General features: G+C 61.1%; 50 protein-coding genes, 2 tRNA genes and 1 pseudogene (1 of these 53 cut by a window edge). 29 read left to right on the top strand and 24 right to left on the bottom strand.

Annotation, left to right across the window (positions count from 1 at the left end):
• Positions 1–703: 703 nt before the first annotated feature.
• Together ACFIQF_RS21125 and ACFIQF_RS21130 are read left to right on the top strand one after the other, a co-directional pair.
• The gene (locus tag ACFIQF_RS21125; RefSeq protein ID WP_393945621.1) at positions 704–1,054 is read left to right on the top strand and encodes a hypothetical protein; all 351 of its coding nucleotides are present in this window, start codon (positions 704–706) and stop codon (positions 1,052–1,054) included.
• Between the two features lie 103 nt (positions 1,055–1,157).
• A complete protein-coding gene (locus ACFIQF_RS21130) occupies positions 1,158–2,732 on the top strand; it encodes an AAA family ATPase (protein ID WP_393945622.1) in 1,575 nt (524 codons plus the stop codon).
• Between the two features lie 1,213 nt (positions 2,733–3,945).
• On the opposite strand, the gene ACFIQF_RS21135 is transcribed toward ACFIQF_RS21130, so the two are convergent.
• Positions 3,946–4,206 carry a helix-turn-helix domain-containing protein gene (locus tag ACFIQF_RS21135; RefSeq protein ID WP_393945623.1) on the bottom strand — a complete coding sequence of 87 codons (261 nt, stop codon included), beginning with the start codon at positions 4,204–4,206 and terminating at the stop codon, positions 3,946–3,948.
• Between the two features lie 81 nt (positions 4,207–4,287).
• Between ACFIQF_RS21135 and ACFIQF_RS21140 the strand changes: the two genes are divergently transcribed.
• The 3 genes from ACFIQF_RS21140 to ACFIQF_RS21150 all read left to right on the top strand — a co-directional run bounded on the left by ACFIQF_RS21140 (position 4,288) and on the right by ACFIQF_RS21150 (position 6,971).
• Positions 4,288–4,785 carry a DUF1643 domain-containing protein gene (locus ACFIQF_RS21140; protein WP_393945624.1) on the top strand — a complete coding sequence of 166 codons (498 nt, stop codon included), beginning with the start codon at positions 4,288–4,290 and terminating at the stop codon, positions 4,783–4,785.
• A gap of 226 nt (positions 4,786–5,011) precedes the next feature.
• On the top strand, positions 5,012–6,286 hold the full coding sequence (locus tag ACFIQF_RS21145; protein WP_393945625.1) for a tyrosine-type recombinase/integrase: 1,275 nt from the start codon (positions 5,012–5,014) through the stop codon (positions 6,284–6,286).
• Between the two features lie 61 nt (positions 6,287–6,347).
• Complete coding sequence (locus ACFIQF_RS21150; protein WP_393945626.1) at positions 6,348–6,971, top strand: heavy metal-binding domain-containing protein; 624 nt, start codon at positions 6,348–6,350, stop codon at positions 6,969–6,971.
• A gap of 506 nt (positions 6,972–7,477) precedes the next feature.
• Here ACFIQF_RS21150 and ACFIQF_RS21155 read toward each other — a convergent pair.
• The 5 genes from ACFIQF_RS21155 to ACFIQF_RS21175 all read right to left on the bottom strand — a co-directional run bounded on the left by ACFIQF_RS21155 (position 7,478) and on the right by ACFIQF_RS21175 (position 11,951).
• Positions 7,478–7,562, bottom strand: a tRNA-Ser gene (locus tag ACFIQF_RS21155).
• A gap of 374 nt (positions 7,563–7,936) precedes the next feature.
• Positions 7,937–8,473: a mechanosensitive ion channel domain-containing protein gene (locus ACFIQF_RS21160; protein ID WP_393945627.1), complete on the bottom strand. Its 537-nt coding sequence runs from the start codon at positions 8,471–8,473 to the stop codon at positions 7,937–7,939.
• A 235-nt stretch (positions 8,474–8,708) separates the two neighbouring features.
• On the bottom strand, positions 8,709–10,223 hold the full coding sequence (locus tag ACFIQF_RS21165; RefSeq protein WP_393945628.1) for a tripartite tricarboxylate transporter permease: 1,515 nt from the start codon (positions 10,221–10,223) through the stop codon (positions 8,709–8,711).
• A complete protein-coding gene (locus tag ACFIQF_RS21170) occupies positions 10,223–10,825 on the bottom strand; it encodes a tripartite tricarboxylate transporter TctB family protein (protein ID WP_393945629.1) in 603 nt (200 codons plus the stop codon). The genes ACFIQF_RS21165 and ACFIQF_RS21170 overlap by 1 nt, the downstream gene beginning before the upstream one ends.
• Positions 10,826–10,988: 163 nt before the next feature.
• Positions 10,989–11,951, bottom strand: coding sequence for a Bug family tripartite tricarboxylate transporter substrate binding protein (locus ACFIQF_RS21175; RefSeq protein ID WP_393945630.1), 963 nt, complete (start codon positions 11,949–11,951; stop codon positions 10,989–10,991).
• 169 nt (positions 11,952–12,120) lie between these two features.
• On the opposite strand from ACFIQF_RS21175, the gene ACFIQF_RS21180 reads away from it, so the two are divergent.
• From ACFIQF_RS21180 to ACFIQF_RS21190, 3 genes are read left to right on the top strand one after another with little or no spacing between them, the layout of a single operon-like run.
• Positions 12,121–12,822 carry a response regulator transcription factor gene (locus ACFIQF_RS21180; RefSeq protein ID WP_393945631.1) on the top strand — a complete coding sequence of 234 codons (702 nt, stop codon included), beginning with the start codon at positions 12,121–12,123 and terminating at the stop codon, positions 12,820–12,822.
• Positions 12,823–12,852: 30 nt separating this feature from the next.
• A complete protein-coding gene (locus ACFIQF_RS21185; protein ID WP_393945632.1) occupies positions 12,853–14,328 on the top strand; it encodes a sensor histidine kinase in 1,476 nt (491 codons plus the stop codon).
• Positions 14,309–14,758, top strand: coding sequence for an RNA-binding S4 domain-containing protein (locus ACFIQF_RS21190; protein ID WP_393945633.1), 450 nt, complete (start codon positions 14,309–14,311; stop codon positions 14,756–14,758). The genes ACFIQF_RS21185 and ACFIQF_RS21190 overlap by 20 nt, the downstream gene beginning before the upstream one ends.
• Positions 14,759–14,802: 44 nt before the next feature.
• Here the strand turns inward: ACFIQF_RS21190 and ACFIQF_RS21195 are convergent.
• The 4 genes and pseudogenes from ACFIQF_RS21195 to ACFIQF_RS21210 all read right to left on the bottom strand — a co-directional run.
• Positions 14,803–15,024: pseudogene (locus ACFIQF_RS21195) on the bottom strand (SDR family oxidoreductase); the annotation flags it as partial.
• Positions 15,025–15,191: 167 nt separating this feature from the next.
• Positions 15,192–16,163 (bottom strand): Bug family tripartite tricarboxylate transporter substrate binding protein, encoded by a 972-nt coding sequence (locus ACFIQF_RS21200; RefSeq protein WP_393945634.1) that lies wholly within the window; start codon positions 16,161–16,163, stop codon positions 15,192–15,194.
• Between the two features lie 124 nt (positions 16,164–16,287).
• Positions 16,288–17,199, bottom strand: coding sequence for an NAD(P)-dependent oxidoreductase (locus ACFIQF_RS21205; RefSeq protein ID WP_393945635.1), 912 nt, complete (start codon positions 17,197–17,199; stop codon positions 16,288–16,290).
• Positions 17,196–17,615 (bottom strand): carboxymuconolactone decarboxylase family protein, encoded by a 420-nt coding sequence (locus tag ACFIQF_RS21210; RefSeq protein ID WP_393945636.1) that lies wholly within the window; start codon positions 17,613–17,615, stop codon positions 17,196–17,198. The genes ACFIQF_RS21205 and ACFIQF_RS21210 overlap by 4 nt, the downstream gene beginning before the upstream one ends.
• A gap of 177 nt (positions 17,616–17,792) precedes the next feature.
• Between ACFIQF_RS21210 and ACFIQF_RS21215 the strand changes: the two genes are divergently transcribed.
• The 8 genes from ACFIQF_RS21215 (at position 17,793) to ACFIQF_RS21250 (ending at position 25,180) form a co-directional block, all read left to right on the top strand.
• Positions 17,793–19,016: an ABC transporter substrate-binding protein gene (locus tag ACFIQF_RS21215; protein WP_393945637.1), complete on the top strand. Its 1,224-nt coding sequence runs from the start codon at positions 17,793–17,795 to the stop codon at positions 19,014–19,016.
• A gap of 19 nt (positions 19,017–19,035) precedes the next feature.
• Entirely contained in the window at positions 19,036–19,899 is an 864-nt protein-coding gene (locus ACFIQF_RS21220; RefSeq protein WP_393945638.1) for a branched-chain amino acid ABC transporter permease, read from the top strand.
• Positions 19,896–20,870, top strand: a complete 975-nt coding sequence (locus ACFIQF_RS21225) for a branched-chain amino acid ABC transporter permease (protein ID WP_393945639.1) — start codon at positions 19,896–19,898, stop codon at positions 20,868–20,870. The genes ACFIQF_RS21220 and ACFIQF_RS21225 overlap by 4 nt, the downstream gene beginning before the upstream one ends.
• The gene (locus ACFIQF_RS21230; RefSeq protein ID WP_393945640.1) at positions 20,863–21,606 is read left to right on the top strand and encodes an ABC transporter ATP-binding protein; all 744 of its coding nucleotides are present in this window, start codon (positions 20,863–20,865) and stop codon (positions 21,604–21,606) included. The genes ACFIQF_RS21225 and ACFIQF_RS21230 overlap by 8 nt, the downstream gene beginning before the upstream one ends.
• A complete protein-coding gene (locus ACFIQF_RS21235) occupies positions 21,603–22,316 on the top strand; it encodes an ABC transporter ATP-binding protein (RefSeq protein ID WP_393945641.1) in 714 nt (237 codons plus the stop codon). The genes ACFIQF_RS21230 and ACFIQF_RS21235 overlap by 4 nt, the downstream gene beginning before the upstream one ends.
• Before the next feature lie 116 nt (positions 22,317–22,432).
• Positions 22,433–23,173, top strand: a complete 741-nt coding sequence (locus ACFIQF_RS21240; protein WP_393945642.1) for a GntR family transcriptional regulator — start codon at positions 22,433–22,435, stop codon at positions 23,171–23,173.
• Entirely contained in the window at positions 23,118–24,389 is a 1,272-nt protein-coding gene (locus ACFIQF_RS21245; RefSeq protein WP_393945643.1) for an alpha/beta fold hydrolase, read from the top strand. Before ACFIQF_RS21240 ends, ACFIQF_RS21245 begins: the two co-directional genes overlap by 56 nt.
• Positions 24,389–25,180, top strand: coding sequence for an N-acyl homoserine lactonase family protein (locus ACFIQF_RS21250; RefSeq protein WP_393945691.1), 792 nt, complete (start codon positions 24,389–24,391; stop codon positions 25,178–25,180). The genes ACFIQF_RS21245 and ACFIQF_RS21250 overlap by 1 nt, the downstream gene beginning before the upstream one ends.
• Positions 25,181–25,278: 98 nt before the next feature.
• Here ACFIQF_RS21250 and ACFIQF_RS21255 read toward each other — a convergent pair.
• The 3 genes from ACFIQF_RS21255 to ACFIQF_RS21265 form a co-directional block, all read right to left on the bottom strand.
• Positions 25,279–25,355: transfer RNA gene (locus ACFIQF_RS21255), tRNA-Val, on the bottom strand.
• Between the two features lie 141 nt (positions 25,356–25,496).
• On the bottom strand, positions 25,497–27,734 hold the full coding sequence (locus ACFIQF_RS21260; protein ID WP_393945644.1) for a RelA/SpoT family protein: 2,238 nt from the start codon (positions 27,732–27,734) through the stop codon (positions 25,497–25,499).
• Positions 27,735–27,773: 39 nt separating this feature from the next.
• The gene (locus ACFIQF_RS21265) at positions 27,774–28,709 is read right to left on the bottom strand and encodes an alpha/beta fold hydrolase (RefSeq protein WP_393945645.1); all 936 of its coding nucleotides are present in this window, start codon (positions 28,707–28,709) and stop codon (positions 27,774–27,776) included.
• An 83-nt stretch (positions 28,710–28,792) separates the two neighbouring features.
• Here ACFIQF_RS21265 and ACFIQF_RS21270 point away from each other — a divergent pair, with 83 nt between their 5' ends.
• The 5 genes from ACFIQF_RS21270 to ACFIQF_RS21290 all read left to right on the top strand — a co-directional run bounded on the left by ACFIQF_RS21270 (position 28,793) and on the right by ACFIQF_RS21290 (position 33,530).
• Positions 28,793–29,575 carry a 3-hydroxybutyrate dehydrogenase gene (locus ACFIQF_RS21270; protein WP_393945646.1) on the top strand — a complete coding sequence of 261 codons (783 nt, stop codon included), beginning with the start codon at positions 28,793–28,795 and terminating at the stop codon, positions 29,573–29,575.
• A 304-nt stretch (positions 29,576–29,879) separates the two neighbouring features.
• On the top strand, positions 29,880–30,611 hold the full coding sequence (gene ompR, locus ACFIQF_RS21275; protein ID WP_393945647.1) for an osmolarity response regulator transcription factor OmpR: 732 nt from the start codon (positions 29,880–29,882) through the stop codon (positions 30,609–30,611).
• A 149-nt stretch (positions 30,612–30,760) separates the two neighbouring features.
• The gene (locus ACFIQF_RS21280) at positions 30,761–32,281 is read left to right on the top strand and encodes a sensor histidine kinase (protein ID WP_393945648.1); all 1,521 of its coding nucleotides are present in this window, start codon (positions 30,761–30,763) and stop codon (positions 32,279–32,281) included.
• Positions 32,282–32,334: 53 nt separating this feature from the next.
• A complete protein-coding gene (locus ACFIQF_RS21285; protein WP_393945649.1) occupies positions 32,335–32,745 on the top strand; it encodes a GFA family protein in 411 nt (136 codons plus the stop codon).
• Positions 32,742–33,530, top strand: coding sequence for an alpha/beta fold hydrolase (locus ACFIQF_RS21290; protein WP_393945650.1), 789 nt, complete (start codon positions 32,742–32,744; stop codon positions 33,528–33,530). The genes ACFIQF_RS21285 and ACFIQF_RS21290 overlap by 4 nt, the downstream gene beginning before the upstream one ends.
• Positions 33,531–33,804: 274 nt before the next feature.
• Here the strand turns inward: ACFIQF_RS21290 and ispF are convergent, their stop codons facing one another.
• Together ispF and ACFIQF_RS21300 are read right to left on the bottom strand one after the other, a co-directional pair.
• Positions 33,805–34,290 carry a 2-C-methyl-D-erythritol 2,4-cyclodiphosphate synthase gene (ispF, locus tag ACFIQF_RS21295; protein ID WP_393945651.1) on the bottom strand — a complete coding sequence of 162 codons (486 nt, stop codon included), beginning with the start codon at positions 34,288–34,290 and terminating at the stop codon, positions 33,805–33,807.
• Positions 34,291–34,345: 55 nt separating this feature from the next.
• Positions 34,346–35,236 (bottom strand): IspD/TarI family cytidylyltransferase, encoded by an 891-nt coding sequence (locus ACFIQF_RS21300; RefSeq protein WP_393945652.1) that lies wholly within the window; start codon positions 35,234–35,236, stop codon positions 34,346–34,348.
• Positions 35,237–35,352: 116 nt separating this feature from the next.
• Between ACFIQF_RS21300 and mfd the strand changes: the two genes are divergently transcribed.
• The 3 genes from mfd (at position 35,353) to serB (ending at position 40,878) form a co-directional block, all read left to right on the top strand.
• Entirely contained in the window at positions 35,353–38,829 is a 3,477-nt protein-coding gene (gene mfd / locus ACFIQF_RS21305) for a transcription-repair coupling factor (RefSeq protein ID WP_393945653.1), read from the top strand.
• A 248-nt stretch (positions 38,830–39,077) separates the two neighbouring features.
• On the top strand, positions 39,078–40,055 hold the full coding sequence (locus ACFIQF_RS21310) for a Bug family tripartite tricarboxylate transporter substrate binding protein (protein WP_393945654.1): 978 nt from the start codon (positions 39,078–39,080) through the stop codon (positions 40,053–40,055).
• 121 nt (positions 40,056–40,176) lie between these two features.
• Entirely contained in the window at positions 40,177–40,878 is a 702-nt protein-coding gene (gene serB, locus ACFIQF_RS21315; RefSeq protein WP_393945655.1) for a phosphoserine phosphatase SerB, read from the top strand.
• A 215-nt stretch (positions 40,879–41,093) separates the two neighbouring features.
• On the opposite strand, the gene ACFIQF_RS21320 is transcribed toward serB, so the two are convergent.
• The 4 genes from ACFIQF_RS21320 to ACFIQF_RS21335 all read right to left on the bottom strand — a co-directional run bounded on the left by ACFIQF_RS21320 (position 41,094) and on the right by ACFIQF_RS21335 (position 47,059).
• Positions 41,094–41,588: an ABC transporter substrate-binding protein gene (locus ACFIQF_RS21320; RefSeq protein ID WP_393945656.1), complete on the bottom strand. Its 495-nt coding sequence runs from the start codon at positions 41,586–41,588 to the stop codon at positions 41,094–41,096.
• Positions 41,589–41,968: 380 nt separating this feature from the next.
• Positions 41,969–44,941: a beta strand repeat-containing protein gene (locus ACFIQF_RS21325; RefSeq protein WP_393945657.1), complete on the bottom strand. Its 2,973-nt coding sequence runs from the start codon at positions 44,939–44,941 to the stop codon at positions 41,969–41,971.
• A 116-nt stretch (positions 44,942–45,057) separates the two neighbouring features.
• Positions 45,058–46,464, bottom strand: a complete 1,407-nt coding sequence (locus tag ACFIQF_RS21330) for a CsgG/HfaB family protein (protein WP_393945658.1) — start codon at positions 46,462–46,464, stop codon at positions 45,058–45,060.
• 16 nt (positions 46,465–46,480) lie between these two features.
• A complete protein-coding gene (locus ACFIQF_RS21335) occupies positions 46,481–47,059 on the bottom strand; it encodes a hypothetical protein (RefSeq protein ID WP_393945659.1) in 579 nt (192 codons plus the stop codon).
• Between the two features lie 376 nt (positions 47,060–47,435).
• On the opposite strand from ACFIQF_RS21335, the gene ACFIQF_RS21340 reads away from it, so the two are divergent.
• The 3 genes from ACFIQF_RS21340 to ACFIQF_RS21350 all read left to right on the top strand — a co-directional run bounded on the left by ACFIQF_RS21340 (position 47,436) and on the right by ACFIQF_RS21350 (position 51,724).
• Entirely contained in the window at positions 47,436–48,092 is a 657-nt protein-coding gene (locus tag ACFIQF_RS21340) for a response regulator transcription factor (RefSeq protein ID WP_393945660.1), read from the top strand.
• 87 nt (positions 48,093–48,179) lie between these two features.
• Entirely contained in the window at positions 48,180–49,646 is a 1,467-nt protein-coding gene (locus ACFIQF_RS21345; protein ID WP_393945661.1) for an ABC transporter substrate-binding protein, read from the top strand.
• Positions 49,647–49,663: 17 nt separating this feature from the next.
• The gene (locus tag ACFIQF_RS21350; protein ID WP_393945662.1) at positions 49,664–51,724 is read left to right on the top strand and encodes an ATP-binding response regulator; all 2,061 of its coding nucleotides are present in this window, start codon (positions 49,664–49,666) and stop codon (positions 51,722–51,724) included.
• Between the two features lie 80 nt (positions 51,725–51,804).
• Here the strand turns inward: ACFIQF_RS21350 and ACFIQF_RS21355 are convergent, their stop codons facing one another.
• The 4 genes from ACFIQF_RS21355 to ACFIQF_RS21370 form a co-directional block, all read right to left on the bottom strand.
• Positions 51,805–52,125, bottom strand: a complete 321-nt coding sequence (locus ACFIQF_RS21355; RefSeq protein ID WP_393945663.1) for a type II toxin-antitoxin system RelE/ParE family toxin — start codon at positions 52,123–52,125, stop codon at positions 51,805–51,807.
• Positions 52,122–52,406 carry a YlcI/YnfO family protein gene (locus tag ACFIQF_RS21360; RefSeq protein ID WP_393945664.1) on the bottom strand — a complete coding sequence of 95 codons (285 nt, stop codon included), beginning with the start codon at positions 52,404–52,406 and terminating at the stop codon, positions 52,122–52,124. The genes ACFIQF_RS21355 and ACFIQF_RS21360 overlap by 4 nt, the downstream gene beginning before the upstream one ends.
• 76 nt (positions 52,407–52,482) lie before the next feature.
• The gene (locus tag ACFIQF_RS21365; RefSeq protein ID WP_393945665.1) at positions 52,483–52,809 is read right to left on the bottom strand and encodes a hypothetical protein; all 327 of its coding nucleotides are present in this window, start codon (positions 52,807–52,809) and stop codon (positions 52,483–52,485) included.
• A gap of 219 nt (positions 52,810–53,028) precedes the next feature.
• Positions 53,029–53,280, bottom strand: coding sequence for a DUF3820 family protein (locus tag ACFIQF_RS21370; protein WP_393945666.1), 252 nt, complete (start codon positions 53,278–53,280; stop codon positions 53,029–53,031).
• Positions 53,281–53,469: 189 nt separating this feature from the next.
• On the opposite strand from ACFIQF_RS21370, the gene ACFIQF_RS21375 reads away from it, so the two are divergent.
• Together ACFIQF_RS21375 and ACFIQF_RS21380 are read left to right on the top strand one after the other, a co-directional pair.
• Entirely contained in the window at positions 53,470–54,258 is a 789-nt protein-coding gene (locus ACFIQF_RS21375) for a MetQ/NlpA family ABC transporter substrate-binding protein (protein WP_393945667.1), read from the top strand.
• A 203-nt stretch (positions 54,259–54,461) separates the two neighbouring features.
• Positions 54,462–55,763 carry a UDP-N-acetylglucosamine 1-carboxyvinyltransferase gene (locus ACFIQF_RS21380; RefSeq protein WP_393945668.1) on the top strand — a complete coding sequence of 434 codons (1,302 nt, stop codon included), beginning with the start codon at positions 54,462–54,464 and terminating at the stop codon, positions 55,761–55,763.
• An 80-nt stretch (positions 55,764–55,843) separates the two neighbouring features.
• On the opposite strand, the gene ACFIQF_RS21385 is transcribed toward ACFIQF_RS21380, so the two are convergent.
• A protein-coding gene (locus tag ACFIQF_RS21385; RefSeq protein WP_393945669.1) for an EamA family transporter crosses the window boundary here: on the bottom strand, positions 55,844–56,680 show its 3' portion. 75 nt of this gene lie beyond the right edge of the window; only the last 837 of its 912 coding nucleotides appear in the window; its start codon lies beyond the right edge, outside the window; the stop codon is at positions 55,844–55,846.

The raw sequence follows: 56,680 nt of genomic DNA on the forward strand, positions 1-56,680 counted from the left end.
ACGTGATTTCTTCATGGTAGAGATTCTCCTGTGAGAGTCTCTACTTCTCAGCGCGCTGGAATTGCGGGGGGATTACCATACCACAGACTTAAGCATCTAGCAGAACTCCTGAGAATAAACCGCACAGAGCATTTAACAATTGCCAACAGTCAAATTGCAAACCAAGGATAACAAATGGATTTACTGCGCAAATCTCTTTGTGCGAGCGTTGTTGCACCAATCCCGTCCTCAACTAGCGTAGGCTGGGGAGACGAATGAGACGCGCAGGGGTCGCGGTAAACCGCACAACGAACTGGAAGGTGTACAACGATCAGAAACTTCGTGCCCAGGTAGTAAACGCTAGCTTGGCAGAGCTCAAGTTCCCAACAGAACCAATTCACTCGTAGCCCAACGCTGGCACAGCGGCATCCCTCAACCTAACGTCCGCCTGCGGTACCACCGTCCCGAGTTAGTCAAGCAGCCATCATCACCGCTCAGCAGTCGTGCTCCTGCATGCATCCAGGCTCACGAACACCCCCTACCCATCGCCCTATCCGCAGCCATCGGAATAGGCCAAATTGCGTCAGCAGTTAGTTACATATAGTTTCGATTTAGCAAGATGCCCTAGAGGTAGCGCGCTCCACAAACGCCGTCTAGATAGTGTGGCCTCGGAATCGTTTCGGGATCGCACAAAACTACTGTCTACCTATCGGAGTCACTACCTATGAAACACAATCCAACCAACTTCGCTGCCGCCGCCGAATTTTCTCAAGTCTCCGGACAGCACGAATTTGTATCTGAGTGTAAGCTCAATCCCGACCAGATCGCCCTTGCACTCCTGGTGGGCCACGTCGCCACGCAGCAGCAGTCCATTGCGCAAATGGGTGCCATGTTGCGTGAAGTCCTGGACGCAATCGCCACCGTTGACGACCGCGTTGACATGGTTGCTGATCGCACCTGGAAGTCCCGCTTCTTGATCCTCGACGCAATCAATAAGGCCAAGAGCCAGCCTCACAAGCGCAATCGCTCTCTTGCCAAGAAGGCCTCTGCCATCAAGCGTCCGCGCAAGCTGTAAGCCCAATCAAAGGACGGGTTTCGCCCCGTCTTCTGTGCGTGCGACAGGGCCTATGCCTCGTACCCTGCCACGCACCTACCGAACCAATTCAGAGACGCCTCAAATGACTACCTCGAATATCCACTCCAACATCCCAAAATCTCCGGAAATGGATCGCCTCCAGACTGCTGCCTTGAAGATCCTCGCTATGCGCCAAGAAGAAGAAGAGGCAAATGAGCGTGCGCCCGCCCACAAGTCCCCGACCCACCCAGTCGACACGGTCGCGCCCTCAATGGCGGCAGAAATGATCGACCAAACTGAGGCCGAGCCGGGCGAAACCAGGATCACGGCTAACTGCGACGTATTAGCCATCTCCGGAACAGCGCAGGTCCAAACCTCGCATGTTCATTGGCAGCGCCTTGGAAACGAGCAAGAGGTTGCCCCATTTCCAGTGATCCATATGGCCTATATGGAGCCGACACATGGCTGGCTGGCAGATGTGGTTGCAGACACCATCCGTATGGAGCCTGAAGTCCTCGCGTCATCCATTGACAGCCCGGATGACGTAGGTCTCGCTGCCAAGCAAGAGCGGCGCCTGCCCGACCCCACGCTACCACCCCCAGTCGATGTGTCGCGAACGCTGCCAACACATACCTCTGCAGACTTTGAGCACATGCCGCGTCTCGAATGGCTAGTGCGTGATGTCTTCCACGGCGGGGAGGTCATTATCTTGTGGGGAGAGTCTCAAGCGGGAAAGACTGCATTGCTGCTCGACATGATAGCGGCGGTAGCCAGCGGCTCTGACTGGGCTGGCCACCCGGTCACCCAGACCAACGTGATCTATGTTGCATTGGAGGGCCAACTGGGGCTGCGCGCACGCGTCCAAGCTCTTGAGCATGACCGGGGTGGCCTCCATCAAAAGGGCATTCGCTACGTCTTTGATGCCTGCAACGTTGCCAGCACGGAAGATGTCGACGCATTGGCTGTGACGGCCTTGAAGCATCAGGCCAAGTTCATTGTGATTGACACCCTATCAGCCTCACTTGCCGGGACCGCGGAGGAAAACAGCAACTCAGCGATGGCAGGCATGATCGCTAACGTACAGCGCCTGACCAGGATGACTGGTGCCGCGGTTTTGCTCGTTCATCATTCGGGAAACGATCCTCGCCGCGGTGCGCGAGGAGCCTATGCCCTGCATGCGAACCCTGATGTGTCCATCGAGGTTGGCCGCAATGGCGACGAGCGCTACTGGCGCCTCGATAAGGGCCGTGACGGCAGCCATACGAAGGGCTGGTTTCGGATCGAACCCATCGAGTTTCAACCGGCGCATGAGACGGAGCCCCTCCAATCCATCGTCATCCGGCATGTGCAAGACTCCGACGACACGCAGGCGAACGATGCCATGGTATTCGCAGGTCACAAGCCCAAGACCCAGGAGCGGACGGATGTAGCACTGCAGGCAATTCGTCAGCATCTCCGCCAACTCGATCCGAATGGCAATGAGCAGCCGAATCCGGGGGAGGCGACCGAGGAGACTATTAGCAAGGTTGTTTCACAAGCGTTCAAGGATATGCACGAGGGCGGGGCAGAGGGCTATGGCAGTAACCATCGCGCAAAGAACGTCCGCGAGGCAATTCAATCCCTCATCTCAACTGGACTGCTACTCCGGGATGGGGGCAAGGTACGCATGTCGCTGTAACGTGTCGCTGCAACGGCAACCCACTCGTAGGCGGCCTAATGGACTCCATCCGAGAACCTATGAGAGGCGGCCTCGCTGAATTGCCCCCCACTCCCCAGTCCCCCTCCCCTAAAGGGGGAGAGGGGGACGGGGAGTCGGGGGAGTCGGGGGAGTCGGGGGAGTCAAGTGTCAGCCCAGGCAGATGCATCTCTTGCAGTTCAGATCTGGAGGCTACGCAGTCGAGGGAACGATCCGGCCTGCAAGATCGAAGCTGAAATGGCGATCCGTCAGGCTGCGATATACCCGAAGTGGTACAGAGAGGTACCAAAGCGCGGCACGAAAGATCCAGCCACTACCCCCATAGCCCAGGCACTCACGAATCTCCTCTGGGTACCACGTCGCATGCCGAAGCTAGGAAGCAGGCGCCCAGCATCGGCAAACCAATCCCACATCCCGGAGAAGCAACTCCAATCCCATGCTCAATACCCGCGCCCCGCCCGACAGTCCCCCTACGGGGGCGTCGTGGCGGGCGGGGCGCAGGGGTATCGAGCGCAGATGCATGGTCGGTCGAGCAATGGCAGCCCACTCGAAACCCACGACCCGAACTCCTCCCGCCCTCCACCCCTAAAAGGGGCGGGCGGGGGGGGCTCGGGCAGGGGCGGGGTCTACCGGATAGGTAGCTACCATGCAGGAATGTTAATGGATAGCAACAGAGACACAAGCTCAGAGCAAAGGCCACAGCATAGGAGCAATCGACCCGCGATAGTGCCGAAGTTGCACGGAGAAGTACCGAAGCGCTGCACAGAAAAACTAGCCGCTACCCCCATAGTCCAAGCGCCCACGAAACTCACCTCGGTACCACGTCGCATGCCGAAGCTAGGAAGCAGGCGCCCAGCATCGGCAAACCAATCCCACATCCCGGAGAAGCAACTCCAATCCCATGGCCAATACCCGCGCCCCGCCCGACAGCCCCCTACGGGGGCGTCGTGGCGGGCGGGGCGCAGGGGTATCGGGCGCAGCCCATGGGATGGCTGGAAGCCAGCCAGGGAGGGGCATGGCACCAGGCTAAAACGGAAACATACCCACCCGAAACTCGGGGCAGCCGGGCGGGATTAGGGTGTCTCAATTGAAGGACGAAAGCTTAAGGCGTTCAAGCCATCCCGCATACACCAACGGTGACAGCCAAACCCTGACAGGCTCAAAGCGAGCTAAATGCCTTCAGCCCCTGGTTAGCTCAAATGCGCTTGCGGGAAGGCTTGACTTGCGCATTGCTCACAGCGAGCCCAACCGCTTCAAACATCTCGAAAACTGAAATACCAAGGCCGTTTGCAATCACCTCCATCGCATTCAAGGTAGGGTTCGCCTGACCTCGTTCAATACGGCTGAGGTATGTCTGATAGAAGCCGCACTTCTCACCAAACTCGACTTGACTCAATCCAAGTTCAAGTCGCTTGTCTCGTACGAATTCTCCAAAGTGCTGGGCTAGGGTCTTCACCCCTCCAACTCTCGGTGTTATGCTCTAATTCACATAAACACTAATTCGTATATTTTGCACTCAAGGATGTCCAGAAAGCCCATGTACAACCTCTATCACGCAGACCAAAACGACCAATGGCGCTACACCCTGGGCACATCAGGCACACGTCCATTGATCACCATCGGCCTCAACCCGAGCACGGCAACACAGGAAAAATCAGACCCCACCGTAGCCAGGGTGCAGAAGGTCGCCGCGCTCAACGGATACGATGGATTCGTGATGCTCAACCTCTACCCCGTGCGAGCCACGGACTGGAGCGCCCTACCCACCCGAGCTGATGCCGAAGCCTATGCGCGCAATCTCGATGAGATGGAGAAATTGATCGCGCAGTACGAGACCCCAACGCTATGGGCTGCGTGGGGTGAGACTGTGGTGCTGCGCTCGTACTTCTTGAGGGCCCGAGACGAGCTGCATGCCCGAGTCGCAAAGTACTCGCCGCAGTGGCGCATGTTCGGCGAGCCCACCGCCAGCGGCCATCCAAGACACCCCAGCCGCCTCAACTACGACTGGAAGTTCCAACCCTACACGCTGGACTAGTCCGCGGCACACGCCCTGCATCCCTGTTCGGCCTCGTACCGAATCCTCGCAAGAAAACTCCTGCAGTGCCATCGTCCGCATAGGGCGCGGCACGCCCGCGGCTACCCCCTTCCTACCTCTGCCAACGCTGCTGAAAATTTTGTCCATCTATCCATCACAGCACACGAGAAGGACAAGAAGGACATGCCCATTGAGATTGCTAACACCCTATCCGGAGGTGGTACGTATGGCCGCTAAGGAACTAGGAGCCCAGCAGGTGGCCAACATCTGGCGGAGGGGATCGACACACGTCGGAGGCGTGCGCGGCCTGGTGCTGAACGTCACCATGTACGGATCGCGTAGCTGGCTGCTGCGCTACCAGGTGGGCGGCCGCCGCCGTGACCTGGGCCTTGGGTCCTATCCCTCGGTCACCCTCGCCCAAGCTAGGGACCTGGCACGCGAAGCTCGCCTCAAACTGGCACGCGGTATCGATCCAGTAGCCGACGCACAGCGCCTGCGTACCCAACTGGCCCAGGAGATGCAGCGAGCCATCACGTTCGCAGACGCCGCTACCAAGTACATCGACGCGCATGAGAAAGGCTGGAAGAACGTCAAGCATGTGGCGCAGTGGCGTTCATCCCTCGCTACCTACGCCAATCCTGTACTGGGCAGGGTGCCAGTGGCAGCGGTCGATGTAGAGATGGTGCTGCGGGTGATCGAGCCCATGTGGACCACCAAGACGGAAACAGCCAATCGGGTGCGGGGCCGGATCGAATCGGTACTGGACTGGGCAGTGGCCCGGGGCTATCGCAAGGATGCCAACCCGGCGCGCTGGAAGGGACTCCTGGACAAGCTACTACCGGCACCAGCAAAGGTCACCAAGACCGTGCACCACCGTGCCATGCCCTATGCCGATCTACCGGCGTTCATGGTGCAGTTGCGAAGTCAAGAAGGCAATGGCGCGCTGGCCCTGCAGTTCCTGATCCTGACGGCAACCCGGTCAGGCGAAGTGCGGGGAGCAAGGTGGGATGAGATCGATATCGCCAACCGCGTATGGACAATCCCAGCGGAGCGGATGAAAGCCCATAAGGAGCACCGCGTACCCCTGTCGGATGCAGCAATTGAGATCCTCAAGAACCAACGTGAGGTGGTACCTGCATCGTGCCTCTATGTGTTCCCGGGCTACCGGGCAAGTGCCGATCCCGAGACGGGTGCACCGCTCTCAAACATGACGCTAACTGCAGTCCTCCGCCGCCTGAATGTGGATGCGGTACCGCATGGGTTCCGCTCTACGTTCCGCGACTGGTGCGCAGAGAAAACACAGTACGCCAATGAGGTCGCGGAGATGGCCCTCGCACACACCGTCGCGAGCAAGGTGGAAGCCGCGTATCGACGCGGAGACATGCTGGAAAAGCGCCACGCACTCATGCAGGACTGGGGCAGCTACGCCATGACCGACGGTCATACCCTCGGGCAACCTGCGGCAATAAAACCTGCCGCCGTAACTTACAGCGACAGCTAAGAACCCGGGTCACAACACCGGTCAATCAACTAATCCGATCCCAATATAGAAAAGGAACAGCATGAGATTTCGTAACCCAGCCAGCGGACACATTGAAGAATTCGGGGAAGCCACATGGCTATGGATGCTGCTACTCGGCCCCATCTATCTGGCCTACAAACAGATGTGGTTGCAAGCGGCGATTGCGGCAGTCATTGCGGTATTCACGGGTGGCGTGTCATGGGTGTTCATTTACCCGTTCATCGCTAAGCGCATCGTCCGAGCACACTATGCAAAGGCGGGATGGTCCGAGGTGGCGGACGGCGCTGTCGTTACCAACGCCAGCGGTGCGCGAACGATTGACGTCCAAATACTACCCAAGGCGCCAGATGGACACTACCGCACGCTATCGGAAGTACACATCAAACTGGTGCGATGGACGCCATTCGAGCAGAAGTTCACGCAAGAAGATGCCGCGCAACGCCTGAGAGAGCAGACGCTGGCACTAGGCGGCAATGCCATCATCAATGTGCGCTATGAACAAAAGGACAAGACGCATTCGACAGCGGGCTATGTCGAGGCATGGGGAACCGCCATCATCAATGAGTCAGACACCATTGCATGCCCCTACTGCGCCGAGACGATCAAGCGGGATGCGGTGCGCTGCAAGCATTGCACAGCAGATCTAGCAGGTACCCGGATATGAGGCTAGCCCGAATCTCCGGTATGGCGAGGGGTACCCTCCTGGCCCTCCCGTGTGCTGCCGCGCTATTGGCCATGGGGGAGGGCATGGCTGCATCCTCAGATTGCTACGCGATCAAAGATGGGGACAAACGGGCGTACTGCCTGGCGGTGGTCAAGCGGGACTACGGGTACTGTCATCACATCAAGGATGGCGACAAGCGTAACCAGTGCATGGCAGAGGTCAAGGGGACGCGTAGTAACTGCTACGCGATCAAGGAGCAGGATGCGCGCAAAGCGTGTCTGGCTCAACAATAAAACTGAACTAAGCCCACGAAGGTAGACCGAAAGATAGCGCTCAAACTATCGGAGCAACCCCGTCATAAAGACGGAAATATCCGGATATGCACGATTCCAACGCTACGCGGTAGGCCCACCATCAGCTCCCCACCCACAGCACAACAGTGGGTAACCTGGAAGGTAGAAAAGCAAAACGGACCACATGGGCCCGTATTTCATGAATTCTTAACTAGGAGGGAGGGATTCGAACCCTCGGTACGTTTGCACGTACGCCTGATTTCGAGTCAGGTACATTCGACCACTCTGCCACCTCTCCGCAGCGCCGAAGCTGAAATTATAGCGGGAATTTTCGACCCTCCGACAAAAAACGAAGATTTCGATGAAATTGATGAAATCAGGATCGCTGATGGCAGGAATCGGCAGGGAAACAAGTAGCCGTTAGCCATGGTGCAAGAGGCACCGGGCTCCACTCCGCCCCCAGAAGGTTAAGTTGCTTCGCCCTCGCCTGCTGACACGGCAAAGGCGACGAACTCGGGTTTTCAAGAGTTAAGAAGTAAAGCCCATGGCCTCCGCTGACCGCTGGTTTGGGCTTTCACCACGGAACCTCTCATCAGAGACAGCCGGGGAGTGCTTTCAGAGAACTGCGGCAGAGGCCCGCTCAGCACTGCACACGCGAGTCGCTCAACCGATTCAGTTACCACGGCTCAGTCGGATGATCGTATTGCCCATCATCACACTGTTGGGCACCACCAATTCGTGGCCTTCGCTGTTGACCAGTTGCGTGAAGCCCAGAGAAATCACTTCCACTTTGGCGGTCACCACGCCCAAAGGAGAATTTATCTGGATCGTGTCGCCCACCCGAATTTGCCTGTAGAGCACCAACGAGAATCCCGCGATGACGTTACCCAGTGTGCTTTGCGCCGCCATGCCCACAACGACCGAGACAACGCTGACACCTGCCAGAAGCGCTGTACCGAGCGCGCGCAGTTCTGGTATCAGATGGGCGTAGAGCACAAACCCAAATACACAAGTCAGCAGCTGCGCAAACTCACTGACAAACTGCAGCGCCGTAGTGTCCGAAAGATGCGTTGCCACATGGCGCACGCTTCTGCGAATCAGTAAGACAACGACAAAAACCAGGCTCAGTATCAGCGCTCCTATTACAAGAGCCCCCAGAGTGGAGCGCGGCGACAGCGTTGAGCCAAATACACTTGAGACAGCATCCATGGCAGGCAAGCGGTAAAGCGGACGTCTGAGTGTATCCCTCTCCTGCATTTCTCTTGAAAGCCTGATCCACCGCATCCGCAAACCGCCGTCTCAGCTGGGTTCTGTGTATCGAACAGAGGCGCAATGCAGCAGGTTGGAAGGAAGCACTTTCAAAGATAAAAAACGGGCGCCCACCCGGGGCGCCCAAAGAGACAACTCGCTCGTTTGATTCTGTTGCGTCTGTACACTCCCGCCATCAAGCGGCTGCTGGTTCTGCAGCCTTTTTGGTGGACATGAACTTCAGCACGCGGGGCACAATCAGCACGGCCAGCACCACCACAATCAGGGCCAGCGACATGGGGCGCTGCCAGAAGATGCTCCAGCTGCCTTCGCCGATGGCGACCGCGTTGCGCATTTGCGCCTCGGCCAAGGGGCCCAGAATCATGCCCACCACCACCGGCGCGGTCGGGAAGTCAAAGCGGCGCATCACCACACCCAGCACGCCAATGGCCAGCAGCAGGTACAGGTCAAACGTGCTTTGGCGCATGCCGTAGGCACCCACGGTGGCGAAGATCAGAATACCGGCGTACAGCTGGGGCTTGGGAATCTTCAGCAACTTGACCCACATGCCGACCATGGGCAGGTTCAGCACCAGCAGCATCACGTTGCCGATGTAGAGTGATGCAATCAAAGCCCAAACCAACGCGGCCGAGCTGGTGAACAGTTGCGGGCCAGGGTTGATGCCGTAGTTCTGGAAAGCGCCCAGCAGCACCGCCGTGGTGTTGCTGGTGGGAATACCCAGCGTCAGCAGCGGGATGAGCGCCGCAGTCACCGTGGCGTTGTTGGCGGCTTCGGGGCCGGCCACGCCTTCAATGGCGCCTGTGGTGCCGAACTCGGCCTTGTCTTCGCCCTTGGCCAGCTTTTTCTCGGTGGCGTAGCTCAGGAAGGTAGGGATCTCGGTGCCGCCGGCGGGAATGCAGCCAAACGGCGTACCGATCAGCGTGCCACGCAACCAGGCGGGCCAAGAGCGCTTCCAGTCACGGCCGGTCATGTGTACGCGGCCCATCTTGTTTTGCGTGTCGCGGGTCTTGGCTTCGTAGAGTGCGTAGTACAGCACTTCGGCCACTGCGAACAGGCCCACGGCCACCAGCACGATGTCGACGCCATCGAGCAACTCAGGCTTGCCCATGGTGTAGCGGGCGGTGCCGGTGATCTGGTCCATGCCGATGCAGCCAATGGCCAAGCCCAGGAAAAGCGCCGTCATACCGCGCAGGCTGCTCTTGCCGAGCACCGCGCTCACCGTGGTGAATGCCAGCACCATCAGCATGAAGTACTCGGGCGGGCCCAGTTTCACGGCAAACTCGGCCACGTAGGGCGCAAACAAAGTCACCACCACCGTGGCAATCGTGCCTGCCAGGAAGGAGCCAATCGCCGCCGTGGCCAGCGCTGCGCCAGCCCGGCCGCTCTTGGCCATTTTGTTGCCTTCCATGGCGGTGACCATGCTGGCCGTCTCGCCCGGTGTGTTGAGCAAAATCGATGTGGTAGAGCCGCCATACATGGCGCCGTAGTAGATGCCCGAGAAGAAGATCATCGAGGCCGTGACATCGACCTTGGCCGTGATCGGCAGCAACATCGCCACCGCCACTGCCGGGCCGATGCCGGGCAACACGCCCACCGCCGTGCCCAGCGCGCAGCCAACCAAAGCCCAGAGCAGGTTGACCGGCGTGATCGCGGTCGCAAACCCTTGCATGAGTGCGTTGAAGATATCCATCACAGCCACCCCGTTTCCGTCAGGCCTGGCAAGTTGATCGCCAGGAATTGGGTGAACACCCAGAACACAGGCGCAGCAATCAGCACGCCGGTCACCAGGTCAATCACGATGGTCTTGGCGCTGCCTGCATGGGCTTGGCCCGTGGCACGGCGCAAGCCTTGGGTAGCCAGCGCGTAGCAAACCGTGCAGCTGACGATGAAGCCCAGCGTGGTGATCAGCGCTGCGTTCACCAGCAAACCTGCGCACACCCAGGCCAGCGCGCCCCAGTCGCCGTGTTGCGCGCCATCGGGTGCATCCAGGTGGCGGTAGCCGCCGCTCAGCGCTTCCCAGCACAGCCATAGGCCGCACAAGCCCAGCACGCAGGCCGCAAGCCAAGGCAGAAAGTCAGGCCCGACACCGCTGTAACCGGCTTGGGAAGGAATGTGCAAGGCGCCCCAGGACAACAGCCCTGCCACCACCAAAACCGCAATGCCCACGGCCAATTGGGCCGAAGTGCGCGGTTGGTGCGCATGTTCAAATGCGACAGGCTCGGCGCCCTGCAGCACTGCCTGCGCCGTGGTGGCGGTGGCAATTGCGTCGCTCGATTCAGCCCTTTGGCTCATGGTGAGGCCTCCTTGCTTATGTTGTTGTGCTGCTGGTGCCGGTGCAGTGTTGGCCAATTTTTGGCAACACCCAACCAGAGCGCTTGCCTGCCAAGCGCCAGCTGCTAGTTTTTGACAAGTCGCCAAGAGCGCCAGGCTCTTGGTTTCATGGACTTTCCGGTGTTTACGAGACCATGCCGGCGCGGGTCATGGTGTCTTTGAGACTGGCAAACTGGTCAGCCACAAACTTGGTGAAGTCATCGCCAGCCAGCCAGGCGGCCGTCCAGTCGTTCTTCTTCATCGACTCGGCCCAGCTTGCGCTCTTCATGGCCTTGTCCAGCATGTCGATCAGCGTCTTGCGTTGCTCGGCGCTGATGCCGGGCGCGCCATACACGCCGCGCCAGTTGCCGATTTCCACATCAATGCCCTGCTCCTTGAGCGTGGGGATACTGGAGCCTTCCAGGCGCTGCGCCGAGGTGACGGCAATCGGCTTCATCTTGCCGGTGGTGATGTACTCGGCAAACTCGCTGAAGCCGCTGCCGCCCACGGTCACGTTGCCACCCAGGATGGCGGCAATCGCCTCGCCGCCCCCACGGAAAGCCACGTAGTTGATCTTGGCAGGGTCCACGCCCACCGCCTTCGCAATCATGGCGGCAGCAATGTGCTCGGTAGAGCCACGCGAGCCACCGCCCCATTTCACCGAACCGGGGTCCTTCTTGAGCTGGGCCACCACTTCGGCCATGGTCTTGAAAGGCGAATTGGCGGGCAGCACGAACACGTTGTACTCGCTGGTCAGGCGGGCCAGCGGCGTGGCCTGGCTCAGGTCCACCGGCGGCTTGCCGGTGATGATGCCGCCCAGCATGACGGCGCCCATCACCATCAGCGCATTGGCATCGCCCTTGCTGCCGTTGACGAACTGAGCCAGGCCAATCGCACCAGCCGCTCCCCCTTTGTTGTCGTATGTCACCGAGCCAGCCACGCCGGCATCTTGCAAAGCCTTGCCCAGGGCACGGCCCGTCGTGTCCCAGCCGCCACCGGGGTTGGCAGGCAGCAGCATCTTCAGGTTGGCGGCCGCATGGGCGCTCAGCGGCGGGGAACCGGCCGCAGCCAAAGCCAGCAGAGATTTGAGGAATTCGTCACGACGCATGCTTGTCTCCTGTGAATCGGTGTTGTTGATGGTGGAATGATCGGGCAGCCAGCTGTCAAATGGCTGTCATCCGGGCCGCAATTTCCTAGGGGAAACACCAAGACGACTGTCAACAATCCAGCCACAGCGGGCCGCCAAGGCGGGCTCAATTTCGTGCAAACTGCTGTCCATGCACCTGCTTTTGATCGAGGACGACGCCACCATGCAAACCACGCTGCAGCGCACGCTGCGCCGCCGGGGCATGGAAGTCACACCTGTCACCGACGGCGCCGCCGCCCTGCCCGCCTGGCGCCAGCTGCGGCCCGATGCAGTGTTGCTGGACCTGAGCCTGCCCAACCTCGACGGCTTGGAAATCATTGCCCAGGCCCGTGCCGAAGGGCTGGCCGCGCCCACGCTGATCCTCACCGCCCGTGGCACCGTGGGCGACCGCGTGCTGGGCCTGAACTCCGGCGCTGACGACTACCTGGCCAAACCTTTTGACCTGGACGAGCTAGAAGCCCGCATCCGCGCCTTGGTACGCCGCGCCCAGCCCAGCAGTGCAGAAAGCAGCTCAGCAGCCAACAGCCAGTCGGCCGGCAGCCTGCGCTACGACAAAAGCGCCGAGGCCTTTTATTGGCAAGACGCGATCTTGGAGCTGACGCCGCGCGAAGTCGCCTTTCTCAAAACCCTGATCCAGCCGCTGGGCCAAGCCGTCACCAAAGAGCGCTTGTTCCACGCCGTGTTCGCCAATGAACCCGATGTACAGCTGGAAGCCGTCGAGGTAGTGGCCTACCGACTGCGCAAAAAACTGGCGCCCACTGGCATGCAGCTGATGACCTTGCGCGGCCTGGGCTACCTGCTCAAAGCCGCCAGCGGCGATCAGGCAGCTTGAATCTTCAGCTCCAGCCGCAGCTTCAGCCGCATGTCCAGCCCTCCACCACGCACCCACATCGCCCTGGCGGGCAGCAGCTCCATCCGGCGCAACCTGTTGCTGGGCATCTTGCTGCCCGTGGTCGTGTTCATGGTCTACAACACCAGCAGCCTCTACCAGCAATCGCTGCAATCTCTCAACACCGCTTACGACCGCAGCTTGCTGGCATCGGCCAAGGTGATTGGCGAGCAACTCACGGTGCAGGGCTACGACGAGCTGGCCGTGGTCGAATCTACCGTGCCCTACTCCGCGCTGGAAGCCTTTGAGGCCGACAACCAATCGCGGCTGTTCTACCGCATCTCGTCCATGGCGGGCGAGCTGATCGGCGGCTTCGGCGAGCTGCCGCTGTGGCGTGGCCGCATAGCGCAACAGCCGCCTTACGCCGCGCTGGTCGATTTTTACAACGGCGAGTTTCGTGGCATGCCCGTGCGCATAGCCGCGTTGCTGCAACCCGTGGCCAGCCCGCATGGCCGAGGCATGGCGATTGTGCAAGTGGCAGAAACCTTGCAGATTCGCGAATCGCTGGCCCGCGAGATTCTGCTGGCCACCTTGCTCAAGCAGGCACTGCTGTTTGTCTGCATCGCCTGCGTGGTGGTGTTTGTGGTGCGCCGTGCCACCATGCCCATCTTGCAGCTCAGCGAACAGCTCAACAACCGCAGCGACGACGACCTGCAGCCGCTGCACGCCCCCATCGCAACGCCGGTGGAGGTGTTGCCGCTGGTCGATTCCACCAACCGCGTCATGGCTCGCCTGGCCCATTTGCTGCAGCACCAAAAGCGCTTTGTGCGCGACGCCTCGCACCAGCTGCGCACGCCCTTGGCCGTGCTCAAAGCGCAAGTGCAATCGGCCCTGCGTGGCGATGTGGAGCCACGCCAGGCTTTGCAAGAAATCAGCAGCACGGTCGACCGCGCCACCCAACTCGCCAACCAAATGCTGTCGCTGGCCAAGGTAGAGCAACTGCAACAATCCGAGCCACTGCAAACGGTAGATCTCACGGCCATCGTGCGCGACATGGTGATTGAGCTCTCGCCGCTGCTCGCCGAGAAAAACCTGCAGTTCGAGCTGGACAGCGACGAAGTCCAACTACCCTCCCACCCCTGGATGCTGCGCGAGCTGGTGCGTAACCTTTTGCACAATGCCATCCAGCATTCCCCCGAAGGCGCGCCACTGCAAGTAGTGCTGCAACAAAACGCCGGCGCCAGCAGCCTGCGCATCAGCGATTGGGGCAGCGGCGTCTCGCCCCAAATCCAGGCGCGCCTGGCCGAGCCCTTTGTCACCAGCAACCTCAACGGCGGCTCGGGCCTGGGCCTGGCCATTTGCCGCTCCATCTGTGCCGCCACCAACGCCCAGCTGCATCTGCGCAACCGCTTGCGCAATGGCAAAACCGAAGGCTTCGATGCAGTGGTAGAGTTTGCATCCCCCCACTCCGCATCCACCGAACTGACTGATGCCCAGCACCGCCACTGACACCGCCGACTCCGCCACCATGCGCCTGGACAAATGGCTGTGGTGCGCGCGCTTTTACAAAACCCGCGCCATCGCCGTGGAAGCAATCGCCAAAGGCCACGTCAAGGTCAACCAAGCCAACGCCAAGCCCAGCAAAGATGTGCGTGCCGGCGATACGGTAGAGCTCAAACAAGGCAATATCCCCAAGACGGTCACCATCGCCGCCGTGGCCAGCACCCGCGGCCCGGCGCCTGCCGCGCAACTGCTGTACACCGAAACCGAAGCCAGCATTGCCTTGCGCGCCAGCCTCAGCGAACAGCGCCGCCTGGCCCCCGAGCCCGCATCCACCCTGAAAGATGGCCGCCCCACCAAACGCAACCGCCGCGAGCTGCAAGGCCTGCAGCAATGGGACGAGCGTTGGAGCAGCCGCATGTACAGCCCGGATGAGTGAGGGCTGGGGTTGGGCCGCTTACTTAGCCGCCTATTTAGAGCCGCTTAGGTCATCAGCCAGCCACCGGCCACGTCCAACACTTGGCCGGTGACAAACCGAGACTGGTCGGAGGCCAGAAACAGGCAGGCATCGCTGACTTCCTCAGGCGTTCCCAGGCGGCGCAGCGCTGTAACGCGCGTCACGGCATCATTCACTTCCTGGGCCACTGATTTGAGCAAGGGCGTGCTGATACGGCCAGGCGCCAAGGCGTTCACCGTGATCGCATATGACATAGGAACACTGAGGGCCGCTGCGGTTGACTTGATATTTAGTCGCGGCGTGCTTCCATTTAGAAATGGGATCAGAAGGCTGGGGCGAAATGGTTTCAGGAGGTGGATCGAACGACATGGTGTCGCCTCCGCCTTCACCAAATCGCCACCCTGAGTTTTCCTCTTCAATTCACCGTCACGTTCGCAACACGGATCAGTTCAGCAAATTTCGGAACATCACGAGCAATTAATGTCTGGAATGCTGCGCTTCCCTGCTCAGAATCCGAAGGTGCCTGCGCAGCTAACTTGTCCAGCGATTCACGCACTGCGGAGTCCTTGAGCGCTGCGTTCAATGCGGACTCAAGCCGTGTGACCACGGGTACGGGGGTGCCCGCTGGCGCTGCGATTCCATTCCATACGCTCATGTCGAATGCTGCAACGCCCGCTTCTGCAAACGTAGGCACATCTGGCATCTGCGCCAGGCGCGTCTTGCTAGCTACCGCCAGAGCACGTACGCGGCCGCTTTGATGAAGCGAGATCATCGTGACAGTCTGATCGATGACGGCGTCTACCGTACCGGCCATCAGGTCAGCGATGGCGGGGCCTGCGCCACGGTAGGGGATCTGCACTCCTTCCGTTGAGGTCACGTGTAGGAAATTAGCCGCAGCGATATGGCTAGTAGATCCTGATCCGGCATTGCCGAAATTCACACGCTCCGATTTATCACGTAGCTTAGCGAGCATATCCGACATGTCCTTGACACCGCTAGCATTGCTCACTGACAGCACCATGGGCACTGTCGCCACCAGACCCACTGCAACCATGTCCTTGCGAGGATCGAAGTTTGATTTGGGATAAAGCGATGGCGCTATAGCCAACGAGCCCATGTTGCCAAAGCTGATAGTGTAGCCATCAGGAGCCGCTCGCAGCACGCGCTGGTTGCCGATCATCGTTCCTCCACCGCCAATATTTTCGATGACCACGGATTGCCCTAGGCTCTTACCCATGGCCGTAGCGACAATACGCGCCAAACCATCCGTGGACCCGCCAGGCGCATATGGCACAACCATCGTGATCGGGCGCGTTGGAAAATCCTGAGCCTGTGTCACGCCATTCAACATGGCGAGACATGCTGCAGCCAGCCAATACTTTTTCATTTCTTTGTCTCCTTGAGTTTCGGTTTTCAGGCAACAGTACTCCGCTCCACTTTCTCCGAAGTGGATGCGAAATGACTGCGTTGAATTGTTTGCCGAGTCGAAGTTGAAGCAGCAGCGCGCTTGATCAGCGCTGCTGGCCGGGCTTCAATTCAACACCCGCAAGCAGTTCGGACAGGCGCGCCACGGCGGTGTGATCCTGTCCCCTGCCGAGGGCTTTACCGGCAGACGCCCACATCTCCTGACACAGCGAGGCGAACGGTGTCGGCGTGCCCGAATCAGTTCCCATGCTGAGAGCAATTCCCAGATCTTTGACCATCAAGTCCAACCCGAATCCCGAGTTGAAGCTGCGCGATAGAACGAACTGCTTGAACTTCTTCTGCGTGGAGTTGTTCATGCCTGTGGACGCATTCAGCACATCGACGATCACGTTGGGATCCAAGCCGAATTGCTGACCGAGAATCATGGCTTCCACGCCAATCAGGAATCCGCCAGCAGAGACCAGATTGTTCAGCGCCTTCATCGCATGCGCGCTGCCGACATCGCCGGTATGCGCAATGGATGTACCCATGGCCTGCAATACCGGTCGCACGCGCTCCAGCGTTTGGGCTGATCCGCCAAACATAATGGCCAGCTCTCCGGTACGCGCACGCGGCACTCCACCCGACACGGGAGCATCCACCAATTCACCACCCGCTGTCGCAACCAATTGCGCCAGACGCTGCGTGTACGCAGGAACGCCCGAACTCATTTCAACGATCACGCTACCAGGTTGCAGTCCCGCGAGCACGCCCTGCGGACCTTGCAATACCGATTCAACGATCGCACTGGTTGGCAGCATGGTGACGATGATGTCGCTTTGCTGTGCCAAGCTGCGGCAATCCGCTGCAGCAGCTCCGCCCACTTCCTTTGCGAAGCGCTCCGCCTGCTCCTCCGAAGCATCAAACACCGTGAGGGTACAACCTGCCTGAAGCAGACGACTTGCCATGGGCCAGCCCATGCTGCCCACGCCGATGAATCCAACGCGTGTTGCACTCATGCCCGCTTCTCCTTGAACGCACCTTCTTCTTCCAGCACCTGATTGGCCACCTTGAATGCATCTAGGCCCGCAGGGATGCCACAGTACACAGTGGCATGCAACAGAATTTCCTTGATTTCCTCGACCGTCACGCCGTTATTGAGCGCTCCTTTCACATGCAACTTGATTTCCGCAGGCCGATTCAGCGCCGTAAGCATTGCCAAATTCAGCATGCTGCGCGTTTTCTTTTCCAGGCCGGGACGCCCCCACGCGTATCCCCAACACCACTCCGTCGTGATGCGCTGGAACGCCATCATGAAATCGTTGGCCTTTGCCAATGAGCCATCTACGTATTCGGTGCCAAGTACCTCCCTGCGCAACTTCAATCCCTGATCGAAGAGTTCCTGTGCAGGGTTCTGGTTCTGTTTGTCTTCCATGAAGGTCTCCTTGGTTGATTGGTGCTCGCCTCTTGCGAACGGACGATACCGCGAGAATTCGCTGCATCGATTTCCGCAAGTTTGTCATACAATCTTATTGACAGTCAAGAATACAAACAGAATAATTGCATTGCCGGCCTAAACGGCATCAGAAAACATACACACAGGAGACAAGACATGCAGCAACAACTGACCTCCAGCCTGCGCAGCCGCAGAGCCTTCATGGCGGCCACAGGTAGCGCATTGGGCACTGCCACACTCGGGCTTCCCGGGTATTTGCTTGCGGCGCCCGCCGAGGTGAATGTGGGGGTCATCCTTCCACTCTCCGGCGCAAATGCGCAGTTCGGCATCAACTCGCGTCAGGGCCTCGAACTGGTAGCCGACGAAGTAAATGCGGCAGGTGGCATTGCATCAATGGGCGGCGCCAAGATCAAGCTGGTGGTGGCAGATGCGACATCGCAGCCAACCACTGCAGCAACGGTCGCACAGCGACTCATTACGAATAACAAGTGCTCCGCCATCATTGGGGCATACGCTTCGTCGCTGACGCTTGCCGTATCAGAAGTGACCGAGCGCCGGGGCATACCGTTTCTGACCATGTCGTTCTCCGATGTACTCACCGAACGCAACTTCAAGAACATCTTTCAGGTGGTATCCAAGGGCTCAGTGCTGGGGCAGGCTCAATACGATTACGCAGCCGCTGTCGTCGCCGGAGCAGACAAAATTAAGAAGGTCGCCATCCTCTACGAAGATACTGCGTACGGCTCTTCGCAAGCCGTTGGAGTTCGCAACGCAGCCAAGAAGGCGGGAGCGGAAGTCGTGCTCGATGAGGCATATCCATTGGGCATCACCGACGTCACCCCGCTCATCAGCAAACTGCGTAATTCAGATGCACAGCTCGTATTCCCAATTTCCTACCTCAACGACAGCCTGCTCATCATCCGCGTGATGCGACAACAAAAGCTGACCGTACCTGTGGTGGGGGGCGCAGCGGGCTATGTGATTCCAGATTTCGCCAAGGCACTTGGTGCAAATGCTCAAGGTGTGCTATCCATCGCGCCCGCCAACTATGACCAGAAACCGGAGTACACGGATCGCTACCGCAAGCGCTTCGGCACATTCATGCCTCACGAAGCATTGGAGCACGCGGTATGCCTGGGCGTGCTGGCGCAGGCACTGCAGATAGCAGCATCCGACAAACCAGAGGACGTTACGAAAGCCATGCGTGGCACTCGCTTTGACAACGGTTGGGCAAGTGTCATGTCTGGCGGTGGTGTCCAGTTTGACGCCAGCGGACTGAATACGCTCGCACAGCCTGTGATGGTGCAGTGGCAGAACAACGAACTGGTGACCGTCTGGCCAAAAGAATTGGCCAAGGGAGCTCTCATCAACATGGGCTGACAGCAGCGAGACACAGACAATGCAGTTTCTACAAGCCCTTATTGACGGCATATTGCTAGGCGGCGTCTATGCCGTCATCTCTATTGGATTGACACTGGTGTTCGGCGTAATCTCCATCGTCAACTTCGCGCAGGGTGAATTTCTGATGGTGGGCATGTACGTTGCCTTCTTTGCGTGGATGATGCTCGGACTCGATCCGCTTGCAGGCGCGCTGCTCTCGTTTCTGGTCGCATTCGCGCTTGGTGTCTTGGTACAGAAGTTTCTGATTAACCGCATTCTCCACGCGCCTGCAGTGGCACAGATCTTCCTGACCGTGGGTCTGCTCATCGTGATGGAAAACCTCGCTCTCATGCTGTTCGGCTCAGAGTTTCGGTCGGTTCATACTTCCTATCAGATGACGGCGTTCTCGATCGGCCCTTTACTGGTGAGTGCGCCCTATCTCCTGGCGTTTTGTGTTGCCAGCGTGAGCGGACTTGCGCTGTGGTGGGTACTCAAAAAAACGTGGTGGGGAATGGCCGTGCGGGCCACCGCGCAAGACCCAATGGCAGCGCAGCTGTATGGCATTTCCACGCAACGCGTTCATCAAATGGCATTTGGCCTGGGAGTTGGACTCACCGCACTGGGCGGCGGAATCATCTTGCCGTATCTCACTGCATCACCCACTGTGGGCTCTCAGTTCAGCGTGCTGATGTTCACCGCCGTTGTTCTGGGGGGACTGGGTAGTGTGATGGGTGCGGTCGTCGGCGGCGTTGCAGTAGGGGTCATCCAATCACTGTCTTCACTCTTTCTCCCCATGCAACTCCAGAACCTCGTGCTATTCGCCGTGTTCATTCTGGTGCTCGCCCTTCGTCCTGAAGGGCTTCTGAAAAAGGCTGTCTCATGAACAATCAAACTTTGAAGTGGCTACTCGCACTGTTAGTAGCATTGGTTGCTCCGTGGATGTTCCAAGATCAGGGCTACGGAATTCGCGTGCTCACGCTTGTATTCCTGTTCGCAACGATGGGACAGGCATGGAATATCGTTGGTGGCCTCGCCAACCAGATATCGCTCGGACACGCTGCGTTCTTCGGTCTTGGCGCATACACATCAACCTTGCTGCTCATGCGCTGGGGTATCTCGCCGTGGATCGGCATGATCGCCGCCATGCTTGTTGCTGCCATGGCGGGCGCGTTGCTTTCGCTGCCCACCATGCGTCTGCGCGGACACTACTTCGCACTCGCAACGCTGGCCTTCGGCGAAGTGATGCGAGCCATCGGTAATACATGGGCATCTGTCACCGGCGGGCCTGTAGGCATCTCCGTTCCATTCTCAGAAGGCACTCTGGCGCTAATGCAGTTCAAATCCAGCGTCCCGTACTACTACCTGATGCTTGGCGCTGCGGTGATTGCATCACTTATCTTCTGGCGCATCAGTCACTCAAGGCTCGGGTATCGCTTGCGAGCTGTAAAGGCCAACCCGCAAGCGGCAGAAGTAATCGGCGTGAACACCGCACGCACACGCATTGAGGCATCCGTCATCTCCGCCGCACTGATGGGCGCCTGCGGAACGCTCTACGCACAATTCATCTTCTTCTTTGATCCCGACACGGTGTTCTCGCTGGTCGGAATTTCGGTGAAGGTGGCACTGGTCTGCATCATCGGTGGCGTAGGAACCGTTGCCGGACCACTGATTGGCGCGCTGGTGATGATTCCACTCGAAGAGCTTTTCAATGAATGGCTTTCCGGACGCACAGCTGGTGCGTCGCAACTGGCCTATGGCGTGATTCTCATCGCCATCATCTTGATCGAACCACGCGGACTGTCTGTTCTGTGGAATCGCGTTCGCGGCACACTGCGAGGACTTCGTCATGCCTGAAGAAATACTCAGTGTGCGCGGCGTCAGCCGACATTTTGGTGGTCTCAAGGCGGTAGATGACGTGAGCTTCAGCGTGGAGCGCGGCGACATTCTCGGACTCATCGGACCCAATGGCGCTGGCAAGACCACGTTGTTCAATCTACTGGTCGGACTCTACAAACCTACGCAGGGCAATATCCAACTGGAAGGTGAATCCATCGCTGGATGGCGACCCCATCGAATTGCACAGCGCGGAATGACCAAAACCTTCCAGAACGTGGCACTGTTCCCTGAAATGACCGTGCTGGAAAATGTGCTCGTGGGCGGCGTGATGCGGCTCGATGTACCGCAGGCCAGAGTACTCGCCAGGCAAAACCTCGCACGCGTCGGTCTCTCCATCATCGAAAACAAACTGGCAGGCGATCTTTCGTTCCCCGAGCAGGCGCGTGTGGAGCTGGCGCGCGCCCTGTGCACAGCGCCCAAAGTTTTCCTGCTGGACGAAGTAATGGCGGCGCTCAACGAAAGCGAGATGGACGAGCTGCTTGATCTCATACGCCAACTGAGAAATGAATCCAACATCACCTTTATCGTGGTGGAGCACCACATGCGCGCCATTATGCGACTGTGTAACCGAATTCTGGTGTTGTCGTTTGGGCGGAAGATCGCAGAGGGAACACCTGCAGAGATTGCATCCGACCCAGCGGTCATCGAGGCCTATCTCGGAAAATCCCTGGAACACGTGGAGATGCCCGCATGACCCTGCTGAACATTGAAGGACTAACGGCGCGCTACGACCGCAATCCCGTGCTTGAGGATGTGACACTACAAGTGCCCAACGGCGGGTTCGTCGCCGTGGTAGGTGCCAACACTGCGGGCAAGAGCACGCTGCTGCGCAGCATCTCCGGACTGCTCGGCAGAACCAGCGGCAGCATCCGCTTTGCGGGTGAAGAGATATTGAAACTCCCCGCACACCGCGTTCCCGCACTGGGTATTGCGCATGTGCCGGAAGGACGGCATGTCTTTCCTGACATGGCGGTGGAGGAGAACCTCTGGCTCGGCGGTTACACAAGAAGGCAACAGAAGTCCGCACTCAGCGACGACTGCGAACGCGTCTACGCGCTGTTTCCCCGACTGCGCGAGCGTCGCAATCAGGCTGCGGGCACACTCTCCGGCGGCGAGCAACAGATGGTTGCTTTTGGCCGTGCGCTGATGTTGCGCCCCCGCCTCCTTTTACTTGACGAGCCCAGCCACGGCCTGGCACCAAAGGTGGTGGAGGAAATGCATGAGGCCATGGTCAATATCCACCGCACAGGCTTGACAATTTTGCTCGTAGAGCAAAACACGCGGCTGGCGCTGTCCGTCGCGCAGGAGGCCTATGTACTGCAATCTGGGCGCGTGGTGCTTTCCGGCGAAAGTAGTTTGCTACTCAACGATGAGCGGGTGCGCGAAGCCTATCTTGGAATGTGACAATGCGGCTCAGCGAGATAATCTTCGGTTTTCCGATACACGTTCGCGCCACGCGCGCTGGCATTAAAACCAGCATCTGGCGTTTGTGTGCTAGTTGACGATTGACCGAGGTTTTCATGCCAAGCCCCACCGACTCCATTTTCGAGAAGCCCAGTACGCTGCGCTCACGTGTAGAAGAATTCCTGCGCACCAGCATCATGCAGGGCCGTATCAAAGGCGGGGAGAGATTACGCGAGCAAGATTTATGCGATCAGCTTGGAATCAGTCGCCCCACGCTAAGAGAAGCACTGCGCACGCTGGAAGCAGAACGCCTAATTACTATTGAGCCACATCGTGGGCCCACCGTCGTGCGCATCACGGAAAAGGCAGCGAAAGACCTCTACGCCCTGCGTGCGCTGCTTGAGGGATTTGCCGCGCATGAGTTCGCCCGCCTCGCAAGCGATGCCGACATCGAACGCCTGCGCCTGACGGTAAGCGCATTACACGAACACGCTTCACGCGGTGAGCAGGCGGAGCTGCTCGCCGCCAAACGAGAGTTCTACGACGTTCTGCTTTCAGGTTGCGACAACGAACTGATCAGCGACATGCTCCCCGGCCTGCTCTCACGCATCAATCTGCTTCGGGCAACATCATTCTCCAGCCCAGCACGGCTTCCTCAGAGCCTTTTGGAAATAGATCTCATCTTTGAGTGCATCAAGGCGCGTGATGCCGCAGGGGCCCAGAACGCCGCACGTGATCACATCGTGAACGCGGAGCGCACAGCGCTGGCAGTACTCAAGCAACAACAGGAGACAGACGAACGTGAACCAGACTCGCGAGCGGCTTCTAGCCGCAGTAGCAAGGGCGCATCAAGATAGTGAATTCCAGGTCGCCACTCGGCGGCTACCTTTCTGCATCGCTCTGCAGTTGAATGATGATGCGAAAGCCTCAGACCAGATCACCCTCTTTCAGCCGGAACCTTGCACATCCCTGTCGGGCATCGTGCTAAATGCTCCCAGCGCTTGCTGGGAGCAATTTCTGGCGAAAGCCCCAGCGGCCAATTACCAGTCGTTCACCGCAGCAATGCGATTCATAAGCGACTTTTCTGTTACGGGGGATTCTCTCGCCATTGCTCAAGCACTGCACCCGTTAGAGCGCTTCTTCGAAATACTGCGTGGTCAACTCGACAAGGAATGGATAGATGAGTTGAATGGGAAGTTAAGCGAGAACCCAGATACCCCACGCCACCATATCGACCGCACAGCCATACGCGGCCAATACGCGCAATTCCAACTGCGTGACACGCCAACAACCATATTCATAGAAGAAGCGGGAGAAGGTCCGCCACTCCTAATGCTGCACACCGCGGGTGCTGACGCTAGGCAGTACCATGCACTGATGGCCAACCCGCAACTCCGCTCTCGCTGGCGGATGATCGCATTCGATATGCCGGGACATGGGCGCAGTCCCCCCGTCCACCACACCGCCTGGCGCGCGTCACCTCTCCGACGCAATGACTATCTGCAGACCTGCCAAGCCGTCATCCGCCAGTTCGCTGGCGCTCCCTGTGTACTTCTTGGATGCTCCATGGGTGCTGCCATGGTGTTGTACACCGCTGCACGCAGCCCGGAAGATGTTGCTGGTGTGATCGCTCTTGAAGCACCATGGAAAGCCACAGGCAGGCTCAGCCCCATGTTGTGTCATCCGCAGGTGAATCAGACCGCACACAACCCTGCCTATGTGCGCGGACTGCTTGCGCCGCAGTCGCCACTTGCCATGCGCCGTGAAGCCGCGTGGATCTATTCACAGGGCGGGTTCGGCGTGTATGAAGCGGATCTGCATTTCTACAGTGAAGACTTCGATGCGCCCGTGCACCTTGTGGGACTCGATACGTCCCGCTTCGAAATCAGCCTTCTCACCGGTGCGTATGACTACTCGGCCAAACCGGAGGATTCGCAGCGGGTCGCAGCGCTCATCCCCGGTGCCCGCTACGCGACGATGCCAGATCTGGGGCATTTCCCGATGATCGAGAACCCCTTGCGCTTCCTCGATTACCTGCAGCCTGAACTCAACCGCATGGAGCCACAACGATGATGCAGCTTCCCCAATTCGAGATCTTTGCCCTGCGCTACGCCACCGTCGACCGGCAGCGCCATGAAAACTTCATCACACCGCCCGATCCGCACGACGGCTCCATGCCCATGGACTACTTCGTCTGGTTGCTGCGCGACGGCAAGCGACACTATCTGGTCGATTCCGGCTTCAACGAAGGCGCTGCGCGTGCACGCAGTCGCAAATTCCTTCGCTGCCCGATTGAAGCTTTGAGCGTCTTCGGGCTTGCTCCACAGGACATCAACGATGTCATCGTCACCCATCTGCACTACGACCATGCGGGGAACATTCGCCGCCTGCCGCACGCGCGCATCCATCTGCAGGAAAGCGAAATGCATTACGCCTGCGGTTGCAACATGCGCTTTGACATGCTGCGCCACGCCTATGCCGTGGAAGATGTTGTGGACGTGCTGCGCGGCGTGTATGACAAGCGCGTGAACTTCTGCCACGGCAATGAGGAGATTGCGCCCGGACTGCAGGTACTGCACATTGGCGGCCACACCAAAGGTCTGCAGTCGGTGCGCGTACACACTGCGCGTGGCTGGGTAGTGCTTGCATCGGATGCTAGCCACTACTACGACAATATGCAGAACGACGCACCCTTTCCGATTGTCTACAACATTGCGGACATGCTCACCGGATATGAAACGCTACTGAGATATGCGGAGTCGCCCGAACACATCATCCCGGGGCACGACCCCGCCGTACTGGCCCGCTACCCCAGGATGAGCGGTGAGGACATCGTGGCCTTGCACCTGCCTCCCATCACCTGATGGCGTGATTTCGAGCTTCGGGTCGGGAAGAAACAAACAAAAAAGCCCGCTTTGCAGCGGGCTTCTCTGTTGCAAGCTCTGGTTTTGCTTGCGATGTTTGGTAGGCGCGATTGGACTCGAACCAACGACCCCCACCATGTCAAGGTGGTGCTCTAACCAGCTGAGCTACGCGCCTGTCGTTGAAGACTTGAATTATAGACAGAAAAAAACGCTCTTCTGGAAAACTCGCATATTTTTCTAAAAAATCTCGCTTTCGGGCTCAGCCGCCCCTGTGCAACCTGCTGGCCGCACCCGTTTGTCAGGTGCGGCCCAAGCCTTATTTGCGGCGGGTGGAGCGCACGCCGGCCACAGTGGCCACTGCGGCCATCACCTTGGCGAGGCGGCCGGAGTCGGAGATTTCCACGGTGAAGGTCATCCAGGCCGTGCCTTTGACGGATTGGGTCTGCACGCCGATCACATTGGTTTTGTCGCGGGCGAAGACTTCCGAGATGTCGCGCAGCAAACCTTGGCGGTCGTGGGCTTCCACGGCTATGTCTACCGGGTAGACCGCTTCCACCTTTTGCTGGCGGCCGGCCATGCCCCATTCCACCTCGATCACGCGCTCGGGGTTGCGGGCGCGCATTTCGCGGAAGTTGCTGCAGTCGCAGCGGTGCACGCTGACGCCTTTGCCACGGGTGACAAAGCCGCCAATCACATCGGGCGGCGCAGGCTTGCAGCATTTGGCCAGCTGGGTCATCAGCGAATCCACGCCCACCACCAGCACCCCGCCCTTGCCCGAGCCTTCGCTGGCTTTGCGCGGGCGGTTCAATAAGAACTCGTCTTGCGCTGCCAGCGGCTCAGGCGGGCGCAAGATGTTTTCAATGGCGCGCAGCGAGAGCTCGTCCTTGCCCACCACTTCGAACAGAGCTTCGGCGGTTTTGAAGCCCAATTGTTCGGCCAGGTCGTCGTGCTTGAGCGAGGTTTTGCCTTCGCGCTGCAGCAGTTTTTCGACCAGGTCGCGGCCGCGGCTCACGTTTTCGTGCGTGATCTGGGCGTTGAACCAGGCGCGCACCTTGGCCTTGGCGCGTGAGCTGACGAGGTAGCCCAGCTCGGCATTGAGCCAATCGCGCGAGGGCCGGCCTTCTTTGACGGCCACCACCTCCACCGTTTGGCCGTTTTGCAGCGGCGTGTTGAGCGGCACCATCTGGCCGTCCACCTTGGCGCCGCGGCAGCGGTGGCCCAGCTCGGTGTGCACGGCGTAGGCAAAATCCACCGGGGTGGAGCCTTGCGCCAGCTCGATCACAGCGGCATCGGGCGTGAGCACATAGATATGGTCGTCGAACAGGCCGCTGTCCTGCGTCTGGCCCACCATGTCTTTGCGCCAGGCCAGCAGTTGGCGCAGCACGGCAATCTTGGCGTCGTAATCGCTGCTTGCCGATACGCCGGCATAGCCTTTGGCGCCCGCTTCTTTATAGGCCCAGTGCGCGGCCACGCCGTTTTCGGCGTGGTCGTGCATGGCCTGGGTACGGATCTGGATTTCAATGGCTTTGCCATGGTTGTCGCGCACCACGGTGTGCAGCGATTGGTAGCCGTTGGGTTTGGGTTTGGCAATGTAGTCATCAAACTCCGACTCGATGGGCGTGAAAGCTTCGTGCACCAGCGACAAGGCCGCATAGCAGTCTTTGACGGTAGGCACCACCACGCGCAGTGCGCGAATGTCGAACAGCTGCTCAAAGTCGAGCGATTTGCCGCGCATCTTTTTGATGATGCTGTAGATGTGCTTGGGCCGCCCGGCCACGGTGGCGCTGATGCTGTGTGCGCGCAGATCGGCTTCAAGCCCTTCGCGCAGGCTCACCATGTACAGCTCACGCTCTACGCGGGTTTCGTCCAGCAGCTTGGCAATCTTCTTATAAGTGTCAGGCTCCAGAAAGCGGAAGGCCAGGTCTTCCAGCTCCCACTTGATCTGCCAGATGCCCAGGCGGTTGGCCAGCGGCGCAAATACCTGCAGGCTTTCGCGGGCAATGGCGGGCGAAACCGGCACCTTGGTGGCCGCGTACCAGCGCAGGGTTTGCATGCGCGATGTCAGGCGCAACATCACCACGCGCAGATCGCGCGAGAAGGCCAGCAGCATTTTGCGGATGTTCTCGGTTTGCGTGGCCGGGTCGTCCACCAGGTGGCCAGCATCGGCCTGGCGGGCCTGGGCCTGCACTTTCATCAGCGCCACGGTTTCCACCGCCAGCGAGGCGTAGCTTTCACCAAAGACTTTGCCGATCACCTCGCGCGGCTTGTTCAGCTGCACGCTGGCATGTACCAGGTAGGCGGCCGCCTGCATGGCCTCTGAGCCGCCAATGTGTTTGAGGATGGCCGCCACCGCATCGGCGTGCTGCAAGGCGTTTTCGCCGGTATCGAGGGTTTCGTCGGCGATCAGCGGCAGCGCGAAGGAGCGCGCCTTGGCCAGCACATTGTCTTGCTCGGGCAAGGCATTGGCGGTGGCGGCCACCAGGGGCGATACCGGTTCTGCCGGCAAGTTTTCCGCGCCGGGCGCGGGCTGAGCGACTGCTGTAAGACTTCTCATGTTGTCACCACACTCTCGCACTTCCCCACGGGGAAGGCGCTACGCACCGCACAGAAACGCCAGCACCGCAGCTATTTGATCCAAGGACACGAGGGTGGGCGCGTGGCCCACCCCGGCAAATTCGACGACATGGGCCTGTGGCCCACACTGCGCCATAGATTGGGCAGTTTGTGCAGAAAGCAAGTCCGACTCTGCGCCGCGCAGCACCAAAGTATCGGCGGTGATGTTGTCGTACAGCTGCCAGAGCAGTTGCTCACCAGCCAAGGCCATTTCCGGCGTCATGGCCTGCATGGGGATGCCGATGGCCGGGTCGTAGTGCAGGCGCACGCTGCTGCCGCTTTCGGGCCGCAGCATGGGGCGCGACAGAGCCAACCATTCCTCTGGCGTGTGCGGGCCAAAGCCGGTAGACAGCTGCCACAGCGCCTCGACCGCCTGCGCCTCGCTGGCGTACACCATGTTTTTGCCCACGTAGCTGCCAATGCGGGCGAGCGAAGCCGGCTCGATCACCGGGCCCACATCGTTGAGCACCAGGCGCCGCACCGGCACGGGCAAGGTGGATTGAATGCTTTTCTCGCCCGCCAAGCCAATGCCGATCAGGCCGCCCATGCTGGTGCCCACCCAATCGAGGCTGCCAATGGGCGCCGTCTGGTGCACTTGTTGCAGCAAGGCCAGCATGTCGGCCACATACAACGGCACCTGGTAGCCCTGTGGGTTGTCCAGCCAATCGCTGTAGCCACGGCCTACTACATCGGGGCAAATCACACGCGCATGCGGCGCCAGTTGGCGGGCCAGCGCATCAAAATCCCGGCCTTGGCGAGTGAGCCCGTGCACACAAACAATGACATGCGGATGCTGCGGGTTGCCAGTGTGGTTCCATTCCCAATACGCCATGCGGTGGGTGCCGTTGCGGCGGCCTTCGTCGGTATTGCCCGCTACCGCGCAGTGGACATAGTGCAAACGAGGTTGGTCAAGCATGGTCAGGCTTGCGGTGCTGGGGCACCGCTGGATTGGTTTAGGATGGCCGGTGTGAATAAACCGATAGTAACTGGAGATATCGAATGCTGAAAGGTAAAACCGCGCTGGTCACCGGATCCACCAGCGGCATCGGCCTGGGGATTGCCCAGGCCCTGGCACGCCAGGGAGCGAACATCATCTTGAACGGTTTTGGCGATGCCGAAGGCCCCAAGGCCCAGGTGCAAGCGGCCATGGGAAGCTCTGGCGCACGCGTGGGCTACCACGGCGCCGACATGAGCAAGGCGAGCGAGATCGAGGCCATGTTCGAGTACGCGGCCAAAGAATTTGGCCAGGTGGACATTCTGGTCAACAACGCTGGCATCCAGCACGTGGCAAACGTGCAGGATTTCCCGGTCGACCGTTGGGACGCAATCATCGCCATCAACCTGTCGAGCGCCTTCCACACCAGCCGCCTGGCGCTGCCGGCCATGCTCAAGTCCAACTGGGGCCGCATCATCAATGTGGCTTCGGTCCACGGCCTGGTGGGCTCGGCTGGCAAGTCGGCTTATGTGGCAGCCAAGCACGGCATCGTCGGCCTGACCAAGGTGACCGCGCTGGAAAACGCCACCACCGGCGTCACCTGCAACGCCATCTGCCCCGGCTGGGTGCTGACGCCGCTGGTGCAAAAGCAGGTGGATGCCCGCGCCCAGCAACAAGGCATCAGCAACGAAGAAGCCAAGAAGCAGCTGCTCGGCGAGAAAGAGCCTTCGCAGCAGTTCACCACGCCCGAAGAGCTGGGCGAGCTGGCGGTGTTCTTCTGCTCGCCGGCAGCCAACAATGTGCGAGGCGTAGCCTGGAACATGGACGGCGGCTGGACAGCCCAATAAAGCCGTAACCAGGCATGACAGCAACGGCGCTTCGAGCGCCGTTTTTCATGCTTGCAAACACTTAATGCACAAAACACATAATATTGAAACAACACCAAAAACGAAAATTCAAACGAAAAAATTTGCATCCATTACAGTGAAACTGTCATCAAAACACGCTGTTTTTGCCGTAAACATGAACAGTCTCCATGCAGATGTAACGCAAAATTTGTAACTTAGCGTCAAATCCGACCCAAAAAACACCCGCTTTTTTCAAAACGCGGTCAGAATGTAAGTGTTACAAATCAGCCGGAGGAATCCACCCATGGTGACTGCAAGCAACCGCGTAGACAAAATCCTCGTCGTCGACGACGATGCCCGTATCCGTGATCTGCTGCGCCGCTATCTTTCGCACGAAGGCTTTGAAGTGATGATTGCCGAAGACGGTAAGGGCTTGCAGCGCATTCTGCTGCGCGAGACGGTGGACCTGATCGTGCTCGACCTGATGATGCCCGGCGAAGACGGCCTGTCGATCTGCCGCCGCCTGCGTGCCAGCAACGACCGCACGCCCATCATCATGCTCACCGCCAAGGGCGAAGACGTGGATCGCATCGTCGGCCTCGAAGTGGGTGCAGACGACTACATCGGCAAACCCTTCAACCCGCGCGAGCTGCTGGCCCGCATTCACGCCGTGCTGCGCCGCCGCCCACCACAAGAAGCGCCAGGCGCACCCTCGGGCGAGAACGAAGTGGTCACCTTTGGCCCCTTCACCTTCGACATGAGCACCCGCGTGCTGACCAAAGATGGCGAAGAGCTGCCACTGACCACCGGCGAATTCGCCATGCTCAAAACCCTGGTACGCCACCCGCGCCAGCCGCTGTCGCGTGAAAAGTTGGCCCTGCTGGCCCGCGGCCGTGAGTTTGAGCCGTTCGACCGCAGCCTGGACGTGCAGGTATCGCGCCTGCGCAAGCTGGTGGAAGTCGACCCGGCAGCGCCACGCTATATACAAACAGTGTGGGGCGTAGGCTACGTCTTCGTACCAGACGGCGCTAACTGACCCATCAGCACCCACAGCGCCCAGCGCACAAGCAACCGCCCCAGCCTGCTGCGGGCGGTTTTTCTTTGCGCAGGCGCGCAAAGCGGCAATTGGCGCACAATGCACCACAAGCGCAGCACACCCGATTTGACGACAAAGGCCCTGCCCCCATGGCATCCACTGCAAGCAACGACAACGACCATTCCGGCCTGGCACCGCTAGAGGCCAACAGCGCCAGCACCCGCGCCAACAACGCCAAGCGCAGCCGCGTGGGGCTCAATCTGTTTTGGCGCACCTTCTTTTTGCTGGCCATCTTGCTTACCGGCAGCATCTTGGCCTGGGTGCAAACGCTGCGCTCGCTGGAGACCGAGCCTCGCGCCATCCAGACGGCGCAGCAAATCGCCTCGCTCGTCAACCTGAGCCGCGCTGCGCTGATGCATTCCGACGCCATTGCCCGTGTGTCGCTGGTCAAAACCATGGCCGACCAGGAAGGCGTGCGCATCGTGCCGCGCGAGCCCAAAGACGTGTACGAGCCCATGGACACCACCACGCCGCTCGCCGCCCGCCTGACGCAAGAGCTCACGCAGCGCCTGGGCCCCGGCACTGTGGTGGCCAGCAGCGTCAACCACGAAGATGGCCTGTGGGTGGGCTTTACCATCGATGGCGACCAGAACTGGTTCCTGATCGAGGCCTCGCGCTTCAACCCCGCTGGCGGCAAAACCTGGCTGATCTGGGTGCTGACGGCGGCCGCCTTGTCGCTGGCCGGTGCGGCGGTGATTGCCGGGCTCATCAACCGCCCGCTCAAGCAGCTCTCCAGCGCCACCAACCGCCTGCGCGAAGGCGACTTTGCCGCGCAACTGGATGAAGACGCCGTCACCAGCGAGATCCGCGAGGTGAACATCGGCTTCAACCGCATGAGCGAGCGCTTGGCCAAGCTGGAGCAAGACCGCGCCGTCATGCTGGCCGGTATTTCGCACGATTTGCGCACGCCGCTGGCGCGCCTGCGGCTGGAAACCGAGATGAGCGTGTTCGACGACGTGGCGCGCGAGCACATGGTGGCCGACATCGTGCAGCTCGACGCCACCATCGACAAGTTCCTCGACTACGCCCGCCCCGACCACGCAGCCAAGCTCACGCCCGTCAATGTGTATGGCGTGGTGTCGTCCTGCGTCTACGCGGTGCAAGACCACCAGGAGCTGCAGATCAAGATGACTGTGCCCGAAGAGCTGATGGTGAACGCCGACGAGATCGAGCTGTCTCGCGTGCTCTCGAACGTGCTCGAAAACGCCCGCCGCTACGGCAAAACACCGGGCACCAACTACACGCGCGTGGACATCACCGTCAAGTTCAGCGAAACCACGGTCACCATCCGCATGCGTGACCACGGCCCGGGCGTGTCGGCCGACCAGCTGGCCAACCTGACCAAGCCCTTTTTCCGTGGCGACACGGCGCGTACGGCCGCAGCCGGTGCGGGCTTGGGCTTGTCCATCGTCGAGAAAACCGTGCAACGCATGGGCGGGCGCCTCACCATGGCCAATGCCGCCGACGGCAGCACCGGCCTGGTCACCAGCATCTACCTGCGTCGCGCGCCCGACCAGGCCATTGGCAAAGAACCCAAGCGCCGCCTGCAGCGCCCGCAAATCAAGCGCCACCTGCCCGGCCCGCCCACCAACCTGGGCGATTTGCACTAGGGCGGCACTCGCTTCTAGAATGCTGGCAGCTTCCACCACCCTCAGGAACTGCCATGCAAGCCCAATGCCTGTGCGGCGCGGTCCATGTGACAGCGCCCACCACCACCGAAGTACACGTTTGCCACTGCAGCATGTGCAGGCGCTGGGGCGAAGGGCCGGCGTTTACCGTGCATGGCGGCACCGAGGTGGAAGTGAGCGGCCCAGTCACGCGCTATGCATCGTCCGACTGGGCCGAACGCGCTTTTTGCAGCCGCTGCGGCACGCATTTGTTCTACCGCCTGCTGGCGAGCAATGAGCACTTTCTCTCGGCCGGCATGTTCCAGGACGAACCCGGCATGCAGCTGATGCAGCAAATCTATATCGACGAAAAGCCTGATTACTACGCACTGGCCAACGCCACCCCGGTGCTGACCGGCGCCCAGGTAGAAGCGCAGTACGCCGACCCCAGCGCGCCCCAGGCATGAGCGTTCTGGTCATCTTGCCCGGGCTGGACGGCAGCCCGCACCTGCAAGGCGCTTTGCCGCAGGCATTGCAAAAGCTGCCCGGCATGGCGGGCCTGCAACAACAAACCATTCTTTACCCGCCACAACAAAAGCTGGACTATCTGGCACTCGCCCGCTGGGTACAGCCGCAGCTGCCGCAAGAGCAGCCCTTTTTCTTGCTGGGCGAATCCTTTGGTGGGCCGCTGGCTTTGCTGCTGGCCGGTTGCGGCCAAGGCGATGCGCAACTGCCCGCGCCCAAGCACCTGCGCGGCGTGGTTTTGGCCGCCAGCTTTGCCACTTGCGCCGTGCCTTGGGCTGCGCCGTTCTTGCCAGCCATTGCAGCCTCGCCAGCGCAAGCCGTTTATGCCGTTCCGCGCAAAGTCTGGTCTTGGTGGTTGCTGGGGCGCTGGGCCACGCCGGCTTTGCTGGCCGCCTTGCAGCAAGCGCTGCAACACTCCGATGCTGCCGTTCTACAGAACCGCGCCGTACAAGCGCTGCGGCCACCAGCGCTGGATTTGGCCGCTTTATCCGTGCCTTTGCTGGCCCTGCGCGCTGCGCAAGACCGACTCATCCCCGCGCACTGCGCGCAAGCCTTGTTGCAAGCACCGCAGCACGAGCTGCGCACCGTCAACGGCCCGCACATGTTGCTGCAAACCCAGGCCGATGTCTGCGCGCCCTTGGTGGCAGATTTTCTGCTGCGCCATGCGGACGATTTGCACCCTGAGCAGCAGCAAACCACAAGCAGCCACGTGCCAAGCACGGCCTGATAAATTTTTAGAACTCTCTCGGATTTCCCAGGAAGACAGAATTGGATTGACACCGCTTTGCAGTGAAGCGGGCGCTGAAATGACTCACCCGAATGGTGAGATGGCCGCTTAGGCGCGACGTCGCGGGTGCAGACAGTACCTGGGTACGGCAAACCCGCGCAACAACGCATAAGCGGTCATATCACCACCTCAAAACGAAGACTGCCAACACAGGCACTCAGCTAGCTTCGCCACTACGCTTACGCCCTACTGAAACCCGTGATGGAGCAATTTTTCAGTTCGCACGCACCAACAGCACTACCGCACGCGCTTCCATGGCTGCGCCTTGGCCTACCGGGCCCATCTTCTCTGCCGTCTTGGCTTTCACGTTGACCTGGCTTTCTTCAATGCCCAAGGCCTTGGCAATGCAGGCTCGCATGCCGGGGATGTGCGGCGCCAGCTTGGGCGCTTGCGCGATGACGGTGCTGTCCACATTGTTCACCTGCCAGCCTTGCTGCGCCACACGACGCATGGCTTCGGCCAACAGCACGGCAGAGTTGGCACCGCGAAACTCGGCAGCCGTATCCGGGAAGTGCGTGCCGATATCGCCCAGCCCGGCCGCGCCCACCAGCGCGTCGGTAATCGCGTGCAGCAACACATCGGCATCCGAGTGGCCGAGCAAACCCGTGCTGTGCGGAATGGTGACGCCGCCAATGACCAGATCACGCCCGGGCACCAGCGCATGAATATCCCAACCCTCACCAATCCGCATCGCCAACATCTGCCAATCCTTTGTAACTTCTGTCTGTCGTCATTTCAAGAAATATGCCCAGGCCTCAGGCGCCAAACAGCGCCGCCACCTGGCTTTCGCCGGCGGCCATGCGCTGCTGCAGCAAGGCTTCGGCCAGCGCAAAATCGTCCGGGTAGGTGACCTTGAAGTTGAAGCTGCTTCCCACCACCAGGCGCGGCTGCAGGCCCACCGATTCAATGGCGCTGGCCTCGTCCGTCACGTCCTGGCACTGCGCCAGCGCATCGAGCAAGTGGCCAATGCGGAACATCTGCGGCGTCTGCGCCAGCCATTTGTCCACGCGCGGCAAGGTGCTGCTGACGCGGCTTTGGCCATGCGCATCGGTGGCCGCCGCCTTCAAGGTATCCGGCAGCGGCAAGGCCAAGAGGCCGCCCACGGCGTCGGCCGAACATTCGTCCATCAGCTGCTCGATCTGGCTGGGCTTGATCAGGCAACGCGCCGCATCGTGCACCAGCACCCAGTCGTGCGCCTGCGCGCCCTGGGCCAGCAGGCTGCGCAAGCCGCCCGCCACCGTATCCGCACGCGTTGGCCCGCCGCAAGGGCTGACCGAGAAACCCGGCCGCACATGGCGCTGCAAAAAGTCGTCCTCCGCGCTCACGCCCACCACCACGCCCGACAGCGGTTTGACGGCCAGAAAAGCCGCCAGCGTATGCAACACCAAAGGCCAGCCTGCCACTTGCTGGTATTGCTTGGGCACGTGCGCCGGGCGCGATGCGTCCACCGCTCGTGCGCCCACGCCAGCGCAAGGCAAAAAGGCCCAAAAGCGGGCCACCACCTCTTCCTGCAGCTCGCCCACGGCTTGCGTGGCGGTGCCCGCATCGGCCGTGACGGGCGCTGTCTGCACGGCGGGTGCAGGCGCGGGCGTGCCGGGTGCCAGGGGCACAGTGGGGATCAAATCATTGCGAACAGGCTGGTTCATGCCGGTATTTTAGAATGCAGACAACGCACGGGGCCCGAACGGGCTTTCCGTGCTTTTGCTGTTTTTTCCGCCGCAGCCCGGCATTTGCTACGGCGCCTGCCCGGCCCGCTGAACCTATGGAACTCCCCAAACTCACCGCTGGTAAACGCTTTCAGTCCCCCATGCCGCCCGGCAGCGCCGATGCCCTGCTGCTGGCGCGCCTGGCCGAGCGCGAGGCCGCCGGCCAGCGGGTGACGGCCATCGTCACCGCCGACGCCAGCGACGCGCGCCGCCTGCAGGACGAAATGGCCTTCTTCGCGCCCGAGCTGCGCACCGCCCTGTTCCCCGACTGGGAAACCCTGCCCTACGACACCTTCTCGCCGCACCAGGATTTGATCAGCGAGCGCTTGGCCGCGCTGTGGCGCATCAGCCAGGGTGAGGCCGATGTGGTGCTGATCCCCGCCACCACCGCGCTCTACCGCCTGGCGCCGCCCGCGTTTTTGGCCGGCTACACCTTCGCTTTCGAGGCCGGGCAAAAGCTGGACGAAGCCAAGCTCAAGGCCCAACTCACGCTGGCGGGCTACAACCATGTCTCGCAAGTGGTCAGCCACGGCGAGTATTCGGTGCGCGGCGGCCTGATCGATCTGTTCCCCATGGGCTCGCTGGTGCCTTACCGCGTGGACCTTTTCGACGATGAGATCGACTCCATCCGCACCTTCGACCCCGACACCCAGCGCAGCCTCTACCCGGTCAAACAAGTGCGCTTGCTGCCCGGTCGCGAGTTCCCGATGGACGACGATGCGCGCGCCCATTTCCGCAACAAATGGCGCGAGCTGCTTGAGGGCGATCCCACCAAGAGCCGCATCTACAAAGACATGGGCAACGGCGTGGCCACCGCCGGTATCGAGTACTACCTGCCGCTGTTTTTTGACAGCACGGCCACCGTGTTCGACTACCTGGGCGCCAACGCCACCCTGGTGCTGCACGGCGATGTGGAACCCGCCTTCCAGCGCTTTTGGCAGGACACCAAAGACCGCTACCGCCTGGTGCAAGGCGATCCGGAGCGCCCCGCGCTGCCGCCTGAAACCCTATTCCTGACGGCCGACCAGTTCTACACCACAGCCAAGGAAACCGCGCAGTTCGCACTGCGCCCGCAGGTAGAAGATGTAGAGCACAGCGCCGTTTTCCAAAAGCTGGGCGATCTGGCCGTGGTGCGAGGCGCCGAAGACCCGCTGGCTAAGCTGCAGCAGCACATTGCCAGCGGCCAGGCGCGCACCTTGCTGCTGGCCGAGAGCGATGGCCGGCGCGAGAGCCTGCTCGACTTCTTCCGCGCCAGCGGCCTGAACCCGCCCGCTTTCGATTCGCTGGCCGAGTTCCAGCAAACCACTGAAGAGCGCGTCGGCATTGCCACGGCCGCGCTGGCCAGCGGCTTCCGCTGGGCCGAGCAAGGCATTGACTTTGTCACCGAGACTGAGCTGTTCGCCGCCACCGGCAGCACACGCCGCCGCCGCAGGCAAGAGCAGGCCAGCGATGTAGAGGCGCTGATCAAAGACCTGTCCGAGCTGAAAGTGGGCGACCCGGTGGTCCACGCCCAGCACGGCATTGGCCGCTACCACGGCCTGATCAACATGGACGTGGGCCAGAAAAACCCCGATGGCTCGCCCGCCATGCAAGAGTTTTTGCACCTGGAATACGCCGACGACGCGGTGCTCTACGTACCCGTCAGCCAGCTTGCCCAGATCAGCCGCTACACCGGCGTCTCTGCCGACGAAGCACCGCTGCACAAGCTGGGCAGCGGCCAGTGGGAAAAAGCCAAACGCAAGGCGGCCGAGCAGGTGCGCGACACCGCTGCCGAGCTGCTCAACATCTACGCCCGCCGCGCCGCCCGCGAAGGCCATGCCTTCCGCTATAGCCCGCAGGATTACGAGCAGTTCGCCAACGACTTCGGCTTTGAAGAAACCGCCGACCAGCGCGCCGCCATCCACGCGGTGATCCAGGACATGATCTCGCCGCGCCCGATGGACCGCCTGGTCTGTGGCGACGTGGGCTTTGGCAAAACCGAGGTCGCCCTGCGCGCCGCTTTTGTGGCGGTCACTGGAGGCAAACAAGTCGCCTTGCTGGCGCCCACCACCTTGCTGGCCGAGCAGCACTACCAGACGCTGGCCGACCGCTTCTCCAAATGGCCGATCAAGGTAGCGCTGGTCTCGCGCTTTCGATCGGGCAAAGAGGTCAACACCACCATCAAAGGGCTGGACGACGGCACGGTCGACATCGTGGTGGGCACGCACAAGCTGCTGAGCGAGAAAACCCAGTTCAAAAACCTGGGCCTGCTCATCATCGACGAAGAACACCGCTTTGGCGTGCGCCACAAAGAGGCGATGAAAGCCATGCGCGCCGAGGTCGATGTGCTCACGCTCACGGCCACGCCCATCCCGCGCACCATGGGCATGGCGCTGGACGGTTTGCGTGACCTCTCCGTCATCGCCACGGCGCCGCAGCGCCGTCTGGCGATCAAGACTTTTGTGCGCAACGAAGGCACGGGCGTGATCCGCGAAGCCGTGCTGCGGGAGTTGAAGCGCGGCGGCCAGATCTACTTTCTGCACAACGAGGTGGAAACCATCGAGAACCGCCGTCAGAAGCTGGAAGAAATCTTGCCCGAGGCCCGCATTGCCGTGGCCCACGGCCAGATGCCCGAGCGCGAGCTCGAACGCGTGATGCGCGACTTTGTGGCGCAGCGCTACAACATTCTGCTGTGCTCGACGATCATCGAAACCGGTATCGACGTGCCCAGCGCCAACACCATCATCATCAGCCGTGCCGACAAGTTTGGCCTGGCCCAGCTGCACCAGCTGCGCGGCCGCGTGGGCCGCAGCTACCACCAAGCCTATGCGTATTTGATGGTGCCCGATATGGAAGGCCTTACCAAGCAGGCCGCGCAGCGCCTGGAAGCCATCCAGCAGATGGAAGAGCTGGGCAGCGGCTTCTACCTGGCCATGCACGATCTGGAAATCCGCGGCGCCGGCGAAGTGCTGGGCGACAACCAGAGCGGCAACATGATGGAGATCGGCTACCAGCTCTACAACGAAATGTTGAGCGAAGCTGTGCGCAGCCTGAAGAACGGCAAAGAGCCCGATCTGCTCGCACCCATGGCCGCCACCACCGACATCAACCTGCACGCCCCTGCCCTGCTGCCCAACGATTACTGCGGCGATGTGCACCTGCGCCTGTCGTTCTACAAAAAGCTGGCCACTGCCAAGACCAGCGAGCAGATCGATCTGCTGCTGGAAGAAATTGTGGACCGCTTTGGCAAGCTGCCCGCACAGGCGCAAACCCTGGTCGATGTGCACCGCCTGCGCGTGCTGTGCGAGCCGTTCGGTGTGCAAAAGGTCGATGCGGCGCCCGGCGTCATCAACATCAGCTTCCACGCCAACCCGCCGATCGACCCGATGACCATCATCAGCCTGATCCAGAAGAACAAGGCCATCAAACTGGCCGGCAACGACAAGCTGCGCATCGAGCGCGCCCTGCCCGAGGTGAAAGACCGCGTGCAAATGGTGCGCGACGTGGTGCGCAGCCTGGGCAAGCCGCTGGTGGCGGAGGCAGTTACCGCCTGAGCGCAGGCGGCCAGATCAGCGGGCTGAATTGCTTCGCTGATCTGCTGCTTCGCTTTGGTGCACCCCATTCACCAGCGCCATCCTGGCGTGCGCGGCGGCAGCGCTGAGCGGCATACGCTGAATGCTGCGCCTGCGCCATCAACGTCTGCCCTAGTGCACACCCATGGCACAAGACTTGCATCATCTTCCCCAAGCCCGTGCTGTGTGCGGGCCAGTACGACGGTCAAAACAACCATCAGGGGAACTCCATGCTCAACCGACGCCGCTTTTCCAGCGCTGCCCTGGCAGCCATCAGCCCGGGTTTTGCCTTGCCTGCGCTGGCGCAGGACGCCTATCCCAGCCGCCCCATCAAAGTCATCGTGGCGCTGCCCGCTGGCGGCAGTGCGGACATGATTGCCCGCATCATCGGGCAGAAGATGGCCGAGCAACTGGGCCAGCCCGTGGTGATCGACAACAAGGCCGGCGGCTCGGGGCAGATCGGCATGCCGCAGGTTGCTCGCGCAGCGCCCGACGGCTACACCCTCACCATCTCGCCGGCCTCGTTTCTGACCACCAACAAAAGCATCTTCAAATCGCTGCCCTACGACCCGGAAGCCGATTTTGTGCCCATCACCAAACTGGTCAACCAACCGATGGTGCTGGTCGCCAAGGACAAGCAAAAGTACCCCAACGTGGCCGCCGTACTGGCAGCGGCCAAGGCTGCGCCGGGCAAGCTCACCTATGCCTCCTCGGGCGACGGCAGCCCGCAACACCTGGCCGCACTGATGTTCTGTACCCGCACCCGCACCGACTTGCTGCACGTGCCCTACAAAGGTGGCGCTCCCGCAGTCAATGACACGCTGGCAGGCAATGTCGACCTGCTGTTTGCCGTGCTGCCCGAGGCACTGCCCCATGTGCAATCGGGCAAGCTGCATGCGCTGGCGGTCATGAGCGCGCAGCGCGCGCCCAGCCTGCCGCAAACCCCCACCATGGCCGAAAGCGGCTTGTCGGACATGACGCTGTCGGCCTGGGTCGGCCTGCTCGCCCCTGCCCGCACGCCCCAGCCGGTTATCGACAAGCTGCAACAGGCAGCGCACGCGGCGCTCGACAGCGAGGTCAAAGCCAAGCTCGGCGCCAATGGCATGGAGCTGGCGCCTAGCACGTCCGCCGAGCTGCGCCAGACCATTGCCCAGGAAATCCAGCTCCACGCCCAGCTGACCCAGGCCGCCGGGCTGGTGCCGCAGTGACCCCTGCGCCAGTGCAGCAGGGGAAAAGCACGGGGGATTGGACGGATAATGCGCAGCTGTTGCCGGTGCACCGTATCGGTATGATTTGCGACTACTGACGTCCTTCCCCTCCAAGATCACCATGACCGCCACTCCCGCCATCGAAATCAAAGGCCAGCTCCCATCCACCCTGCTCAGCGACTACAAGCTGATCGCCTTTGACATGGATTCGACCCTGATCACCATCGAGTGCATCGACGAGATTGCCGACATCACCGGCAAAAAGGCCGAGGTCGCAGCCATCACCGAAGCAGCGATGCGTGGCGAGATTGCCGATTACAAAGAAAGCCTGCGCCAGCGCATGGCCTTGCTGCAAGGCGTGCCTATGGCCGATATCGAGCGCGTGCTGCAAGAGCGCCTGCAACTGACCCCAGGCGCCAAGACTTTGGTGGACGCTGCGCACGCCGCCGGCCTGAAGGTACTGCTGGTATCGGGCGGCTTCACTTTCTTTGCCAACCACGTGAAAAGCCTGTTGGGCATTGATTTTGTGCGCGCCAATATTTTTGACGTGCAAGACGGCAAGCTCACCGGCGCGCTGGTCGAGCAAAGCTGGGGCGATATTTGCGACGGCGAGGAAAAGCGCCGTACCGTGCTGGGCCTGGCGTCGCTGATGGGCATCTCGCCCGAGCAAGTGATTGCCGTGGGCGACGGCAGCAACGATTTGCCGATGATGCGCGAAGTGGGCCTGTCCGTGGCATACCACGCCAAGCCCCGCGTGCGTGCAGAGGCCAAAGTGGCCATCAACCAAGGTGGCTTGGACCGCTTGCTGGAAGTGCTGTCGTAAGCGCGCAGCGTTAACTGCCAGCGCCTGGCGGGCGACCCTCGGTCCCGCCACCAACCGGACCCAGCATGGCTGCAAACCTGCTGGGTTTTGTTTTGTTGATTGGCGGAGCTGCTTGATTCCGGGCTCGCCCCGACAGCTACAAAAAAGCCCACGGGCACAAGCGCGTGGGCGGTGGCTGTAGTGGTAGCGGCTGGGCACAGCGCCCAGCGAGCCCATTACTTGGCGGCAGCGCGGGCGGCGTCCGCCTTGGCCTTGGCTTCGTCGGCCTTCTTTTGCAGCTCGGCAGCTTCGGCTTCGGCCTTTTTGGCTTCGGCTTCCTTGGCGGCGGCCTCTTCCTTGGCCTTGTCGCCGCCACCCAGAGCACCCGCCATGGCGCTACCGGCCATGGTGCCGGCCACTGCGCCCACGGCGGCTGCGCCCATGGTGCCCATCATGCTGGAGCCACCGCTGGCGGCGGGAGCTGCGGCAGCCGGTGCAGCGGCTGCTGGCGCTGCTGCTGCAGGGGCGGTGTTGGCAGCTGGCGTAGCAGGCGTTGCGGGCTTGGCGGCCGTGTTGGCTGCAGGAGTGGCAGGAGCGGCCGGAGCAGCCTTTTGCGTGACAGCGGGGCGCGACTTGCTGCCCATGCGCTTGGCGTGGGCCATGCCGGGCAGTACCAGGCCGGCCACGGTCAGGGCGATCACAGAAGCAGAGGTGCGAAAAGAAGTGTTCACAGCGAGAAATCCAATAACAAAGAGTCCCGGCAGTTGACGGGCTGCGGCTGCAGCCTGCAAGGTGCCGACCAGGGACAGATGGGAATGCCGCCGCCGATTTCAAGGGCCCGGAGGGCCTGGCGGTGGCGCTGGCTACGCATTGCTTATTGGTTCTGAGAGCGCAGTGTGTGGGGCATTGTAGGGCATGGCCGGCGCGGAAAAACACGGTTCTTTGGCTCAGCAGAGAAGGCAAAAGTGGGACGGGCCGTATGCAAACAACGCCAGCATAGGCATTGCATCTGGCTTTGCCGTCCCACTCGCATTCCACAGGAATCCATGATGCATTAGAAAAAAGCGCCCGCCTGGAAGCCAGGCGGGCGCAAAGTGCAAGGCCTTTCGGCTTATTGCACACCCAATGTCATCGACGAGGTGGCACGGTTGCCCACCGCAATGGCGGCCGAGCGGTTGCCCGAAACACTGACATTGTTGGTGTTCACGCTGCCATTGGCGGTGATGGCGCTGTTGACCGTGGCGGTGACGTCGCCGGTGTTCACCTGGGTGTTGGTGAGCGAGGCACTGGCCATCAGCTGGCCGGGCAAGGCCGACACGTTGACCTGGTTCTCCGCGTTGTTGCCCACGGCCGTAGCGCTGGCGATGTTGCCGCTCAGGTTCAGCGCAGAGCCACGCGAGTCACCGGTAGCGTTCAGCGAGGTGCGGGCGGTGACTGCGCCGGTATTGAGCTGGTTGTTGTCCAGCCCGGTCATGCCGTTGAGGGCAGTGCCAGCGCTGATTTGCAGGTTGTTCAGCGAGGTGTTGCCGGCGGCTACCGAGGTGGCCAGGTTGCCGCTGATGGTGATGTTGCCGTCCAACTTGCTGGCTGCCCCTGCGGGGATCGACAGGCTGGTGCTGGAGTTGACTCCGCCATTGTTGGTCTGCGCATTGCCCAGGCCTGCCGTCACGTCGCTGGCTTGGGTGCCAGCACTCAGCGTGAGCTGGTTGTTGGCCACATTGGCGCGGGCCATGCTGGTGGCTTGGTTGTTGCTGACCGTGGTGTTGCCACTGGGGTCGGCGGCAGTGCTGCTACCGGTGAGGATGTTCATCTCCGTCTGGGCGCTGGTGTTGCCGTTGGCGGTTTGCTCGCTGAGCAGCAGACCCAGTGGCACGCCATTGACGGCGCTGACCGCTTTCAGCTCCACGCTGTTGCTGGCCTGGTTTTGGCTGGCGTTGGCGCTGAACACGTTGTTGCTGATGACGACCTCGTTGCCATTGGCACGCACGGTGTCAGTGCCTGCGGTGGTTTTGCCCGTCATGCCCAGGTTGACCAGGGTGAGCGCGCTGGCATCGCCTTTGTTGACGGTTTGCTGGTTTTGCAGAATGGCCATTGAGTTGTCGATGCTGCTGCCGCTCATTTGCACCTGGTTGCTGGCCTGGTTGACGATGGCTTCAGCCGCCCCTTGGTTGCCCGAGATGGCCAGGCTGCCACCACTGGCGCTGTCGGCCTGCAAACCGATATGCATAGGGAATGGTGCAGGTGCCGGGCTGACGGGCACCATGTTGGCCACCGTGGCCGATACATTGCCGGCTTCATGCGTTTGACCGTTGAATACGCCTGCGCCAACGTCGCTCAACTGGCTGCCTTGGACGCTAGCCTGGTTAGTAGCGCTTTGGCTGCTGGCACTGGCGGCAAACTGGTTGCCGCTAACGACCAGGGCTGCATCGCTGGCGCTGGTAGCGCTGGCACCGACCATGGCTGCGCCGGCAGTGGCGGCCACTTTGCCCCTGGTGTGGGTTTGGCTGCTCTCCACCACGGCAAACGACGGATCGACCGTGCCAGAGGCTGTGAGTGCGGCCTTGTTATTGGCCGAGGTGCCGGTTGCATTGGCGCTGACGAGGTTGTCGTTCACGGTAACGCTGCCGCCGCTCAGGCTGGTGGAGCTGCTGCCGATGCGGTTGACCGAGGCATCGGCGGTGACCGGGCCTTTCTTGTGCGTTTGCTCGTTGCTGACCTGGGCACCGCTGTCGATGATCTGGCTGGCGCTGAGCAAGCTTTGGTTGCTGGCCGCCGAGCCTTGGGCCTGGGCTTGCACCTGGTTGCCACTGACCACGGTGGTGTCGCCGGTGCTGGCGTTGGTTTGTACACCCAGGTTGTTCACGCTGGCACTGGCTTTGACGCCGCTGCCGTTGTAGACCTGCTTCGAGTTGGTGGCTGCATTCAGGCCGCTAATCTCACCTGCAGCAGTAGCGCTGCTCAGGTTGCTGCCTGCATTGCCGCTGGCTTGGGCGGCGACGGTGTTGGCGTTGACGGTGTAGGCATTGCCAGAGGAATCGTCCTTGCTGTTGCTGATGCTCAGCGTGCCAACGGTGCTGGAGGCATTGACTGCGCCACGGCTGCGCTGGTCCGAATCAACGGCCAAGCCCGCGCCTGCGGTCTGGCTGATGTCGCCGCTCGATTGCAAAACCAAGGCATTGCTTTGCTGGTTGCCGCCAGCGCTGGAGAGCACGCTGTTGCCGTTGACGCTGAGTTTGCTGTCGGTCATGGCGCGGTTGGGCGTGCCCGTGATTTGGGTGCCGAGCGCGTCGACATGGCTGGAGGCGCTGACATCGCCCACCTGGCGTTGTTTGACATCGCTCTTGGCGTCGGCTGCCAGGGTGATGCCGCTGCCGCTGATGCCAATGCCCGCCTGGGTTTCGTTGCCTTGGGCGCTGGCGCTGACCTGGTTGTCTGCGACGTTCAGGCTCAGGTGGTCAAAAGCGTTGTTGGGATTGTTGGCTTGGGCCTGGTTCAGACGGATGCCGACCTGGCTTTGGTTGGTGCTGGCGCTGACCGGGGCAGATGCGGTGACTCGCTGCTTCACCGAGGTGCTGACTGGTGTGCTGACATCGACATTGTTGTCGTTGCTGATGCGCATGGTGCCAACGCTGGTGTTGCCCGTGGCTTCGGCGCCGGCCGTGTTGTTGCTGACGCTCAGGCTGCCGCCATCGTGGTTGCCTTGCACGTTGTTGGCGTTGACGCCGATGGCGCCATTGGTGTTGGCGCTGACGGCACCGCTTACACGCTGCGCAATGTCTATCGTTGGCGAGCTCAAGGGCTGGTTGTCAATGGTCAGGGTGGCGTTTGCGCCGGTGGCCAGTTCGTGCAAATTGCTGGTTGCCGAGGAGGTTACCGACGTGGTGTTGACCGTGCCGTTGTTGGGGAAGTGGGTCAGGCTGACCGCAGTGCTATCAGTGGCGCCTACAACGCCGCTGTTGTTTTGGGTGACGGGCGCTGATTGCTGCGCCAGTGCCACGCCAGAGCTGGCGGCCAGCAAAGCGGCCGCAGCGGCCAGGGGAGCCAGGCGTGCCCGGCGGAAAGTGGTTGGGTGCTTGTTGGACATGACTGTCTCCTCGTCGAAGATGGAAAAGTAAAAACAGGCGTTATTTGGGTGTGGATGCTTGCAAGGCCCGCCTTGGAAGCGCTGCAAGCTATGAATGCGGTAGGTAGCGAAGCGCTTTACGGTGTGATCTGCAGACGGGCCAGCAGGCGGTAGCCCGCGCCGTAGCGGTGCACGCTGTTGTCGCCGGGCGTGGGGCGCCAGGTCAGGCGTACCTGGTCGGGCGGCACGCCTTGCTGGGCCAGCGCGGTGCGCAGGGTTTGCAGGCGTTGGTCGGTGAGCTCGTCGCGGCGCGCCGGGTTCTGGTCGTTCTCGTTTTCGCGGGCCAGCAAGACCATGCGCACACCTTGGCCAGCCCGCAGGCGGGTGGCCACGGTTTCGGCCGTGGTGGCCGATTGCTGGGCAATGCGGGTGTTGTTCTCTTCGAAAACCACGTCCAGCGATGTCATGGAGCTGGTGGCTTTCTCGGGCAGCGGCTGCGGGTTGCTGCTGGCCACTGGCTGGGTGCCGGCAGCGGCCGCTGCGGCAGGCGCTGCCGCCGCTGCTGGGGCCGGGCTGGCCGGTGCCGGCTCAGTGGTGGCCACAGCTTTGTCTGCTTTGCCGGCTTTGTCGGCATCGGTGCAAGGCTGGCTGGGGGTTTGGGTGACGGTGCTGATCAGCTCCAGCACACCTTGCTCCAGCGTGGTGCGCACGCCCAGTTGCACGGGCTCCAGGTCTTTGCTGCCGGCATTGATGTCGAACAGGTTGCTGCCAAAGAAGCGGAACACGCCAGCCCCGATCTCGCGCCCGACAATCTGCTTTTGCAGGCTGACGGCGCGCACCACGCGCAGGGTCTTGGTTTCGACAATGCGCAGGTCGGCGCCCACGTTCATGGTGAACACGCGGTAGCGCGGGCCGATCTGGTTGACCTGGGCTTCGATGCCGCTCGATTGGATGTTGTAGTTCACCTCGGTCAGGCCACCGATGATGTAGTAGTCGGACCGCAAGATGGAGCCGCCGTAGTACGGCAGCCAGGGCACGGAGCGCTGGCCTTTGTCGTCGCTCAGCGCGTGCGAGTTGCCGTCGCCCAGTTGGCGGCGGTCGGTATAGGCCAGCTCCAGCTCGGCCACGCGGGTGTCGAAACGCTCGCGCACATCAATGGCGCCGCCCAATTTACCCAGGGCCGAATACACCATCAGCGCACCGCCTTGGGTGACCACATTGCCGTCGCCTTGCGAGTATTTACCGGTGTAGTCTTTGATGTCGCCAACGGCGATAGACAGCGGCGCCTTGCCGTTGAGCTTGCCTGCAATGCGGTGCGAGAGGCAGGCCAGAGCGCTGTCGATCGGCGTGCCGTTGTAGCGCGGGCTGGGGCCTTGCATGACGGGGGCTTCGTCCTCGGCCACCTGCACTTGCTGGTAGGTGGGCAAGGCGCAGCCGCTCAGCAGCAGAGCGCCGGCCAGGGCCGAGAGCGGCAGCGCTTTGCCGCGGGCAGCCGAGCGGGCAACGGGTTGGGCTGCGGTGAAGTGTTGGTTGGGGGTGTGCATGATCTTCTCCGCCGGCTTAGTTGAGGGCACCGGATGCGAAGCTGCAGCCCGTGCTGCCGCTGACGCTGGTGGTTTGGTGGCCGCTGTTGTTCTGGGCGACCTGCATGTCTTGCTGGCCGTTGGCGTGATCGCTGTTGATCGGCGCGGTGGTGGTGGTGGACGGGCTGCCGCTCACACCGCTGCTGATGGTGCCGGTATTACTTTGGTTGTTGCTGGCGGTGTTGCCGCCGCGGCCCAGGTTGTCGCTGCTCTGGTTGGCGCTGCCGGTGCTGCTGGCGCTGGTGCCCGAGCTGGCATTGGTTTGCGGCGAGGCAACGCTGTTGGCCTGGTCGGTGGAGCTGCTGTTGCCGGCCGAGGTGGGCTGGAAGTTGCAGTTGATCTGGCGGTCGATATTGGTGATGTAGGTACTCTTGAACGAGTCGTAGTAGCCGCCTTTTTTCTTTTCGACCAGGTCATTGACCAGGGCGCGGTTGGCGCGGTCGGCACTGGTCTGGAACTGCCAGGGCACGGATTCGCCAAGCCAGCCTTGGGCACCGGCTTGGGTGGTGGCTGCCAGCAGGGCGGCGGCGGCCAGGGTAATGGTGGTAGTTTTCATGTCGTCCTCGCGTTTGGGTGGTTCCGCTGTTCATGGGTCAAACTGTGGAGAGCGACGGCACTGACCCCATGGCACCAATGCCTTCGCATGGGGGAATGTTCTTTTTTTGGTGAACAATCGTAAATAGTTCAGATGTACTAGTTTGGCGACCCAAAAATGCGCTAATTGCGGTGCTTTTCGGCCTTTGAATTTGTTAATTTTTTATTCTTGTTCAATGGCTTGCACTTATTCCCTGCTGTTCGCCGAGCGCTCCAAAACGCCGAAAATGCGCGCTTAGTACAAATGCACTATTGGTGGCGAACGTAATTGGATGTAAGGTTGCGACCTAGGTATGGACTAGCCAAATGACCAAGAAGAATGAAAGGAAGGTGGGGCCATGACATTGCCGTTGCCATCGTTGGTGCTGGTGGATGACCACCCGCTGTTTCGCCAAGGCCTGCGCATGATGCTCTCCACCAGTGACATGGTGCAGGCCAACATCCACGAGGCCAGTTCCGTGGCCGAAGCGGTAGCGCTGCAATGCTGGGCAGACTTGGTGCTGCTCGACATCAGCATGCCGGGCTGCGACGGCCTGGCCGGCATTGGCCAGGTGCGCAAACGCTGGCCCAAGGCCTATGTGGTGATGCTCTCGGGCCACGACCACCCAGAGCTGATGAAAGATGCGGTGCGCCAGGGCGCCTCAGGCTTCATGTCCAAAGCCTTGCAACCCGATGCCATTTGCACCCAGGTGCAGCACTGGCTGGTGCGCAGCCAGGGCACGGAGCCGGCGGCGCGCAGCAAACCTGCCGCACAGTTTTTGGCACCGTCCCTGCCCGCTGGCGAAGAAGAATTGCCGGTGCGCCAGTACGAGGTGCTGAAGATGCTGGCCAAGGGTTACAGCAACAAAGCCATCGCCAAGCACTTTGGTCTGAGCGAGCACACCATCCGTAACCAGGTGGCAGCGGTATTGAAACACCTGGGTGCCGATACCCGCACCCAGGCCGTGATGAAGGCGCAGCGCAGCGGCATTTTGCCGGCCATGCCGATCGAATAAGCAGAGCCACTAACTAGTGAGAAGACTATGCCCACCAAGTATCTGAGTTGGAGGCAACGTTGCCTGTGGCTGTGCAGTTGCTTGTGCTTGCTGGCCTTGTGGGCCTGGGCCACGCCGGCTGCAGCGGCCGACCGTTTGCGCATCGGTATTCAGCTGGAGCCGGCGTCTTTCGACATCACCACCACCAGCGCGGCCACGGCCAGCGAGGTGACGTATGTGAACATCTTCGAAGGGCTGACCTATCTCGACGGCATGGGCGAGCTCAAGCCACGCCTGGCGCTGGACTGGAGCGTCAGCAAAAACGGCAAGGTGGTGGATTTCAATTTGCGCCGCAATGTCACTTACCACGATGGCAAGCCGTTCAATGCCAACACGGCGGTGTTCAGCCTGCAGCGCCTGCTCAAGATGAGCAACACCAACGCTTACCTGGAATGGTTTGACAAGATCGAATCGGTAGAGGCACTGGACGAATACCGCCTGCGCATCCGCCTGAGCGACCCGGATGCGCTGCTGCCCTACGCCTTGGCCATGCCCGGCGCGGTGATGGTGCACCCCGAAACGGCGCAGAGCAATGCCACTGTTCCCATCGGCACCGGGCCTTATCGCATGGGCGAATGGAAGCGCGGCAAATCGATTGAGCTGCTGCGCAATGACAGCTGGTGGGGCACCAGCAAGCCAGCCATTCCCAAGGCGGAATTTCTTTTCATGTCGACCTCGTCCGAGACCGAGAACATGCTGGCCGAAGGCCGCATCGATGCACTCAGCTCAGTGACGCGCTTGACCGCTTCTTTTCTGGCGCGCACCGACTACCAGATGGCCACACGCGGCGTAGAAGGCAAGCTGATACTGGCCATGAACAATGCCCGCCCGCCGCTCAACGATCTGCGCGTGCGCCGTGCCATCAGCCATGCGGTAGACCGTGCACGCTATTCCGATATCTACGGGCCCTCGATCAAGGTCTTGCCGGTGGGCAGCCACTTCTCGCCCACGCACCCGGCCTATATCGATCTGACCGGCCGCTACCCCTACGACCCGGCACAATCCAAAGCCTTGCTGGCCCAGGCCAAGGTGGCAGCAGGCACGGTGTTGCGTCTGGCCGTACCGCCCACCGACTATGGCCGCTATGGCAGCGTGATCGTGGCCTCGCAGCTGGAGGCAATTGGCTTCAAGGTGGAGATCGAGGTGATGGACTGGCCCACCTGGCTCGACCGCGTGATGAAGCGCAAAGATTACGACATCAGCCTGATCATGCATGTGGAGCCCATGGACATGGGCATCTACGCGCGCAACGATTACTACTTCAACTACAACAACCGCGTCTTCAAAAAGATCTGGGAAAAAGTGCGTGGTTCTTCGTCGCAGCAAGAGCTCAACGACTGGTTGAAGCAGGCCCAAAAACAGCTGGCCGAAGATGCGGTCAACGTCTTTTTGGTGGTGCGGCCCGAGCGCAATTTTGTGCGCAAGGGCTTGCTGGGCATGTGGACCCATTGCCCGATCCCCACGGTGGCACTGGAAGACCTGCGCTGGCAGGCAGGAGCGCAGCCGGCCTCATGACAAGGAACAAATAGCCCATGGCACCACCCAGTGCATTCCGGGCAAGGCTGGCCCAGTCGGTGCTGCAGTCTGGCCGCCGCCCGTCGGTCACCTCGCGCATCTTGCTGATGCTGGCGATCTTGGTGGTCGGCATCGTGATTGTGTTCGTGCTCACCATGCAAGGCTTGCGCCGCACCAACCTGGCCTTGCAGCAGCTGGCCAATGTGGAGATGGAGCAGCTGATCAGCAGCACCCGCGTCATGCAGCAAAGCGAGATGATCGGCAGCTACGCACGCCTGGTGGCCATTACCAGCAACAGCGGCGAGCGCCGCCTCAACATGATGGAGCTGACCGACCGCATGGGCTGGCTCGACAAGCTGCTGCGCGATATGGCGCAGAGCCAGGGCGGTGAAGAGGTTGACGCGCTGATGCAAGACAAGCGCGATGCACTGCGTGCCAACGTGCAACAGCTGAGCAAGGCCATCTTTGAGCCCACGCGCTACAACCCGCAGGAGCGCGAGATTCTGCAGCTCGTGGCTGAGAACCAGATGCTGGCCACCGACATGTCGCTGCTGGCCAGCCGCACGGCAGCCGATATCCGGCGCCAGCTCAACGAGCGCAGCCTGCAGCTGTCCAACGACGTGGCGGTGCAGCAAACGCGCCTGAACTGGCTGGTGGCCGTTTTGCTGCTGGGCGTGCTGGCGGCCGGTTTGTACATGGATGCCTCGGTCTCGCGCCGCATCGTGGCCTTGCAGCGCGAAGTGCGCGACGACGAGTTTGGCGGCATCCACGCCGCGCCCAATTTGCCGGGCGACGAGATCGACCAACTCGGCCGCGCCATTGCCTCGTACAAAAAGCACCTGAGCGACCACACCCGTTCGGCGCAACACGCGGTGCGCGCCAAGAACCGCTTTTTGGCCGGCGCCAGCCACGATCTGCGCCAGCCCGTGCAGGCGCTCAACCTGTTTCTCGAAACCCTGCGCGGCTCGGGCCTGAACCCGCAACAAGCCGGTGTGCTGGAGCATGCACGCGCAGCGCTCGCGGCCAGCCGCGAAATGCTCGACACCTTGATGGACTACTCGCGCATCGAAGCCGGCGTGCTCGACGCCAAGTTCCAACCGGTGGCAATTGCCGGCTTGCTGCGCCGGCTGGAGAAAGAATTTGGCCCGCAGGCCGATGCCAAGGGCCTGGTGTTCCGCGTGCGCGACAGCGAAGACTGGGTGTTCACCGATCCGGCGCTGCTGTTCATGCTGCTGCGCAACCTGGTCTCCAACGCCTTGCGCTACACCGAGCATGGCGGTGTGTTGCTGGGCGTGCGCAAGCGCGGCATGCAGCGCTGCATTGAAGTGTGGGACACAGGCATCGGCATTGCTCCGGCCAACCACGAGCTGATTTTTCAGGAATTCCGCCAGGTAGGCGAAGACCACAACACCGGTGGCAAGGGCCTGGGCCTGGGGCTGGCGATTGTGCGCGAGCTGGCCGACATCATCAACGTGCGCGTCAGCCTGCAATCGCGCGTGGGCGCGGGCAGCGTGTTCCGCGTGGCCCTGGTGGCCGAAGAGGCACCGGCCGGCGGCTACGGACTGGTATCAGGCCTGTGGGAAGAGACGGACGACGGCGAATATTCGTCACTCGAAGGCTTGCGGGTGCTGGTGGTGGACGACGAGCCATTGGTGCGCGTCGGCCTGACCAGCATGCTGGAGCAATGGCAATGCCATGTGGTGAGCGCCGCCACCGTGGGCCAGGTGCAGCGCGTGCTGGCCCGGGCGCAAGAAAGCGATGCCGAGGCTTTTGACGTGGTGCTGACCGATCTGCGCCTGTCTGCCACCGAAGACGGCAGCATGGTGGTCATGGCCGTGCGCAACGCCATTGCCCACCACACGCCTTGGCAGCAGCAGTTGCCACACTACATTATTTTGACCGGCGACACCGCGCCCGAGCGGCTGCAGATGGCAAGCAGCCTGGGCGCCACGCTCATGCACAAACCCATAGACCCGCGCACCCTGCACAACCTGCTCAGCCGCGAGCTGCATTTGCGGCGCGATTTGGAAGAGTTCATGCAAACGCTGCCGGCAAGCGGGCTGGGCCAATTGGGCTAAGTTGTTGCTTGCCACAGGGGCGGTGGCATGCGGTACGCGGCTTGCGGCATGCAAGCAAGCCGCAGCACGCCGCAGCCCCCTCAATGAAAATCGCTCTCCAACTGGTGCCGTATTGCACCAACCACCACCGTATTGGCGTCATGAATCTCAAACAGCGCCACATACCCCGATCCGCCAAAGCTGATGATCAGCTCTCGCAAAAAAGGGCTGCTGCCGGCTTTGCGGCAGCTAAAAGGGCTGTGCCGCAAAAAGCTGCACGCGTTCTGGATCGACTCCAGGGCACGGCTCGCAATAGATAAATCGCCCGTGGGGCTTGCCAGCTCGCGCTCCAGAATATGGTCGAACAGGCGCTCCAGATCTTCAGCCGCTTGCGGGCTGAAGACCACTTGGTAAGGCTTCATGCGCGCTGCTTGGCTGCGTCAAGCTTGGCCTGCAGTTTGGCGACCAAGGCTTCCGCCGGGATGCCATCGCCGCTGGTAACGGTTCGCTCAATCGCTGCCAGGCCGCGGTGCATGAACTCCGCCTGCGCTTGGCGGCGCCTGACTTCGTTGCGTACAGCGGTTTCGACCAGCGAGGCCAGGCTTTCGTTGTGCGCCAAAGCCTGCTCCATCTCCTGACGCAAAACCGGCTCAACGCGGACGGGGGGAATGGTGGCGGATTTCATGCCCAAATTGTATTGCATTTGCAATGCAAAGAGTCATGCGGGCGCGGAGTGTTTGGTATCTGCGCCCTCTAACTCAGTGGCAAAAAGCGCTGGCTTAACGCTCAGCCGAAGCTGCCTTGGCCTTGGCCTTGTCGTTGGCCTGCTCCAGCAGCTCGCTGGCGTTGGCAATCATCACGCCCACGGCTTCCATCAAACCCATGCGCAGGTTGTCGCCCAACACCATGGCGGTATTGCTGCAATCGTCGCCGGTTTCGGAAATCAGAATGCGGTTGACTGCGTCCATGCCGCGCAGGCTGCGGGCGAGGTGGGCCGCTTGGTGGCTTTGCAGTTGCACGGGGCGGGTAAAGCCTGCGGCTTCGCTGTCGCGGGCGGCTTGGTGCAGGTTGAGTGGCGTGCAGTCGTCTCGTTGTGAGTCGTTCATTGCGCACCTCCTGCTTTCTGCAAGAGGTGGTGGCAAAGCAAGCTAAGGGACAGGCTGGCGCTGCGGTGAGGGTGGCCCATTGGTTTCATGGTTCCATGCTCCATAGTGAAAAGCCTCGCTTTCGAGGAGGCCACACCGCTTTGAATTTGGTGTTTTGAAGCACCAGCCCTTTTACGGAGGGCTGGGCAAATTATGGCATGGCGCTTGGCGCCGCGCCCATCAGTTGCGCTGTTGCTGCGCCAACGCAGCGCGCAAAGGCTGGAGCAGCTCGCTCAGGCCGTTGTGGTCTATCTCGTGCATCAAGGCCAGCAGGCGCCCCAGATCGCCTTTGGGAAAGCCTTCGCGGGCAAACCAGTTGAGGTAGTTGCCCGGCAGATCGGCAATGGCGCAGCCCTGGTGTTTGCCAAAAGGCATGGTGGTGGTGAGCAGGCGCAAGAGCTGCGCAGGGTCAAAAGCGGGGGCGGATTCCATGGCGCCCAGCATAGCGCCAGCCAACTGCGGTTATTTGTTATAAAAACCACAATCCTTATAACCAAATATCGTTTTATTCTTTGAATGCCGGCTTTTTTGGCGCTAGACTTGGCACCCATCTTGGTTCAGTCCCATCAAGAAACATTGTCATCCTTTGCCGGGCTGGTCTTTTTACGATTGCAAAACACCATGTTGAAGAAAACCCTTTCCGCTTTGGCCATTGCTGCGCTGGCCGTTTCTGCACAAGCTGCCGACGTTGTGCTCAAGGTGGCAGCCACGCCCGTGCCCCACGCCGAGATTCTGAATTTCGTCAAGCCCCAGCTCAAGGCGCAAGGCGTGGATCTGCAGGTCAAGGAGTTCAGCGATTACGTGCAGCCCAACGCCGCCGTGGAAGACAAGCAGCTCGACGCCAACTTCTTCCAGCACCAGCCTTACCTGGACAGCTACAACAAAGACCGCAAGAGCAGCCTGGTGGCCATGCCCAACGGCAAGGTGCACGTGGAGCCCTTTGGCGCTTATTCCAGCAAGATCAAAAACATCAAGGACTTGAAGGACGGCGCCACCATTGCCATCCCCAACGACCCGTCGAACGGCGGCCGCGCCCTGCTGCTGCTGCAAAAGCATGGCCTGATCGAGCTCAAAGACGCCACCAAGCTGACTTCGACCCCGCTCGACCTTGCCAAGAACCCCAAGAAGCTGAAGTTCAAGGAGCTGGAAGCGCCTTTGCTGCCCCGCGCCCTGGGTGACGTGGATCTGGCCCTGATCAACACCAACTACGCCATCGAAGCCAAGCTGAACCCGACCAAGGACGCGCTGTTCATCGAAGGCTCGGATTCGCCCTACACCAACATCGTCGCCGCCCGCGCCGACCGCGCCAACGACGAGAGCATTGCCAAGCTGACCAAGGCTTTGCACAGCGAAGATGTGAAGAAGTTCATCTTGGAAAAGTACAAGGGCGCCGTGGTTCCTGCGAACTGATTCGCCCGCAACCAGCCACTGACGGCGACATTCCAGCGTTGCTCGTAAAGGAATGCGCCGTCGTTAACAATGCTGGTATTGACCGCTGATTACAAAAGGCACTCCCGGCGAGTGCCTTTTGTCTTGGTGGCTCCTGTAACATGCTGGTCTGCGCCGGCCCGGGGCTGGCGCGCACCCTGTATTCGCGAATTTTCCCTCTGTACATGTCCAAACTCATCGTGCACGGCGGCACGCCCCTGCAAGGCCGCATCATCCCCTCGTCCAACAAGAATGCCGTGCTGCCCGTGCTGTGCGCCACACTGCTGACGAGCGAGCCCTTAAGCCTGCACGGCGTGCCCGATATCACCGACGTGCGCAAGATTCTCGACATCTTCGAGAAGCTCGGCTCCAGCGTGCAAATGGATTACGCCACGGGCGAGCTCAAGCTGCACCATGTGAACACCCATTTCGACGCCTGCAAGGACCACCTGCCCGAGGAGATGCGCTCGTCGATCATGCTCGTGCCGCCGCTGCTGGCCCGCTTTGGCGTGGCGCGGCTGGAGGACAACGTCAAGGGCTGCACGCTGGGCGTGCGCGAGATTGACCCGCATATCGAGGTATTCCGCCGCTTTGGCGGCCGCGTGGAACACGGCGAAGGCTCGCTGATCGTACGCGCCGACGGCAAGCTGCAAGCCACCCAGCACTGGCTGGATTACGCATCGGTCACCACCACCGAAAACTTTGTGCTGTGCGCCGCCACGGCCCAAGGCACCTCGGTGCTGACCAACGCCGCTTGCGAGCCGCACGTGCAGGAGTTCTGCCGCTTCATGGTGATGCAGGGCGCCAAGATCGAGGGCATCGGTACCTCGCGCCTCACCGTGCACGGCGTGCCCACGCTCGGCGGCGGCGAGTTCCATTTTGAGGAAGATTTCCACGAAATCACCACCTTCCTGGCGCTGGGCGCCATTACCGGTGGCGACGTGCAGGTGCGCAACCGCACGCCCGACAACTTCCCGCTGATCGACCGCACATTCGCCAAGTTCGGCGTACAGATCGAGCACAAGGACGGCTGGTCGCGCGCTATCCGCAAAGGCCCGCTGAAGGTGGAAACGCCTTTCACCCGCAACGTGCTGACCAAGGTGGAAGCGGCGCCCTGGCCGTATTTCCCGGTGGATCTGCTGCCCATCTTCATCGCCCTGGGCGTGCGCGCCGAAGGCAACGCCATGTTCTGGAACAAGGTGTACGACGGCGCCCTGGGCTGGACGGGCGAGCTGTCCAAGTTTGGCGCCCACGTGTTCTCGTCCGATCCGCACCGCATCGTCACCCTCGGCGGCAACCCGCTGAGCCCCGCCGTGGTGGAGAGCCCCTACATCATCCGCGTGGCGATCGCCCTGTTCATGGTGGCCGCCAGCATCGAAGGCCGCTCCGAAATCCGCAACGCCACCCCGATCAAGCGCGCCCACCCGCACTTTGTAGAAAACCTGCAAAGCCTGGGCGCCAAGGTGGAATGGGCCGGCGGCAACTGAAGCCCGGCCTTCGCCATCAAAGCAAAAGCGCTTGCTCCTGTTGGGGGGCAAGCGCTTTTTTCATGCAAGCAGCCAGCGACTCAGGCTGCAGCCTGCCTATCCCGCAGCGCCGGCTCAACCGAAGCCACCGGCGCTGGCTTCGCAGTAAGCGCACTCCCCATGGCCGCCAGCATGATGATGCCAATCGCAGACCACTGAATCACGCTCAAATGCTCACTCAAAATCAGCATGCCGGCGATGGCCGCAATGGCAGGCTCGGTCGCCAGCATGGTGGAGAAAGCGCCGGGCGAGAGGCGCTTCAAGGCAAACATTTCCAGCGAATAAGGGATGGCGCTGGAGACGGCCGCCACCGCCAAGCCGTAAAGCAAGATGGAGGGCGTGAGCAGCTTGGCGCCAGCTTCGGCAATGCCAAAAGGCACCACCACCACGGCGGCCGACAGCAGACCCAGCGACACCACCATGCCGCCGTGCATGTGGCCGGCACGGTTGCCCAGTACGATGTAGCCGGCCCAGCAAGCGGCTGCAATGGCTGCGTAGAGCAGGCCAATCGGGTCCAGCGTGCCCACTTGCACACCGAACATCGGCAGAATCAGCAGCATGAACAGGCCGCAGGCAGCTAGACCGAGCCAGACAAAATCGAGCCAGCGGCGCGAGGTGAGTACCGCCACCGACAACGGGCCAACGAACTCGATCGCCACCGTCACCCCAAACGGCAAGCGCTTGATGGCCATGTAGAACAGCAGGTTCATCAGCCCCAGCACCGCGCCAAAAATGGCGATTTGTTGCAGGTTGGCCTTGCTCGGGCCAAAGCGCCAAGGCCGCCAGATAGCCAGCAAGAGCAGCGCCGAGAAGCCCACGCGCAGCGCCGTCGTGCCCTGCGCACCGACGACCGGAAACAAATGCTTGGCAAAGCTGGT

It is taken from the genome of Comamonas trifloxystrobinivorans (assembly GCF_043359985.1).
Lineage (GTDB): Bacteria > Pseudomonadota > Gammaproteobacteria > Burkholderiales > Burkholderiaceae_C > Comamonas > Comamonas trifloxystrobinivorans.

Bases quoted from the DNA above. Each gene is read 5' to 3' on its own strand.
- ACFIQF_RS21250 (WP_393945691.1), top strand. From the start codon at position 24,389: ATGCAGCTTCCCCAATTCGAGATCTTTGCCCTGCGCTACGCCACCGTC.
- ACFIQF_RS21145 (WP_393945625.1), top strand. From the start codon at position 5,012: ATGGCCGCTAAGGAACTAGGAGCCCAGCAGGTGGCCAACATCTGGCGG.
- ACFIQF_RS21200 (WP_393945634.1), bottom strand. From the start codon at position 16,163: ATGAAAAAGTATTGGCTGGCTGCAGCATGTCTCGCCATGTTGAATGGC.
- ACFIQF_RS21280 (WP_393945648.1), top strand. From the start codon at position 30,761: ATGGCATCCACTGCAAGCAACGACAACGACCATTCCGGCCTGGCACCG.
- ACFIQF_RS21355 (WP_393945663.1), bottom strand. From the start codon at position 52,125: ATGAAGCCTTACCAAGTGGTCTTCAGCCCGCAAGCGGCTGAAGATCTG.
- ACFIQF_RS21170 (WP_393945629.1), bottom strand. From the start codon at position 10,825: ATGAGCCAAAGGGCTGAATCGAGCGACGCAATTGCCACCGCCACCACG.
- ACFIQF_RS21235 (WP_393945641.1), top strand. From the start codon at position 21,603: ATGACCCTGCTGAACATTGAAGGACTAACGGCGCGCTACGACCGCAAT.
- ACFIQF_RS21230 (WP_393945640.1), top strand. From the start codon at position 20,863: ATGCCTGAAGAAATACTCAGTGTGCGCGGCGTCAGCCGACATTTTGGT.
- ACFIQF_RS21265 (WP_393945645.1), bottom strand. From the start codon at position 28,709: ATGCTTGACCAACCTCGTTTGCACTATGTCCACTGCGCGGTAGCGGGC.
- ACFIQF_RS21340 (WP_393945660.1), top strand. From the start codon at position 47,436: ATGACATTGCCGTTGCCATCGTTGGTGCTGGTGGATGACCACCCGCTG.
- ispF (WP_393945651.1), bottom strand. From the start codon at position 34,290: ATGTTGGCGATGCGGATTGGTGAGGGTTGGGATATTCATGCGCTGGTG.
- ACFIQF_RS21365 (WP_393945665.1), bottom strand. From the start codon at position 52,809: ATGAACGACTCACAACGAGACGACTGCACGCCACTCAACCTGCACCAA.
- ompR (WP_393945647.1), top strand. From the start codon at position 29,880: ATGGTGACTGCAAGCAACCGCGTAGACAAAATCCTCGTCGTCGACGAC.
- ACFIQF_RS21175 (WP_393945630.1), bottom strand. From the start codon at position 11,951: ATGCGTCGTGACGAATTCCTCAAATCTCTGCTGGCTTTGGCTGCGGCC.
- ACFIQF_RS21140 (WP_393945624.1), top strand. From the start codon at position 4,288: ATGTACAACCTCTATCACGCAGACCAAAACGACCAATGGCGCTACACC.
- ACFIQF_RS21360 (WP_393945664.1), bottom strand. From the start codon at position 52,406: ATGCAATACAATTTGGGCATGAAATCCGCCACCATTCCCCCCGTCCGC.
- ACFIQF_RS21350 (WP_393945662.1), top strand. From the start codon at position 49,664: ATGGCACCACCCAGTGCATTCCGGGCAAGGCTGGCCCAGTCGGTGCTG.
- mfd (WP_393945653.1), top strand. From the start codon at position 35,353: ATGGAACTCCCCAAACTCACCGCTGGTAAACGCTTTCAGTCCCCCATG.
- serB (WP_393945655.1), top strand. From the start codon at position 40,177: ATGACCGCCACTCCCGCCATCGAAATCAAAGGCCAGCTCCCATCCACC.
- ACFIQF_RS21380 (WP_393945668.1), top strand. From the start codon at position 54,462: ATGTCCAAACTCATCGTGCACGGCGGCACGCCCCTGCAAGGCCGCATC.
- ACFIQF_RS21260 (WP_393945644.1), bottom strand. From the start codon at position 27,734: ATGAGAAGTCTTACAGCAGTCGCTCAGCCCGCGCCCGGCGCGGAAAAC.
- ACFIQF_RS21270 (WP_393945646.1), top strand. From the start codon at position 28,793: ATGCTGAAAGGTAAAACCGCGCTGGTCACCGGATCCACCAGCGGCATC.
- ACFIQF_RS21330 (WP_393945658.1), bottom strand. From the start codon at position 46,464: ATGCACACCCCCAACCAACACTTCACCGCAGCCCAACCCGTTGCCCGC.
- ACFIQF_RS21300 (WP_393945652.1), bottom strand. From the start codon at position 35,236: ATGAACCAGCCTGTTCGCAATGATTTGATCCCCACTGTGCCCCTGGCA.
- ACFIQF_RS21325 (WP_393945657.1), bottom strand. From the start codon at position 44,941: ATGTCCAACAAGCACCCAACCACTTTCCGCCGGGCACGCCTGGCTCCC.
- ACFIQF_RS21210 (WP_393945636.1), bottom strand. From the start codon at position 17,615: ATGGAAGACAAACAGAACCAGAACCCTGCACAGGAACTCTTCGATCAG.
- ACFIQF_RS21240 (WP_393945642.1), top strand. From the start codon at position 22,433: ATGCCAAGCCCCACCGACTCCATTTTCGAGAAGCCCAGTACGCTGCGC.
- ACFIQF_RS21205 (WP_393945635.1), bottom strand. From the start codon at position 17,199: ATGAGTGCAACACGCGTTGGATTCATCGGCGTGGGCAGCATGGGCTGG.
- ACFIQF_RS21310 (WP_393945654.1), top strand. From the start codon at position 39,078: ATGCTCAACCGACGCCGCTTTTCCAGCGCTGCCCTGGCAGCCATCAGC.
- ACFIQF_RS21150 (WP_393945626.1), top strand. From the start codon at position 6,348: ATGAGATTTCGTAACCCAGCCAGCGGACACATTGAAGAATTCGGGGAA.
- ACFIQF_RS21130 (WP_393945622.1), top strand. From the start codon at position 1,158: ATGACTACCTCGAATATCCACTCCAACATCCCAAAATCTCCGGAAATG.
- ACFIQF_RS21180 (WP_393945631.1), top strand. From the start codon at position 12,121: ATGCACCTGCTTTTGATCGAGGACGACGCCACCATGCAAACCACGCTG.
- ACFIQF_RS21290 (WP_393945650.1), top strand. From the start codon at position 32,742: ATGAGCGTTCTGGTCATCTTGCCCGGGCTGGACGGCAGCCCGCACCTG.
- ACFIQF_RS21225 (WP_393945639.1), top strand. From the start codon at position 19,896: ATGAACAATCAAACTTTGAAGTGGCTACTCGCACTGTTAGTAGCATTG.
- ACFIQF_RS21370 (WP_393945666.1), bottom strand. From the start codon at position 53,280: ATGGAATCCGCCCCCGCTTTTGACCCTGCGCAGCTCTTGCGCCTGCTC.
- ACFIQF_RS21125 (WP_393945621.1), top strand. From the start codon at position 704: ATGAAACACAATCCAACCAACTTCGCTGCCGCCGCCGAATTTTCTCAA.
- ACFIQF_RS21190 (WP_393945633.1), top strand. From the start codon at position 14,309: ATGCCCAGCACCGCCACTGACACCGCCGACTCCGCCACCATGCGCCTG.
- ACFIQF_RS21220 (WP_393945638.1), top strand. From the start codon at position 19,036: ATGCAGTTTCTACAAGCCCTTATTGACGGCATATTGCTAGGCGGCGTC.
- ACFIQF_RS21185 (WP_393945632.1), top strand. From the start codon at position 12,853: ATGTCCAGCCCTCCACCACGCACCCACATCGCCCTGGCGGGCAGCAGC.
- ACFIQF_RS21335 (WP_393945659.1), bottom strand. From the start codon at position 47,059: ATGAAAACTACCACCATTACCCTGGCCGCCGCCGCCCTGCTGGCAGCC.
- ACFIQF_RS21375 (WP_393945667.1), top strand. From the start codon at position 53,470: ATGTTGAAGAAAACCCTTTCCGCTTTGGCCATTGCTGCGCTGGCCGTT.
- ACFIQF_RS21160 (WP_393945627.1), bottom strand. From the start codon at position 8,473: ATGGATGCTGTCTCAAGTGTATTTGGCTCAACGCTGTCGCCGCGCTCC.
- ACFIQF_RS21285 (WP_393945649.1), top strand. From the start codon at position 32,335: ATGCAAGCCCAATGCCTGTGCGGCGCGGTCCATGTGACAGCGCCCACC.
- ACFIQF_RS21215 (WP_393945637.1), top strand. From the start codon at position 17,793: ATGCAGCAACAACTGACCTCCAGCCTGCGCAGCCGCAGAGCCTTCATG.
- ACFIQF_RS21165 (WP_393945628.1), bottom strand. From the start codon at position 10,223: ATGGATATCTTCAACGCACTCATGCAAGGGTTTGCGACCGCGATCACG.